The following is a 56,827-nucleotide window of genomic DNA, read 5'->3' on the forward strand; positions in this document are numbered from 1 at the left end:
ACGCCTCCGAAGGTCAGGTATTCCACCCATTCGGACATCTCCTGGACGGTTCCGCTGCCGACATTGCCGTTGATGTACGGCTCGCATTCCAGCTGGCGGCACAGCTCCATGAATTCATGTGTCCCGAAATGATTGTTCTCTACCACTCCGCCCCAGTGGGTGTTGACCATCCGCTTGCGGGTCTCCCGCGGACCGATGCCGTCCTTCCAGTGATATTCATCGGCAAAACAGCCTCCCGGCCAGCGAAGCACCGGAACCCGGATTTGGCGAAGCGCTTTCACAACGTCGCTGCGGATGCCGTTCGTATGAGGAATCTCCGAATCCTCTCCGACCCAGATCCCTTCATAGATACAACGGCCAAGATGTTCGGAGAAATGTCCGTACAGGTTGCGGTTAAGGATTCCTCCGGGAAGATCCGCATTGAGCACGCCACGATAAGCCATGCGTTAATCACTCCTTAATTAATATATGTATTAATTACTTTGCATTCGTATTAACAGTATAGTTCAATTTGCGCGCTATCGTCAATTCATTCACTCTTATTTCTTCTCATACAAGCCAAAAATGCCGCTTCGCGGGAAACGGCTTGCCAAAGGAAGAGGATTTAGATAATATAAACATTAATCAAATGCAAAGAGGCGAACGCTAATGAAGCTGGACCTGACGGAACACTCCCTTCCCGTATATGAAGCGCTGGCAAGCCCCGTTCGGCTGCGGGTACTGCGCCTGCTGGCCGAACGGCCGATGAATATCAAGGAGCTGGCGGGTGCGGTCGGCCTCTCCAGCGCCATTATGACCATGCACGTGCGCAAGCTTGCCGAAGCCGGATTGATCGCTACCCAGATGGCGCCCGGGAAGAGCGGGCTGCAGAAGATCTGCTCCCTTGCCGTCTCCCAGACGGAGATTCGTCTCTCCGGCAGTTCCCCCGGCCACAAGAGTCACCGGGTGGAGATCCCTGTCGGACACTATTCCGACTTCCGGATTGAGCCGACCTGCGGGCTGGCTACGCCCGACAAGATTATCGGCAACTTCGACGATCCCCGCTACTTCTGGGAACCGGAGCGCATCAATGCCGGAGTGCTCTGGCTCGGCAAAGGCTTCATCGAATACAAAGCCCCGAATTACCTATTGTCCAGCCAGCAGCCGCGCGAACTGGTGCTGACCATGGAGATTGCTTCGGAGGCGCCGGCTACGAACAACAACTATCCGTCCGATATCACGTTTACCTTCAATGGGGTTGTAGTGGGCGTCTGGACCAGTCCCGGCGATTACGGCGACCGCAAAGGCAAATATACACCGGAGTGGTGGCCGGCCTATACGAACCAGTACGGTCTGCTGAAGCAGCTGCGGATTACGGACGAAGGCACCTTTATGGACGGCCAGAAGCTGTCGGATATCGTGCTGGGCGATGTGGATATCCGGCGCAAGCAGTGGACTTTCCGTCTGTCCGTTGAGGAAGAGGCGCGCCATCAGGGCGGTCTGACCCTGTTCGGCAAAGGCTTCGGCAATTACAACGAGCACCTCTCGGCCGAGCTGTTCTACGACGAGGCGCACTGACCGACGGTCAGACGCCCGGCTGCTCTTCCTTATCCGAAGAGCAGCCAGAAACGGCAGCAAGGCAGCTCCTTCGGGTCGGACGCCGATCCCCGGGGAGCTGCCTTGCTGCCTGCTTTTATCCAAGAGTGCGTGTTATGTTCCCTATATTCCCCTGACGGACCGCTACTCTTCCTTCATGCGGTGATATCCCCGCTCTCCGTAAGGCTGAAGCTTCTCCAGCCAGGCCTTCTCCATCTGCTTGACTTCCCATTTGATGTCCTGGACCCCTTCCGTATCCTTCTGCTCCAGCACTTCATAGGTAAAGCCCTCCGCCCCGGTCAGCTTCCAGTCCGCCTGGAGGCCGGCATTCGGATGCCGCCCGTCGTTCAGATGCATTTGCAGTGTATGCCAGCGATTCTTCAGATTGGGAAAACCGGTCAGGAATTTTTTGCCATTGGCCTTGTTGGTTAGGCATATGACTCCCATATACGTCTTGATCTCTTTGAATTCATCGACCAGATGCTTGCGGCGCTGCTTATCCATTCTTCTTCCTCCCCGCCGGATTTCGGTCCTTCGTTTAGTAATTTACTAAATTACTGAAAAAGCTACCATGCCTCCGTTCCGAAGTCAAGGACTCTGGATAAATCAGACCGCCGCACATCGCTTACCTAGGCGCTTATTACTTAGACTCTCCCCGCATTCGCTTCATCAGTTCGTCCACGTAGCGTCCGAACCGGACCCCGATCTGGGCCCGCGTCTCTTCTCGCGTAATGTCGAAGCTTCCTGTATAGCCTCTGCATTTATACATATATTTGATGACGATGTCATCCTGCTCCCCGCTTCCCACCCGAATGCTTCGCCTGCTTAGCTCACGCCGCAGTTCATACAGATCTTGGCTGATCCGCTGGGCGACATATTCTCCCGCTGCCGTGTAGAAGTCTCTCAGCACCCCTTTGTAGAATCTGAGATCATCCAGGTTCTTCTGGATGATCGTGAGCATATGCGGCAGGAGCGTATAATCCCGCATGAGAATCAGCTCCTCCACGGCAGGCTGTCCGGCGGCGGGCGGATCATTTCTTCTTCCGTACTCTTCAGCGTGCTCCTTCAGCACAAAACGCGTCGCCCAAGGGTCGCTCTTGGCCTGATGACTCATATCCAGTGCCCCCCAATCTGTCCGGCCCGCTCCCTCGCCACTCCGGCTTCCAGCAGCGAAGAGGCCCGGAGAATGGCGTCGCTGCCGAACCGGTCCTTGATCCCGTCCAGCGTCCGTTCCATGGAGTAGGCCCGGGGCCGGTCCTCAAACAGCGTGAGCTGATACGTCTCATCCGAAGTCAACTGATCGAGCGAGATATGAAGCCGGGCCACCGGCAGCCCGCTCCAATGCTTGCGGAACAGCCGCCCAGCCGCCTCCGCCACCTCATGGGTAAGCGAGGACGGCTGAGACAGCGTGGCCTGGCGGCCGAAGCTTCTGGATTTCTCCCCGTCCGTCTCGGCCGCGCCCACACTGATCACCTGCCCCATAACTCCGTATGAGCGCGCCCGCCGGCATACCTCAATGACCAGCTCCAGCAGCACGACCTCGATATCCTCCAGACTGCGGTACAGACTGGCGCGGAGCGTCTTGCCGTGGCTGATGGATTGCTGCGGCTTCATCCGGATGCCGGGCTTGATCGCGCTGGGGTCAATACCCCGCGCCACCTGCCAGTAGTATTCGGCCTTCAGGTCGCTCTGCTTGCCCATCTCCCGGCGCATCTTCTGTTTGAAGTCGCCCAGCTCCAGCCGGGCCACGTCCCCGATAGTCGGAAGCCCCATCCGCATAAAGTGATCGGTCATTCGGCCTGCGACCATATACATCTTGCTCACCGGCAACGGCCACAGCTCTTGCTCGATATTGCTGTAATTCAGCTTGAAAATGCCGTCGGGCCGCTGCTTCGCAAAGTTGTCGGTGGCCGTCTTCGCCAGAATCTTGCTTGGGCCCACTCCCACCCGGGTCCAGATTCCCGTGGAGAGCTGCACCCGGGTCTGAATATTCCGCGCCAGTTCTTCTACGGAACCGTAATGACGGAGGCTGCCGGTCACATCGAGAAATTGCTCGTCTATGGAGAAAGGCTCCACCTGATCCGTATACGACTCATAAATCTTCGTAATCAGCAGGGATATCCGAATGTACATCCGCATCCGCGGACGAATGACCACGAGATCCGGGCATTTGACCCGCGCTTCGTTGATCCGCTGCGCAGTGGTCACTCCATAGGCTTTGGCCACCGGGCAGGCGGCCAGAATAATGCCCGCAGGGCGCTCCGGATCTCCGATGGCCACCGGCCGGTTCTTGAGCTCCGGACGGGCCGCTTTTTCGACAGAGGCATAGAACGACTGGCAGTCGATTAAAAACAGGGTCCGTTCTTTCATTCTCCCACCTCTAAGCGAACGTATATTCTCATCGTTACTCTATTATATGCACGAACACCTGTTTGTATGCAAGGATCAAAAATTGGATTTCCGGCTAGGGAAATCCTAAAAAGGGCGCTCGCAGTCGTATTTGGCCGTTAATATTGCCGAATATTACTTGCAACATGCAAGTTATTGAGGTATAACTGGTGGCAGGAGGTGAGAGGAATGGAAAATGCGCGCGAACTCTTTCAGATTCTGACCCGGCGCTTCGGCCTGCTGAACCGGAACTGCTGCACGATTGAAGGAAAGAGCATCACGCCGGTACAGAGCCACATTCTGTATGAAGTTGAACGCCGGCATCAGCCTTCCATGCAGCAAATCGCCGAGACGCTGGGAACCGACATTACTACGTTCAGCCGCCAGGTGCAGTCGCTGGTGCGCATGGAGTTGCTCCGCAAGACACCCGATCCCTCGGACCGCCGGATTTCCATTCTTGCGCTTACGGCAAAGGGGCAGGAAGCCGCAGCGGCCATTGACCTGCAAATGAACAGCTACCTGGAGGAAGTCTTCTCTTATATGAGCGAGTCCGATCGGGAAATGGTCATCCGTTCCGTTCAAATGATGAACGAGGCTATGGCCAGGTCGAACCGCTGCTGCCGTCCGGTCCAAATCGATTAATCTATCAGCCTAAAACAGGAGTGAATCTTATGAACGAGACCCATCCGGATCAAATCCGCCGCACGGTTCGCAGCCGATACCAGCCAATTGCAGCGGCAGCTATTCAAGCGTCAGGGCCCGCCAAGAACGTCGGCTCCTGCTGCGGAGCCCCCACGGACTTCAACGAGATATCGGCCCGTCTCGGATACGCGAGCGATGAACTGCAGGCCGTGCCCGAAGGAGCGAATTTGGGACTCGGCTGCGGAAATCCACAGGCCATTGCCGGGCTGCAGCCAGGCGAATGCGTGCTGGATCTGGGAAGAGCAATCGGGCGCTTTTCTCAAAGACTGGGTACCGGCAAGAAACATTGAAGACTATATCGTCTCGGCCGTCATTCAGGCCGTCAAGCCTTAAGCCAGAGGAGCTGGAGAGCATGGAGGAACTTGCAGTCCGGCGGGCAGCAGCCGGGGATATCGAAGATCTGTTGCACATTTATAATCAGGGGATTGAAGACCGGATTGCCACGCTGGAAGAAGAGATCAAAGATCTGGCCTATATGAAGCGGTGGATGGAAGAACATCAGGGCAGACATGCGGTGCTGGTTGCGGAGAGGAACGGCCTCCCGGTCGGCTGGGCATCGCTGAACCCTTACTCCCACCGCTGCGCGTACCGCGGCGTAGCCGATCTGTCGGTCTACATCCGCAGGGAGTACCGCGGACAGGGCGTCGGATCCCTCCTGCTACAGGCGCTGGAAGAAGAGGCAAGGTTGAGCGGGTTCCGCAAAATCATCCTGTTCACTTTCCCCTTCAATAACCAGGGCCAGGGCCTGTACCGGAAAATGAAATACCGCGAGGTCGGCATCTTCGAGAACCAGGGCCTTCTGGACGGAGCGCCGATCGATGTAATGATTATGGAGAAACTGCTGTAGTCTCGGCGAACTGCCGGATACGAACGCCGATCTCATCCCGTACCCGCTGGAACACGGCCCATTTCTCCTCGTCGTTGCCTTCCGCTCTGGCCGGATCGTCAAATCCCCAATGCTCGCGTCTTACGCCCGGAGGAGTCACCGGGCACTTGTCCGCCGCGTCGGCGCAGAGCGTCACGACGAGCGTGGCCCGGTTCAGCAGATCCGGATCAATCAGATCCGAGGTGTGGCCGGAGATATCGATGCCGACTTCGTTCATCGCCTTCACTGCATTCGGATTGAGCCCATGCGTCTCGATGCCTGCGCTGTACACCTCCCATTCTTTCGGGAGCCACTTCTTGGCCCAGCCTTCGGCCATCTGGCTGCGGCAGGAGTTCCCGGTGCAGAGAAAATAAATTATAGGGTTGGACATTGAAATTCCTCCTTGGATACAAAAAACACCACATCCTCAAAATAAAAGATGCGGTGTTCTACAATAATGCCGAAGACCGGACTCGAACCGGTACGGGGTTGCCCCCGACAGATTTTAAGTCTGTTGTGTCTGCCATTCCACCACTCCGGCACAAAGAAAAGCAACAAAAATTATGATAGCACGCTTCCCCGGGAGGCGCAATATTTCTTTTGTAAAATAGAAGAGCCTCCCGCCCCCGCGCAAAGCGGAAGCAAGAGGCCCATCCGTGAGGCAGGCGGCGCCTAGCGGCGCTGCTCTCCGCTGTTGCGGCTGCGCATGCCGGCCAGGCCGAGAAGCCCGATCAGCCCCAGCCAACCCCAGTTGGAGTTGTTGTTGTCGTTGTTGCCTGTGCTTGCCGCGCGGTAACGGCCGCGTTCGTTGTTCGTGTTCAGCGGCGTAATGCTGTCGCGCGTTCCTGTTCCCATGCCCCGGTATGTGCCGGTGCCGGTTCCGGTCCCCATTCCGTTGCCGGTCCGGTCCGAACTCATCGGGGTAATCCGTCCGCCGGAGTTGTTCCCGCTGGTTCCGTGATAATTGCCGTTCAGGTCGGTGACACCCTGACCGCGCATATGCGTGTCCTTGTGCGGCATTTCACTCATCAAAGGCGCGATGCCTCTGTCGGCGGTCACCGTGGCATCGGAAGCGAATGCCGCGCCGGTAAGGCTCATCGACAACGCAACGCTGCCGACCACACTTGCCATCAGCTTGTTCAAAAGCCATTCCTCCTTGGCTGGATTTGAATTTCGCCGATAGCATCCCCGGAGGCGGGCAGGTCTATTCGGCGGCTCGCGCGGCCGGACTAAATCTGATTTTGCCGGAATGAACAGAGCCGTTCTGAAGCAACCTAGGAAGCAGACTAGCTATAAGGAGGACAAATCCCATGGATATTCACAGCGATTCCTACCGGGTAGCCGCTCTGGACCGCGGGGAAGCCGCCGTCCGGCTCATCCGGGAAGCGGAGCAGGAAGTATCCCGGCTTGCCGGCCGTCCCGTCACCTTGATTGCCTACGAGCCGGCACCCGGAGAACCGGCGGTCCCCCAGAGCTGAACCCTGCGCCGCAACCCCGTTCTACTTCATAAGTCCAACGGCCTGGCGGGCCTCATTCAGCTTGGAAATGCCGTACAGCATCGTAATATCGGCGTTCTTGTTCAATTGATCGAACTGTTCGGCCGTGACGTCGCTGGACGCGGCGCTTTTGGAAGCTTCCTCTTTCATGGAATAGGCTTCTTCAAAAGACGTCTTCGATTCTTTCAGCAGATTGGCGACAGCGTCCGGCAGGCCCTTGGGGACCCGGACCTTATGAACGTCTTCCGCAATGTCGGAAGCCTCGTCCTGAAAAGAATCCAGCGCCTTCTCCAGCTCCGGAGCCTCTGCCTTTCCCGCCGAATAATCGGCCAGCTTCTCGTTGAAGGCCGCCAGGGAATCCTTGGATTCCTGGTCGAGCTTGGCCAGTTTCTCATAGAAGTTCTGAACTTCCTGCCGGGTCTCCTGCTCCGACAAGGGCGCGCTCTTTCCGCCGCCGCAGCCGCCAAGCAGCAGCAGCGCCGCCGCCGAGACGGCCAGTATGATCGTTCTCATTCTCTCTCTCCCTCCCGCTAAACAGCATAGGAGAGTTCACTGAAATTGGCAACTGGTAATCTTGCAAAAGCCTGGATCAGCTGATGGAGATTCCCGAGAATGCCACCGGCCCGGTGATGCTGGCCAGGTTGAGGGCCACGTTCGTGCTGTTGTTGGAGACAATCAGGGTATAGGCATGGTAACCGGCCGGGACCGACAGATCCAGGAAAGAGATTGTGATCGGTTGAATGGCAAGCACGGACAGCCCGCTGGCGCCGACATTGAAGACCGGGTTGCCGTCCCGCAGAATCGTAAAGATGACGTTCGGCACGCCGAGCGTCGTCTGAATTCCGATGGTCGCCCCCAGCTGAACGGCTCCGATTCCCGATACTGCCAGACCGAATTCGGCGAGTGTATTGGCGTTCGGAGCGCTGAGAATCGGAAGATTGAGCGTGCCCGTACTCGTAGAAGCCACACTTCTGCTCACATCTGCTATAATTGCCATTTGCGTTATTCCCCCTTAGGTTTTGATTCAGGGTTAGTCTATGTACAACCTTTCCGGCCCGTCTGGATTCCCCGAGAATCCCGCGAATGGCCTGAGAAGACATCCGGCAGCCTGAATACGCGCCGGAGCGGCAAGCGCAAAGAACCGCGGGCTCTGGGCCCGCGGCGTTTACACTGGAGAATCGCTTCGTTAGATCAGGAACGAGCGGGTAATGATAACCAGCAGAATGAACAGCACCAGAATGGCGCCGGTCGACGTCCAACCGCCGTATCCGACAGATTCACCCATGCATAACCCCTCCTTTGTCAAGCGAATAACGGCTCACAGGGACTGAGGTCTGGTCTAGAACAGACAGGCTTTTGTGATAATAACAAGCAGAATGAAGAGCACGAGGATGGCGCCAGTCGAAGTCCAAGGACCCACTACTGTTCCACCGTTACCGTTGTTTCCTACATCGCCGCAACCGCAAGTCATGATCGCATTACCTCCTAGAGAAAATTGACTACACCATACCATATGTGTACGGGGTATAGGAGGCATGGGCTGTTCGGCAAAAAGCTCCTTTCGGCTTCGGGAAACTCTCTGCCCTCAGGGCAGAGGAACGATCCGGCCGGCGATCGGGTTACGGGGCTTCGGCTGCGGAATCTCGGCCGGATAGCCGATTCCGATGAGACCGACGACGTCGTAGCCGTCGGGAACGCCCAGAATTTCGCGGCTGCGCGGCTGCGCGCCGAGCGAGGACCAGAAGGTGCCTGCGCCGGCTTCATGGGCGGCCAGCAGCAGATTTTGCACCCAGCAGGAGACCGCCATCAGATTCTCATCGCGCTCAAACGGCGTAGCGGCCGGCTTGGAGAGGACGGCAAGCACCACCGGAGCACCGCCGAAATCCGTCTTGTGGCCCAGCTTCGCCCGCGTCTCGGGCCCCGCATGCCGCACTTCCCACGGCTCGGTCATGCGGTGGTTCGGCGCGGAGCAGGCAGCCTCCAGCCAGGAGAGCAGCAGCGCCTCGTCAATCGGGTCCGGCTTGAAAGATTTGATCGTTCGCCGGGTACGGATCGTCTTCAGGATGTCAGTCATTCGGTGTCTCCCCTTCCACAGCTTCGCGAAGCTCAAATGTATGAATAAATTCCTGGATAATGGCATCCACTGCCTTCAGTTCGCCGCTGATGACCGGACGAATGGACTCCAGCTCGGGCTGGGCCAGCTGTCTCAGGAGCGTGGAGCGTTTGACGTTCAGTTTCTCCAGAAAAGCAAGCGCCCGCCCCCGCCGGAACGTCTGGGCGCTGTGGAAGCGCTGCTCCGGCAGCTCCTTGTGCCGTCCTCCTTCTCCGCGATGGTCGCGGTGCCGTCTGTGCTCAGTTCCGCCTTCCCGCATACCGGTTCTCCTCCTTATCACGCTGTCAATTTGAATACAAATGTATACAAATCTTCACCGGTTGTCAAGAAGGCTTCCGTGTATCGAAATCGGCGACAATCAGCATATCCATGTGTCGGCCGTTCCGCAGCAGATAATGGACAAGGCTCTCCTTCAGCCATCCGTTCCATCGGCGGCGCTTCGGTTGTCCGATAATGAGCTGTGTGGTATGCAGCTCGTTCATCCGCTCCAGCAGATGACGGTGCGCCCTCGTTCCGCCGGCCGCTTCGCTAACTTCCAGTGTGCCGCCGAGCCGACCGGTCAGCAGCCGGAGCGTCTCCAGCCGTTTCTCTTCCTCCGCTGTCCGGCAGGAGCCGCACTGTACATAATGCACCACCCACTGCGCTTTCAGCCGGTGAGCGAGACGGAATCCCCGGCGGATCAGCCGCTCCGCCTGCGGGCCCAGATCGACACAGACGAAGATCGCCTCCTGCCGGCCCCAGGAGCCGCGCCGGGCGGCGTCCCGGTCCCAAGCCTCCAGCCGCTCATCCACATCGTCGGCAATCTCCCGCAGGGCCAATTCCCGCAGGGCGATCAGATTGCCCAGCTTGAAGAAGGACTCCAGCGCCTGGTTCACTTTGTCGGGCGCATAGATTTTGCCTTCCCGCATTCGTTCCTGCAGCATCTGGGGCGTCACATCGATCAGCTCCACTTCGTTCGCCCGCTTCAATATGGCGTCGGGGACCGTCTCCCGCACCCGCACGCCGGTGAGCTGGGCGACCGCATCGTTCAGGCTCTCCAAATGCTGGACATTGACGGTCGTAATGACCGAGATCCCGTTCTCCAGAAGCCGCATCACATCCTCATAGCGTTTGCGGTTGCTGCTGCCGGGCACATTCGTATGGGCCAGCTCATCGACCAGCACGACCTCGGGATGCCGCTTGATAATGGCGTCGGTATCCATCTCCTCCAGTACGGTGGACTGATAGGAAATTCGGGCCCTGGGGATGATATCCAGAGCGCCGATCTGCTCCCGGGTCTCTCTGCGCCCATGGGTCTCCAGCAGACCGACTACCGCGTCGATGCCTTTATGCAGCAGCAGGTTGCCCTCCTGGAGCATTTTGTATGTCTTGCCGACGCCCGGAGCAGCTCCGATATAGACTTTGAGCGTACCCTGGCGGATGCGTTCGATCTTCCGCTGCAATTCCTGGCTGCTTGGCCGGTGGAACGGCTCTTCCGGCTGCTTCCCGCCCGCCGCCTTGATCGGCAGAATCCGCTCTCCTTCCCGTTCGGCCCGGTCCGCCATCAGGAACAGATCCATGCTCCGCGTCCGGCGCAGGACGCGGATGGCGCTCCCGCCCTGCCACCGTTCCTGGCGGCGGTTCTTCTTGGAGTGTCCCATGACGATGCGGGTCACGTTATGCTGTTCGGCATAGCGGACCAGCGCCGGCGCGAACTGACGCGGGTGCATCAGCTCCAGCTCTTCATAGTGCGCGCCGACGCGCTGGACCAGCTTCGCAATCGACTGTTTGAACGTCTGCTGCTCCCGGGTCAGCGCCTTGCCGCGGACCAGAAAGGTCGCCACCATCAGCTCGCCGTTCAGCCGCTTGGCGATCTGCTGGCCTCTGCGGACATAGAGGGAGCCGTTCCAGTGATACTGCGCTGATACCAGAATCCGCTCCGCCGCGCCCGACGGCCCCGACAGGCCGTTCTCTTCGCGGTGCTTCTCCAGCGAATCATTGACGCCTTCGGCGACCAGCCGCAGCGCCGCTTCGCGCAGCACAGCCAGATTGCCCCGCCGGGACAGCGCCGGATGCGTCTCATCCCCGAGCACGCCTTCCTCGACCCGCTTGAGAATCGTCTCCGGCGAGACGTCGATCAGGCGCACCTCGTCGGCCAGCTCCAGCGTATCCAGCGATACGGTCTCTTCGGCTCGGATGCCGGTCATCTGAAAGATGGGTTCCTGCATCCCTTCCAGCTCATAGACATTGACTGTCGTGATCACGCTGATTCCGTTGTCCATCAGATAGCGGATATCCTCCAGCCGGGTCGCATGGCGGGCTCCCTCGCGGTTGCGGTGCGCCAGACCGTCGACCAGCACGACTTCGGGATTGCGCTCGATCAGCGTCTCCAGCGGCAGATCCTTCTTCTCCCTGCCGCTTCTGTTCATCCAGTGGATGCTCGGAATCCGCTCCAGCTCTTCCATCTGCTGCACGGTCTCCGCCCGCTGCATCGTCGATACCGCACAGCAGACGACATCAATGCCCCGCTTGCGGAGGAGCTTGCCTTCCTCCAGCATGTGATAGGTTTTGCCCGAACCGCTGACGGAGCCGATGATGATCTTCAGCCGTCCCCGGTGCAGCCGGTAGATCGAATAGAGAATTTCTTCAGGCGTCTTGCGCTTATAAGGGGGCATTGCGGCTTCTCTCCTTCCTCGTTAACGCCAAAATCCCCGTCCGCTTTCAGAGCGGACAGGGAGGGTTAGATTTTACTGCTTCACCAGCTTAGACAGCGCCAGGTTCAGTTCCAGCACGTTAACGTGCTTCTCGCCGAACAGCCCCAGCTGGCGGCCGGCCGTATGCTCCTTGACCAGCGTTCGGAGCGCATCCTCTGCTACGCCGGATGCCTGGCTTACCCGGGGAATCTGCGCCTCTGCGGCTTCCGGCGATATGTCCGGGTCAAGACCCGAGCCGGAATTGGTAATCAGATCAACCGGCAGCCGGTCAACCGGGACCTCCGGATTCTCCTTCTTCCACTGCTTCACCGACTCGCTCACCCGTGCCAGATAATCGGGATTGGACGGTGCGTAGTTCGGCGTACCCGAAGAGGCGGCATTGTACTCAATGCTGGACACGCGGCCGTGAAAGTAACCCGGCGAGGCAAAGCCCTGGCCAATCAGCGCAGAGCCGACCGGCTGGCCGTTGTCTCCGTAGACGATGCTTCCGCTCGCCCTGTCCTTGAAAGCGATCTGGGCAATGCCCGTTACCGCCAGTTGATAAATTATGAAAAGAGCCATAAGCGCCAGGCTTGTTCGGATCGTTATCATTAGCGTCTTCATCTGCAACGCATCCTTCCTACACCATAAATTGGACAATCAGGTCAATCAGCTTGATGCCGATGAACGGCACGATTACACCGCCCACTCCGAAGATCAGCAGATTGCGTCCGAGCAGCCGCGAAGAGCTCATCGGCTTGTAGGCTACGCCGCGCATCGCCAGCGGAATCAGCAGCGGAATAATGACGGCATTGAAGATCAGCGCCGAGAGAATGGCGGAGAGCGGCGAATGCAGACGCATGATATTGAGCGCATCCATCTCGGGAATGGCAACCATGAACATGGCGGGAATGATGGCAAAATACTTGGCAATATCGTTCGCAATGCTGAAGGTCGTCAGCGCGCCGCGCGTCATCAGAAGCTGCTTGCCGATCGACACCACCTCGATAATCTTCGACGGGTCCGAATCCAGATCGACCATATTGGCCGCTTCCTTCGCGGCCACGGTTCCGCTGTTCATCGCGATGCCGACATCGGCCTGCGCCAGCGCCGGCGCGTCGTTCGTACCGTCGCCCGTCATCGCCACGAGCTTGCCTTCGGCCTGTTCCCGCCGGATGACCGCAATCTTATCTTCCGGCTTGCTCTCGGCAATGAAGGCGTCCACGCCCGCCTCCGCTGCAATCGTCGCCGCGGTCAGCGGATTGTCGCCGGTGCACATGATGGTCTTGATGCCCATCTTCCGCATCTGGTCAAACCGTTCCCTCATGCCCGGCTTTACGGTATCCTTGAGATAGATCAGGCCATAGATGGTCTGGTCGACCGCGACGGCCAGCGGCGTGCCGCCTGCCGAGGCAATCGCATCGCTCTTCTCCTGCAATCCCTCGGGAATAACGCCTCCCTGGGCGGCCACCCACTCCTTCACGGCATCAACCGCTCCCTTGCGCACCCGGCGTCCGTCCGGAAGATCGACGCCGCTCATCCGGGTCTCGGCCTTGAATTCAATAAATTCGGCCCCTGCGGCAATCTTGTCGGGCACCGACAGACCCAGCTTGCTTAGCAGCTCCAGCACCGACCGGCCTTCCGGCGTCTCATCCTGGATCGAAGCCGCCGCCGACCAGGACGCAACCTCCTGTACGCTGTACGTACCGACCGGAACGAACTCGCTCGCCATCCGGTTGCCGTAAGTAATCGTCCCGGTTTTATCCAGAATGATGGTGTTGATATCCCCGGAAGCTTCCACCGCTTTGCCGGACATGGCCAGCACGTTGAACTGGGTCACCCGGTCCATTCCGGCAATCCCGATGGCTGAGAGCAAGCCGCCGATTGTCGTAGGAATGAGACAGACCAGAAGGGCGATCAGAATCGGAATATCGAGCGTAATGTCAAGATAATTAGCAAATACAGGAAGCGTAATCACGACAATCAGGAAGATCAGCGTCAGGCTGACCAGCACGGTGTTCAGCGCAATTTCGTTCGGCGTCTTCTGGCGCTTGGCGCCTTCGACCAGCGAGATCATGCGGTCCAGGAAGGACTCGCCGGGGTCGCTCGTAATTCGCACCTTGATCCGGTCGCTGATAACCTTGGTCCCGCCGGTTACGGAACTGAAGTCCCCGCCCGCTTCCTTGATGACAGGCGCGGATTCCCCCGTAATAGCCGATTCATCGACCGATGCCAGGCCCTCGATGACTTCGCCGTCCCCCGGGATCATCTCTCCCTGGGAGACCACGACGACGTCGCCCTTGCGTAGCTCCGTAGAAGGAACCGTCTTGATCGTCTGCCCGCTCACTTTGTTCGCGGTAATTTCGCGTTTCGTCCGCTTGAGCGAGTCGGCCTGGGCCTTGCCCCGGCCTTCCGCCAGCGCTTCGGCGAAGTTGGCGAACAGAACCGTGAAGAGCAGGATCAGGGCAACAGACAGATTGAAGCCCCAGGAGACCGCCCCGCCAAAAGCATCCGGCTTAACCACCAGAACCAAGGTTACAATAAATCCAAGCTCCACCACGAACATGACCGGATTGCGGAGCATGATCCGCGGATCGAGCTTAATAAATGACTGTTTGATCGCCTCCAGGGCGATATCGCGCGAAATGGCGCTTTTTCGGTTGCTCATTCTCTATTCCTCCATCCGGTTGGCGGTTAAGGCTTCAGGGTCAGAAATTCGGCGATCGGTCCGAGCGCGACGGCCGGGAAGAAGGTCAGCGCGCCCACAATCAGCGCAGCGCCGATGAAGACTGCGCCGAACAAGGCTGTATCGGTGCGGAAAGTGCCGCTTGTCTCGGGAACGCTCTGCTTGGCAGACAGGGACCCGGCTACGGCCAGCAGCGTAATCATGGAGAAGAAACGCCCCAGATACATGACAATTGCCGTGGACACATTCCAGAACGGCGTTGCGTCGCCCAATCCTTCAAATCCCGAACCGTTGTTGGCCGCCGACGAGGTATACTCGTACAGCGCCTGGGACAGACCGTGGAAGCCGGGATTGGACAGTGTTCCCGGATGGGCGTACAGCGCCAGCGCCGTCGGCAGCAGAATCAGCAGCGGACTGACAATGAGCGTGACCGCAATCAGCTTCATCTCCTTGCCTTCCAGCTTCTTGCCCAGAAACTCCGGCGTCCGTCCGACCATCAGACCGGAGAGGAAGACCGCGATCATCGCGTACATCAGCACGTTCATCAGACCGACGCCCGATCCCCCGAACACGGTATTCAGCATCATGTTCGCCATCGGAACAAGACCGCCGAGCGGCGTCAGCGTATCATGCATCGTGTTGACCGCTCCCGTCTCCGAGGCGGTCGTCACCACGGAATAGAACGAAGACTGAACCGTGCCCAGGCGCACCTCTTTGCCTTCCATTGACCCCTGCGAATGATCAATGCCGAGCGCATTGACCACCGGATTGCCGGCCCGTTCGCTGGTCAAGGATATGGACAGCATAACCAGGAACAGCACCAGCATGGAGACGAACAGCACCCGTCCTTGCTTCTTGTTCCCGACCATTTTGCCATAGGTGAACGGCAGCGACATCGGGACCAGCAGCATCAGCAGAATCTGCAGCGCGTTGCTGATTCCGCCCGGATTCTCGAACGGATGGGCAGAGTTGACCCCGAAGAAGCCGCCGCCGTTGTTGCCGAGCTGCTTGATCGACAGGAAGCTGGCTACCGGTCCGCGCATAATCTCCTGCGCCGCGCCTTCCAGCGTCTGTACCATGGCCGATCCCTGGAGCGTCTGCGGAACCTTCAGGATAACGAAGATCAGCGCGGCGATGAATGACAGCGGCAGCAGAATCCGGGTTACGGCCCGGATCAGATCGACGAAGAAATTGCCGAGCGGCTTGCCTGTAAGCGCCCGGATCAGAGCCATCGCCCCGGCAATCCCGGTAGCGGGAGAGACGAACAGCAGGAAGACGATGCCGAGCATCTGCGACAGGTACGACAGGCCGCTCTCTCCGCTGTAATGCTGCAGGTCCGTATTGGCCATGAAGCTGACCGCCGTATTAAAGGCAAGCGTCGGCTCCATGGACGGCACGCCGGCCGGATTGAGCGGCAGCGAGCCCTGAATGCGGAAGATCAGATAAACCAAGGCAATCATTGCGGTATTGCTTAGAAGCAGAGCCATGGCGTACTGCTTCCAGGTCTGCTGTTCCTTACGGATTCCCCCGATGGCGTAAAGAGGCTTCTCCAGCGGGCCGAACCAGCGGTCCAGCCGGCTTGCCTCGTAATCAAAAGCTCTGGCGATGTACAGCCCCGCGGGGCGCGCCAGCAGCAGAGCAACAATAATCGTTGCCGCTACGGCGATAAGCGAAATCATGGTCACGGGGAATCCCTCCTGAATAATTAAGAAGATCGGTTAAAATTTCTCCGGATTGATGAGCGCATACGTCAAATACAGAAAAAGCGCCGCCACCAGGACGGCCAGCACTACCATCATGTCCGCTCACTTCCTTCATCGACTGTCTTGGAAGCCCACTTCCACAGCCCGGCCATCAGGGCGCCAAGCAGCAGCAGCAGAGCAATCATGTACACATCCAGCATCGCCATTTCCTCCTCCGACTCTCTTAAGCTTCTCTTGTTATGGACACTCTAAAGCGTAGCATTTCCCCCGTTAATTCAGGATTAGAACCTGCCGGGAACAGATTAAGATCGCGTTAAGATCGGCTGCGGTATACCTCTTCGCCAAGCGTCCGGTTGACTGCCCGGATAAAAGCGCCATAGCCGCCGTCCGCGTCTGCCCGGCCGGGCAGCGCCCGCCGGAGCGTCTCTTCGATCCGCAGCCGGTCGAACTGATAGCTCCCGTTCAACAGCGCTGCCATTTCGGCGCGGGAAGCGCCCTCGGCGAACCGGGCGGCCGCCCGGTAGACCTGCATATCCTCATACATCGGTTCCCCTTCTGCGGTTCCCTTCAGTTCCCGGAGCCGAACCGCCCGGCCTGCGGCGGCTGCCGCCGCAAGAAAGGCTGCCCCCATTCCGGCCCATCCCCATGCTTCGTGCATCTTGACCCTCGACCTCTCTTTAGTAGAATCGATTCAAGCGTACCACCGGCGCCGTTAGCGTGAGATTAGAGTCCCGGACCGCGAATAAAGATGGCATTAAAAAAACGCCCCCATCCGCTGTATCGCGGATGGAGGGCGTCAGGAGACACGGTATGGCGGGGGTCAGGATTCTTCCCCGACCTGAAGCATCCGGTAGCCGATGCCGATATGAGTCTGAATCAGCTTGGGCTGGCCGGAGCCTTTCTCAATCTTCTTGCGGAGCGTCGCCATGAACACGCGAAGCGCCGGCACATCATAAGGGTGGTTGCCCCAGATGGCGCGCAGGATATAATTGTGCGTCAGCACCTTGCCGGAATTCTTCGCCAGCAGGCACAGCAGCTTGTATTCGCTCGGCGTCAGGTGGATCTCCTCCTCGTCCACCCACACGCAGCCCGCCGAATAGTCAATCCGCAGCGGTCCGTTGACGAACCGGGACGCATCCCGCTGCAGCTTGTCGCTGTCGTTGCGGATGCGCCGCAGACTGACCCGGAGCCTGGCCAGCAGCTCCTCGACGCTGAAGGGCTTGGTCAGATAATCGTCGGCGCCGGCATCCAGCGCCTCGATCTTGTCGCGGTCCTCGCTGCGGGCGCTGACGACGATAATCGGCAGATTGGACCAGGCCCGCACCTTGCGAATAATGTCCACTCCGTCCATATCCGGCAGCCCGAGGTCCAGGACCATCAGGTCCGGCTGCCGGGACACCGCTTCGATAATGGATGCCTCGCCCGTCTCCGCCGTCTGATAACGGTAGCCCTGGGTCTCCAGCGTCGTCGTGATGAGCTTGCGGATCGGCCGGTCATCCTCCACCACCAAAATAAAAGGTTTATTCATAACGGTTCACCTCCGCTGCCTGCAGGGTTAAATAAAATACCGTTCCTCGGGGCATCCGGTCCCGGACGCCGATAATGCCCCCATGAGCGTTCACAATCGACTTGCACAGGGACAGACCCAGGCCGAGCCCGCGCCGTCCGTCGCCCCGGACATTGTCCGCCGTGTAGAACATTTCGAACAGGCGCAGCTTCGCTTCGTCGGGGACGCCGGGGCCGTCGTCCGCCACCTCGATCTCGACCATCGCACCCTGCCGCCGGGCCGACAGGGTAATGTGCGAGCCTTCCTGCGTATACTTGATCGCATTGTCCAGCAGGTTGATCAGCACCTGGACAATCAGCCGCGAATCCATCCGGGCCAGCAGCAGATCGCCCTCGATCTCCGTGCGGATCACATGCTTATCCCGGTTCCGGCTAAGATGAAGCAGGGCTTCGGCCGCCACTTCCTCCACCAACTCGGCCTGCAGGTTCAGATTGATGCTGCCGTTCTCGATCCGGCTGATGGAGAGCAGGTTCTCCACGAGGCTGATAAGCCACATGGAATCGTCATAAATATCCGTGTAGAGACTCTGCTTCTGTTCTTCGGTCAGCACGCGGGAATTGCCGACCAGAATGCCGGCATTGCCCGAAATACTCGTAAGCGGAGTGCGCAGGTCATGCGAAATTCCGCGCAGCAGGTTCGCGCGAAGCTGCTCCTGGCGAATCTGCATGACAATCTCCCGCTGGCGTTCATTCAGCCGCTCCTTCTCGAGCGCAAGGGCGCTCTCCCCGAGCAGCGCGGTCATCAGGCTGCGCTCGAATACGCCCAGAGGCTCTTCTCCGTCCATCACCACCGCAGCTACGGCCATGACCTGGCCGCCGCCGCGCACGGCATGATACAGCCCGCGCGCTCCGAAGAAGGTGTCGGTCGTCGCTCCGGCACGCTTGTCGTTCTTGTAGACCCAATCGGCGACGGCCCGCTCGTTCTCGTCCGTATAGCCCCCCGGCAGAGGGCCGCCGTCCGGCTTCGTGAAAATCATCGGCTCGGACAGCCCTTTCTCCCCGGCGGCATAGAGAATGACCGTTCGGTCCAGCAGCTTCACAAGCTGGCGGGCCGTCTCCTCCAGAATGCCGGGGATGTCCCCGGCCTGCTGAAGCTTGCGGCTCGTCTCCAGCAGCACTTCCGTCCGGTACGCCTTCTGCGCCGACTGGCGGGCCTGCTGCCGGACCCGCGTCGTCAGCGTGCTGGTCAGGAACGAGGAGACCAGCATGACCGCAAACGTGACCGGATAGCCCGAATCATACGCCCGGAGCGAGAAGTACGGCGCCGTGAAGAAATAATTGAATACCAGGACGCTGAGCACCGACGACGCTACGCTGTAGAGCCGCCCCTTCGTTACCATGGCATTCAGCAGAACGCCGAGAATATAGACTGTTATAATGTTGGCGTCCTTCATCTCCCAATGCTGGAACACGAAGCCGATTCCGGTGCAGACCGCCAGGATGGCAGCGGTCCGGGCCAGATCGGCCGGGGACAGCTTCGGCCCGGTCCGCCGCCGGAGATTCCGGCGCGGCGCAGTGTTCGTATAGGGAATGACGTAGGTCTCGACCGCCGGTACAAGGGCGGTCAGCCGGTCCACGACGCTTCCCTTGGCCCATCTCCGTCTGCCGGGGGAACGGCCAAGCACGATTTTGGAAACCCCGCCCGCCTTGACATATTCGGCAATCTGTCCGGGGATGTCTTCCCCGTATACCGTCGCCACCTGCGCGCCGAGCTGCTCGGCCAGCCGCAGATTGCTGCGGAGAAGCTCCTTGTCCCGGGCCGAAGCCGCCACAGTGGCCGGCGTCTCCACATAGAGCGCGGTGAAGCGTCCGTGAAAAGCCTCCGCCATCCGCGCGGCTGTACGGATGACCTTCTGGTTCGAGGCTGCGGAAGACAGCCCGACCAGAATATGCTCCTTGGTGCCGTAATCGCTCTTGCGGGCCTGGTCGCTGATCTGGATGGCGATCCGGTTCAGCTGCCGGGCCGTACAGCGAAGCGCAATCTCCCGGAGGGCCGTCAGCCGCTCCCGGGTATACAGGCCCGGTCCGTCCGCCGCTTCCGCTCGGGAGGAGCCAAGCTTCCCCTGCCGCAGCCGTTCAATCAGGTCGCCCGGGTCCAGATCGACCAGCTTGATCTGGTCCGCGCTCTCCAGCACATGGTCGGGAACCCGTTCCTGCGCGGCTGCTCCCGAGATGGAAGCGGCGATATCAGTCAGGCTCTCGATCTGCCGGACATCAAGGGTCGTATAGACATCAATCCCTGCTCGAAGCAGCTCCTCCACATCCTGATACCGCTTCTTGTGGCGGACGCCGGGACGGTTCGCGTGGGCCAGGTCGTCCACCAGAATCAGCTCCGGCCTGCGCTGCAGCGCCAGATCCAGATGCAGCTCGCCTGCCCCCTCCTTCGCTTCGCCCAGCCCCAACGCCGGAATACGCTTCAGCCCGGCCAGAAGCGCCTCCGTCTCGGGCCGGCCCCGTCCGTCGGCAACGCCGACGGCCACATCGGCTCCGCCTTTGCCCTCCTCCAGCCCGGCGCTGAGCATCGCATAGGTAGTGCCGACGCCCGGCGCGTAGCCGAGAAAGATCTTGAGTTTCCCGCGGGCGCGCGGCGCCGCGTCCCGTCTGCCGGATTCCATCAATTCAAGCCCGCTTTCTCCTGTCAATTTACAGATACGCTTATATGCTCATTTCATTATTTCATTATCTGATAGTATAGCATGCGACGGATCAGCATCGTATTATGACTTCCGGCCGCGCATTAAGATTGCATTAAGATGAGCTGTTCTGCGCCTACCTTGATCCGCTACTATGACGCCGCTTGCGTTCCGGGAGCGCCACCGCCTCTAGGGGGGGCGCTAGGGAAGGTGAGCTTTCAGCTATTTTTCAACCTTAGTGTGTAGACTGGGCCTTATGCTGAAAGAAAGGAGATCTGCCATGCTGCACCGATCCGTTAACCGGACGCTCTATGGGCTGCTCGCCCTGTTCATGGGACTCTTCGTCGTCTCGTCGCTGTTCCTGCGGGCCAAATACAATTACGGGGTCTACGGCGATACCCCGATTCTGGAACGCCAGAAGCCCTTGATTCTGCTTGCGCTGTCGCTGCTCGTCCTTCTGGGCGCAGCCGGCCTGTACCGCTTATCCCGCTGGTTGGAGAAATATCCTCGGCGCGCCGTAATTCCGGGTGTTCTGCTGCTCTCCTTCGCCGTACAAGCGGCCATTGTTCTGCTGTTCCCGCGCGTGCCGACCGATGACTCCCAGACCGTGCTGTCGCTCGCCCTGGATATGCTCTACGATCATGACTACTCCTCCTTCCAGTCCGGCGGGTATCTGTATATGTTCCCGTTCAATTTCTCGGTCGTGCTGTACCTGCGGACCCTTCTTGCCCTGTTCCCGGACAACTATTTGACCATTAAGCTGTTCAGCATCCTGTTCACGCTGGCGACCGCCTGGCTCATCTATCGGATCGACCGGGAGCTGAACCCCAAGGAAGAGCGCCGGGGGTACGGCGTGCTGTTGGCGGCTGCGTTTTTTCTGCCGGCGCTGTTCATGAACAATCTGATCTACAACGACGTTATCGCCACCGCCCTTCTGACCGGCTCGGTGTACGCCTGCATCCGGTTCGTCCGGCGCGGCGGGCCGCTTGGCTGGATTGCACTGTCGGCTGCGCTGTTGGCGGCCGGGAATTATTTTCGCAGCATCGGCGCCCTCTTTCTGATTGCCTCCATTCTGTATATTCTGCTGTCTCTGCGGTCGGTGGGCGTCAAAAAAGCGCTGCTGGCTCTCGTTCTCCTCGTGGGCCTCTTCAACGTTCCGTCCTGGACGCAGAACGCCGTTCTTCAGGCGTCGGGCATTACGAACGAGCCGGTGACGAAGAACTCCGCCCCCGTCTACATGTGGCTGAACATGGGACTTAACACGGATACCTGGGGGTTCTGGGATGAGCGGGAGAGCTACAGCATTTACCAGAACGAGGCCGGGTACAACCAAGCCGCCAGCTCCGTGCTGTTCAAGCAGGAGATCAGGCGCAAGCTGTCCGAAGCTTCTCCCGGCGAACTCGCCGGCATGTATTACCGCAAATTGATCTGGACCTGGACGGAAGGAACGTACCAGCTTGACCGGTACGGCATCGGCAATCAAAGCGAGGGCGGGAGAGGAATGGGCAGAGGCAGCCTGATGGGCGGCTACAGCTACCAGACCGCCGCGACCCGCACGTTCACCAGCGATTCCGCCTTACGTTCAGGGCTGCTCTGGATTGCCTATACAGCCAACTTCCTGCTCTATGTCTGCACGCTGGCGGGACTGGTTCTGAGCATCCGGCGCCGCCGGTTCGACGAAGCGCTTCCGGTGTTGATTCTTCTCGGCTTCATTGCGTTCTACCTCGTCTGGGAGATCAAATCGCGCTATATTTATCCGACGTACCCGCTGCTGATTCTGCTGGCCTGCATGGGCTTCAGAGCGATTCGGGGCCTCCGTCCGGCCAGGGAGGGGGATTAACATGCGAAGAGCGATACGGCGGATGCTTCTCCTTCTGCTTGCGGCAAGCTGCCTGCTTCTGACCGCCTGCCATGTTATATCCGACCAGAGAATCACCCGGTCCGGCTCGTTCCCCGGAATGGGCGGCGGCATGCGGGGCGAAACCCCGCAGAGGGAATGGCCGCGGCCGGACGGCGGCGGCCGGACGGACCAGAATCAGGCCCCGGACGGCGGCGGGGGCCAAGCCCGGCGGGAGGCTCCGGGCGGCAGCACGGGACAAAATCCGTAGAAGCATCCGGTATCCGGGTCCGATTTCCCGCCCGGCTGTTACAAACGCCCGCCTAGAGGGTAATAGATTCATGTAACCAAGCCTGGCATTTTTGGGATTGCATTCCGGGAATGCGGAAGGTATACTGAAGTTACGCTTAATTTTCAGCCTTGTGCTGAGAAGCGGGGGAACCAGTTAATTGGGGCGAATCATTCCGTGACAGGAATGTAGGGTACCATCTTACCCGAGTCCGTCAGCTAACCTCGTCAGCAGTGGATGGGTCTATTTATTTGCGAATACGCAGAGGCCCTGTTCCGGGGCCTCTTTTTTGTCCCCTTCGCTGGCGCAGGCTGTACAATTTCACGGGTTGCCTCCTTCATCCATTATGAGATCAAAGGAGTGTTGGATGTGAATACAGTCAACAATATGGGACAATTGCCGATGCTCTACGATGCCGGAGCGAAGCTGAAGGGAACAGCGGACCGCTTCAGCGATTATTGCCGCACCCTGATGGATTGGGAAGAACCGCTGGACCTTCTGCAAAAGCTTGTGAATCCCGATGACGGGGATTTGATGGACTGATTCGGCCGCATGGCCCTCTAGCCGGCATGACGGCTTTCTTTGCAACAAGAAATCATGAATTTACATTCTAAACGGCAGCCAAGGAGATCCTTGAGCTGCCGTTTGATTGTATTAAGGGACCCTTCGTCAGACCGGCGCGGAGCTTTCTTCCGAGAAAGGCGGCTTCCCGTTCATTCCCTGCCCGGCCCTCTTTCTGTCTTTATGGAGCAGAACCAGCATTAGCAGCGAATAGAGCAGACTTAAGGCGAGTATCAGAAGCCATAGCCGACCCAGGCTTATTTGTTTCAGAAGCACCCCTGTCAGAGGCGGGCACAGCGTGTAGCCGAGACATCCGACAAACAGCAGGATTCCATTCATTCGTCCTTGATGCGTGTCGGGGACGCGGGACGCCGTGAACAAATTAATATTGGTTTGAATTAAGATTTCTCCCAGGGTCCAAATCACGGTCGAAGCAGCTACCAAGCCGAGATAAGGATGGGCACTTAATAAGGACAATCCCCCAAAACCGGCTCCATACAATACCGCTCCTACCGCTATCGCAACCAGCGGATTCATCCATCGCGTAACATTCAATAGAACCGTCGTCGCCAGAATGACAGTGATTGCATTAACGGTCATTACGTATCCGAAGTAAGTCGCCCCTCTGTCCCCGAAGCTTGTGTTCATCTGCAGCGGAATGCTAAATGAAGCCTGCATGTATATGAAATAATTCAGGAAGGAAATCACGACAAACCAGGCCACCAGCGGTCTTAACCGGAGAACCCAGTACCATCCCGCCGCAGGTTCCGAAGCCTGGACGCCGGCTCCCGGGGCTTGGCGGTGCGCTGTTCCGGCATTCGACTTTGTGGAAATATTCACTTTGTATTGAATGATGGCCGTGGACACCAGAAAGATAACGCCGATTCCGCCAAAAACATAATCCATATGGTGTCGGATAAATAAGCCCGCAAGCAATGGTCCCAGCGCGATGCCCAGATTGACGCCAAGATACATCAGAGAGAAGATCGTCTTTCTCTCTTTCTCTTCGGCAGACAGTTGAATGACAAGCGCGTTATAAGCCGGGCGCGTTATGCTGAGAAAGAACATCACCGCAATAAGAAGATAAGCCACCAGGTAAGAACCCGGCACCAACGCGCATCCTGCAACAATAAGGCCCGCTGCAAGCTGGCCCAGGACAATGACCTTCTTCTTCCCTATCCGGTCGCTGAGATAGCCGCCAAGCAGCACCCCGGGACCGCTGGTCAGAGCTGCCATAGACACGAAGGTTCCTGCCGCCAATGCGCTGAGCCCCAATTGAATGGTTAAGAAGAGCGTAATTAAGGAGAACACGAAATCGCCCATACTGTTGATGGTCCGCGCCAGACAAAGATAATAGACTTCTTTACTCAAGCCGTGGTACGTTTTGAGCCATTTCAATAGTCTTCGCTCCTTGATAGATAGTCATCAGACCGGTTCGGGGGCCATCACTTGGATTTCAAAACGATGGTACATATCTAACAGCGTTTCACGAAGAGTTTCAAAATCACGGCCTTCGACGATGGCATATCCCGAACGGGTCATCGTGTCTCTCACATCGCCCGCCTCCTGGCCGATCCGATAGGAAACATTGAAGTCAAGAAGCCCCTCTACATCGGCATAGTCCTCTTTTTGCGAAATTTTTTGAATGATGCCGGAACGGGACGGAAAGCAAACCATGCCGGTAAATTGATCAGAAGGCGTTCTTCGTTTTGGCTCATAAAGCCCTAGCTCCAGCTCGCTAATTGCATCGAACAGATCAATGCCGTGCGTATTTCGGATGCATGGCGGCATGACCTGGGCTCCGCCGATTCTGGCGCCGATCTCCCCAAAGACAACCTCGCCTTCTTCAGTAAGGAACAGCTCGGCATGGGTTACGGAATTATGGATGCCAAGCGCGGAAATCGCCCGGCGGTTTATTTCCCGGATTTGATCTACGTGCTCCAGACCCGAACCGTCCGGAATCGTAATGCTGGCAGGAGGCTTACCCTTGGTGGCAATATCGAGACAATTAAAAAGATACTGGGAGACCGAAGCGAAGACCACTTCTCCCGAAGCGACGATGGAGTCGCAGTGAAACTCTTTGCCTGAAATGAATTCTTCTAACAGGTCTTTTTGACCGTTGCGGCGGAAATTCCGGATATAGCTCTGAAGCTCTTGCGCATCGGATATTTTGTAAGTATTTATTGTTCCGAATCCGCTTAAGGGTTTTACGATAATTGGAAACCCGTTCCGCTCCGCGAAATCTTCATAATCGCCAAGATTCATCGCCACTGCCGCCCGGGCGGTGCGAATTCCGCACTGCTGCAGCATCTGCTTCATGATCCATTTGTTCCTTACGGCGAGCGCCTGATTCTTCTGAAGCCCGGGAATCCCATAAGCGGAACGGATCTCCCCGCCAATCTCAATCGCATTCTCTCCGGGCGTCAGAAGCGCCGCAATGCTGTGCGTCTGCCGGATTTCCTCAACATGATGGGCGATCTGATCCCTCGCTTCCAGTCGGTCTATAAACCGGATTTCATCGAAATAAGGCTCCAGAACCTCTTCCTGCTGCAAATTTTCGCGTTCAATGACAAGGATCTTCCGGTACTGCGGAAATCGTTTCAGTGGCCGGATGAAATTCAAAACAAACGGCAATCTGAAATCCGATATGTAGACCAATGCCTCCATCGCCGTTCTCTCCCCCTTTAAAAGAATTGTATAAATGGATAAAAATTGAATTTGAATAAAATATATATCAGTTTTTAAAGTAAATCAATTCCGGATTGCGGTTTATTAAAACATTAAAGCATAAATACGTCAATTCTTTGATGTATTAAATTGTTAATTGACAAAATTGATTAACCCCCCTTAGAATCATCCTTGATTTTAAATTTAAGGGAGGAAATGGAAGTGATTACTTCAACCAGTTCTTATTCCGTTCTTGGAACACTGGGCGATTCGGAAGGATTTCTTACTTGCAGCATGCATGTCGCTAAAGAATGGGATCACGCCGATCAAATCAGGGCTTATCCTTTATTCGAGACGGCCGCCGAGGATTTGCGTTCCGAGAAAATCGACTGTCTGTTGGTGCCCGCTGCCTATCCCCACTTGGGCCGCTTTATAATGGACCGGGATCTGAAAGCGGCCGAAAGCTTTATCCGCCAAATTCCGGCGCTTGTTCTCGGGGGAATGGAATCCGTGCCGTCCTCCAGCACTGAACAGGTCTACCATCATCCGGCAACAACTCACCTGCTGTCCGAAATTGATACGGAGTATCAGGAAACCGTCGGCGTTGCTTCCAACTCGGAAGCCTGCAGAAGGGTTCTGGAGAACCCTCAAAGCTCTGTATGTATTACCAACCAGCTCTGTGCGGATTACTACGGACTATCAACCTATAAGATTCTACGTGAAGGGATCCGAATGCCATGGATTTGTTTTACCAAAATGACGGACAGCCGATTACGCCCATGAACCGTATTGCCATTCTTGTGGACAAGAACCTGGAATCCGGCGCTGCCGCGAACGCAGCGGCTCTGTTGATGGGGCAAGCCGTCCGGATGACACCGGACCTCTATGCCGAAGCACCAGTCCTTGACCGGAACGGAGTATGCCATGCCGGTATCCGTCACAGCACGATTATTCTGAAAGCCGGTATCAATCAGCTTCTGAATTTGATCCAAAGCTTAAATACCAGCGACACCTCCCTGCAATTCGCCGTCTTCTCGAGAACCGGACAAGCGATGAACAATGCCTTTGAACAGTATGCCCTCCGGATCGCTTCAATGCCCACGGAAGAGACCGGTCTCTCCGGCATGGTCCTGTGGGGAAGCGACGAGAAGGTCCGGGCGGCTACCAAGAAATTCAGCGTGTTCGGCTAGACAGCCAAAAACCCTTGCAGCAGCGCAAGGGTTTCGGGTAGTGGGCCCTACAGCGGCAGGCAAGATTCCCTTGCCTGCCGCTTTTACGTGAATGACCTGTCCGGATCTTCAATCATCTGAACTCGTGCTACTCCCTGCGCCGCTTCCTCCGCCCCTCCATAACCGGGTGCACCTTCCCTGTCAGCGGTTCCGCGAACTTCACGCCTTCAAAAGCCCGCCGCTCATCCTGCTGCCGCTTGAGCCGCTCCGAGGAAGGCAGGCTCTTCAGCTTCTGCAGCGTCGAACCCGTTCCATCCGCAAGCTCTGCCGTCAGTTCACACTCTGTCCGTGTAATCGACAGCTTGGAACCCGCCGTTACGCCTACGCGCAGCACCTCAAAAGGCGCGATATCAATAACCGCCGTGATGCCGACTCCGTTAAAGGAGTAGGTATAAATCTGTGCTTCTTCCCCAGGCTCGTATACGAGGCCAATGCTTCCATCGCTTACTTTAACCCGTGTCTGCAAACCTTCGATCTCACGGGGAAGCCGGGGCGCCAGCGACAGCACGCGGTTAATCATGTCCGGCCGGATTCCGAGGAAATACTGCACCCATACCCGCAGCTGCTCGGCATTGGACCAAGCCTGGAGGTACGCGCCCGTCAGCTTGGCCCAGCTCTGGCCCTCACGCGGGTAAGCGTCCATATTCTCGCACAGTCCGCCGACCACGCCCAGGTTCAGCGCCTGATGGTTCATATTCTTGAACAGCTCGAATGCGGTTTCTTCCTGCCCGGCTTCGATCATCCGCTGCATCGCAATGCCGTTCAGCCAGAGCCAGACCGCGCCGTTGTGGTAGGCTTCATCCTTGTGATAGTCCTCGGTCAGATGGTACGGATGGAAATTCGGATGATGCCGGTCCAGGGAAGCCGTCCCCCACGGGTATACCAGCTCCTCCCAGGCCGTCCGGACGGAACGATCCACAAAATCGCGGTCCCCGATCATATCGAGCGCGAACAGCTGATTCGGACGAATCGAGAATTCCGGCTGATCGTTCCTGTCGAGGCGGTCGGCCAGATAATCATGCTCCGCATCCCGATAATCGTGTTCAAAATACCGCTTGAGCCTGTCGGCTATGCCGCTCCAACGGGCTGCGGACCCTGAATCGTTCATGTACTCCGCAAAGTAGACGCCTGCCAGCAATTGATGATACCATAGCGCCTGAATATCATTGGCCCGGGTATCGCGAGGCGAAAGGGACCTCAGTTCGGCGTCGCGGGCGTCCATCCAGGTCTCGTTGTCGTCATGAAGCAGATACCCCTTATCGTCCGTCCAGTTCCGGATTGCCCCCTCAATGCTGTTCATCACCGCGGGGTACAGCTCTGGAATGACGGCCGTGTCCCCTGAATATTTAACATACTCCTGAAGCTGGATAATAAAGCGCGGCGTCCCGTCGGTCGTATGGTAATCAATATTTTCCGGCGCGAGAATGTTGGGAACCCGGCCGAAGTAACGGGAGGTCTCGTCGGTGTTCTGGTATTTGGCAAAAGACAGCAAAATATTGCGGGCCGTCTCGAACTGCCCCGTTACAAGCACCGCTCCCGGAAGGGAGATGAACTGGTCCCGGCCCCAATACTCATTGAACCAGGGAAGCCCTGCATAGATTCCGTCCCCCTGCTGCCGGGTCACCAACTGATCCATGGTAATATGCAGCCAGTTCAAAGCCAGGGCAAAGGAATCCCCGCCGCCTTCCAAATAGGCATTTTCGCTCAAAAAAGTTTCCATGCGCTGCATCCGTTCTTTTCTCCTGGCATCGCCGGTTCTCCGAATATCCTGAATCCGTCCTGCCGCTTCCTCTGCGGTCTTGGCTGCCGCGATATAGAATCCGCCCGCCGCGCCGCCGGAGCTCACGATTCCCTGCTGAACCTTCACCGGCAGACCGCTTGCCGAACCGACAGCAAGGGTCCATTCCTCTGCCGCCGCCGTGAACACAGCAAATCCGTCCGCTTCCTTCGTCAAACGGACCTGTTCGCCCTTCAGCCGGATTCCGATGCTCTCCTGTGCGCCTGCAAGGCGAATCTCCAGAACGTTGGCATAATCGAACATCCATAATTCCTCTGTCAGCGCTCCATGCTTGCGCTCCAGCTTGTAGGGATATACCCACACCTCGGCCTGCCGATTGTCCAGCTTCTGCCCGTCCGCCCACAGCTCATAGCCGCCGAAGATTTGGCGCTTGTACAGATGGAGGCCCTCGAACTCCGCATGCTCCGCATGATCGTTCACATGAGATTGCGTGTAATAATAGGCCGCTTCCTTGTTGGTGAACGAAACGCCGCGATTGGCCTCCGCCGGTATAAACCGCTTCATTTCGTCCAGAATGTGCCGGTTCGCTGATTTAGGTTCCGTACTCATCATTTCCCTCCGTCTGTATTCGGATTTTTGGCTAAGTCATCCTTCAGACCAGGCAGACCCAATTAGGGCAAACGCTTGCACAAAGCCATCTCCCATTGTAGCAAAAGAATCAAAAACTTGCAGGTACAAGAAACGGTTCCTTCTCTATAGGACCCACAGACAACAAAAACCCCTTGCTGCGCAAGGGGTCTGAAAAGTGGGCCCTACAGGACTCGAACCTGTGACCAATCGGTTATGAGCCGACCGCTCTAACCAACTGAGCTAAGGGCCCTAATGAATGACGTGAGTGCCAGTGTGCCTGAAGTCCGGAATTCATTAATTGCGGGGGCAGGATTTGAACCTGCGGCCTTCGGGTTATGAGCCCGACGAGCTACCGAGCTGCTCCACCCCGCGTCATTTGTAAGTCGGACAGCGACAATAACTAATATACATGATTGGCCTGCCGATAGTCAAGGCCGCCTCCTAAGTTTCTCCGGCGGCCTCTTATGTCAGATCCCCTTCTCGATCCATTCTTTATGCTTGGCGGCGAACTGCTCGGGCGTCATCGCCATCCCGAACAGCGCCTGAATCATATCCAGATGGGCCTGAGCCGCCCCCGGCTTCATCTGCACGTCGGCGAACAGCGTCAGGCTGCTCGCCCGGTTCAGCTCATTCAGCAGATCGACGTACAATTCAGGCAGGCCGGCGCTTCCGGTGTCCACTTTGGTGGCGGGAATGACGCCCGCCGTGGCGACGGCCTCTTCTCCCCACTTGGAGATGAAATATTGGACAAATGCCTTGGCCTCTTCCTTCACCGCCGACTCCTCGGCCACGAACAGTCCGACGCCGGGGCCTCCGACCCAGCTGTCAATGCTTCCTTTGCCGCCGCTGTAGGTCGGGAATTTGAAGAATCCGACTTTGTCCCGGAAGGACTGCGGAATCTCCGGGTTGGTTGTAAAGTTCGGAAGTTCCCATGTTCCGGTCAGGTACATGGCCGCTTTTTCGCTGACGAATACGGATTTGCCTTCTTCGTTGGACAGCCCGTTGAATTCTTTGTAGAAGGCGTTCATCTTAACCAGGTTCTGCACTTCCTTCGCCGCCTTGACGAACGCAGGGTCCTGAAAAGAAGCCTTGCCGCTGATGGCCTGCTTCAGCGCCTCGCTTCCGGCAATCCGGTCCGCCAAATACATGTACCAGAGCGACCCGGTCCAGCGGTCCTTGTTGCCGAGGGCGATCGGCGCGACCCCGTTGTCCGTCAGCGTCCGGACGATGCTCTTGAGTTCATCGTAGGTGGTCGGAACCTTCAGTCCATACCTGGCGAACAACTCCTTGTTGTAGTAGACCGGGGAGATATTGAGCTCCAGCGGCAGCGCGTACGTACTGCCGTCAACCGCGAACGCCTCCGTAGTACCCGGCACGAACTGGTCGCCGAGCTCCGGTCCGATCAGCAGATCATCCAGCGGCGCGAACAAATTCGCCTTGACAAAAGGCTCCATTGAACCGGCCGCCCAGGTGATTCCGACATCCGGCAGCTCGTTGGAGGCCGACAGAATCTTCAGCTTGTTCTTGTACTGCTCGTTCTCCAGCACTTCCTGCTCAATCCGGATACCGGGATGCTCAGTCTCATACTCCCCAATAATCTGCGAGACCAGCTTATACTGCTGCGCCGAGCTCTCCGCCGGCCATAAATGCATCATGTGAATGGTCACTTTCGGCGAGGCCGTAGCGGCTGCCGGCTCCTTGGAACCGGAATCCGCGCCCGCGCCTCCCAGGCTGCAGCCTGCCATCGCTGCCGTACTTATCATCACGGCGGACAGAGCGCCGATGATTCTCGTTGTTCGGGACATGCTTTCAACCCCCACGGTCCGTGCCGTCTCTTTAAGTAAACGCTAACCTTGTACACTGGATTTCCGTCCGGATCGCTTCGTCCCACCCGAACGGTACGCTGAAATCCCCCTGCCGCAGCAGCGTCAGGCGATCTCGTCCGGCTGCCCGCTCATCTTCTTCCGGTAACGGCTGGGGCTGACTCCCTCCATGTCCTTGAACACTTTGATAAAATATTTGTCGGTCTTGTACCCGACCCGCTCGCCGATCTCGCAGATCGGAAGCTGGGTTCCGACGAGCATCTCCTTGGCCCGCTGAATCCGCAGGCGGGAGACATATTCGCTGAACGGCAGCCCGGTCCGCTCCTTGAACAGAACGCTGAAGTAGCTGACATTCAGATGCAGCCGGGCTGCAATCTCGGCCATCGTCAGCGGATCGGCAAGCTGCTCTTCCACCAGCCGCATCGCCTCGCGCACCGGTTCGCCGACAGCGCTCCTGTCCGCCTCCAGCAGCTTCGGATCGACCAGATGGGTCAGCCGCTCCAACCGCTCCTCCTCCGTCTCCCGTTCCAGCGCGGTCTGGACCACATCCAGCAGCTCGGCTTTATCCAGCGGCTTCAGCAGATAGTTCATCGCGCCAAGACGAAGCGCCTGCTGGGCGTATTCAAAATCGGCATAGCCGGAGACGACGACAATCATCGGACGCCGCTGAAGCTTCGAAGCAGCGGCCATGACATCCAGCCCGCTGACTTCCGGCATCCGCACATCGGTGATAAGCAGATGGACGGGCTCCTGCCGGAGACATTCCAGGGCTTCCACTCCGTTGTTGGCGGTCATGATCCGGTGCTGGCCGGCCGACCAGGCTTCCAGCGACAGCTTGATCCCCTGCCGCGTTCTAGGCTCGTCATCCACGATCAGTATGGTCTTGATCGGCTTGATGGTCTTGACGGTACTTTTTATCATAGGTAGGCTCCTCCGTCATTGGGAATTTCAAACCAAACCTTCGTGCCCTTTCCGGGCGCGCTCTCCACCTGCAGTCCCGATTCCATTCCTTCCCGGGAAGAGCGTCCATAATACAGCTTCAAGCGCTGCTGGACGTTGACCAGCCCCACTCCCGTTCCTTTGGCGGCGTGCGCCGGACCGCCGTTCAGGCTGTCCTGCAGAGCCCGCAGAGCCGGCTCATCCATACCGGAGCCGTTATCGGTCACCGTAATTCGCGTCCAGCCGCTGCATTCCGCCGCCTTGACCTCGATGGCAATTCTTCCACGGCCGATGCGTCCCTCCACCCCGTGCAGGATCGCATTCTCCACAATGGGCTGAATCATCAGCTTCGGCACCGGGATCGAGCCCGTGTCCGTCTCCATGGCGATCTCCCACTCCAGGCGGTCGCCAAGCCGCATCTCCATAATCTGCATATACCGCTCGACATGCTCGCATTCCTCGCGCAGGGTCACCCACTCTTCCAGCCCGGCAGCCCCCGGCCGGCCGATGTTATACCGGAACAGCCGCGACATGGTAACCACGAATCCGGCAAGTTCTGTCTCCCCCCTGTCCTCCAGCGCCCAATTGAATGCCTCCAGCGTGTTGAACAGAAAATGGGGATTGATCTGCGCCTGAAGCGCCTTCAGTTCCGTACGGCTCTGAAGCAGTTCCTTCTCATAGACAACCCGGATCAGTTCGTCGATATGGGCCACCATGCTGTTGTAGGAATGGTTCAGCTCCCTCAGCTCCATCATCGACGTCTTGTCGGGATTGGGCGTCAGCTGTCCGAGCCGGGATTTGCGCATCGCGCGGATCAGCTTCATAATCGGGCGGGTAATCAGCGTGGATAAGAGAAAAGACATAATCAGGAACAGCAGCGTTCCAATCGCCCCAGAGACGAACATCGCCGTTCTCAGCGCGGTAATTCCCTCCGTCGCATAGCGGACCGGTGTCAGAACAATCAGGGTCCAGCGGGTCTTCTCCGAATACTGTCTGACAATGACCTGTTCCTCTCCCTCGTACTGGACCGTCTGCCCCGCGGCCAGAAGCTCCGAAAGATCGGCGCCCTGGCCCTTGCCGCCAAGCTGGACACCCTCGTCATTGGCCAGCAGAATCGTCTCTCTTCCCGCGGGCTGCGCCGGGTCGCTCAGCTGGAAGTAGCTGCGCTGCATCCGGGCCACGAGGTAGCCGCCGTTCGAGAACCAGCGGTCCAGCAGACTGATCCGCTTGACGGCAAGCAGGCTCTGATTGTCCTGGGGATCGACTCCGATCCAGACAACCCGGCCTTTGGCAAGGTTGGCTTGCCGGATGGCGCTCTGACTCATCCGCATCGTCAGGCTGCCGTCCCGGATCGGGAACATCAGCTGATAATCGGCGGTATAGAGCTCGAAGGAGCCGACGCCCGGAAGATAGGACTGGTAGGTCGAGAGAACCTGAAGCAGCGACTGGCGCTGATTAAAGGTTACCGGCTTGCCGTTCGCTTCATCCAGAAGGAGGTTCTGCACCGTGGACTGGTTGGAGGCCTGGGACATCAGGCTCTCAATTTGGCCGATCAGCGCATCCATTCGCCCGCTTGCCTGAACGGCGGTCTGCTGAATATGCCGCTCGGCGCTGTTCTTGAGCAGGGCGGACGCTTTCTCGTAGACCATGCTGCCCGCGACCGCGACCATAATAATCATGACGAAGACAAAGCCGATAAATATCTGGTTGCGCAGGGTATTATAGGGGCGAAGTCTTTGCAGCATAAGGGGTTTCCTTCTCTGTTCATGTATTCGTTTACACCTCTAATTTCGCCAATAATCGGGGGTATTGTCAAGGTTGAAAATCTTCCTGGACCGGACCGGAAAATATTCACCCCTTCCAAAATACGCCAAAAAGCCCTTTCCGAAAGCGCTCGGAAAGGGCCTGGCTCGCTTCTGCAGAGTCCGTTGACGTTGGCCGGACCGGCCTCCTTCAGGGAAGAAACCGGACTCCGTACCGTCCGCGGCGGGAACGATAAATTTCGACAAGCCGCGGGTCCTGATAGCCATAGATCCAGCCGTCCTGCTCCAACCGTTTTGCCAGGCAGCCGGCTTGGAATTTGGTTCGGAACAGCTTGGCAAAATAAATCCAGTTCATCGGGAACGCTCCTTTATGCCATGAGTACAAGGCTTATGCACTTATAGGGTTCCCGGCCCGGATTCCAAACTATGCGGCGGTCCGGCTGGAAGATCCCGCATATTCGGCTGGAACCGTCCATTAGGCGCCGAAGCTCGAAGGGTCCTGTCTCCAGGAGCGGAGCAGCTCCACATCGCTCTGGGCAATCTTGCCCTGCGACAAGGCAACCCCGATCAAGGTGCCATAATCCGACAGACTGTGCAAGGGCAGATTCGCTTCGGCAAAAGCAGAGACGGCCCGGTCCAGCTGATAGCTGAAGATCGCAAGCACCGCAAGCGGCTCCGCTCCGGCATCCCGGACCGCTTCTGCGGCCTTGATCGAGCTCCCGCCGGTAGAGATCAGGTCCTCGATGACCACGACCTTCTGCCCCGGAGCCACGCGCCCTTCAATCTGATTCTGCTTGCCGTGTCCCTTCGCCTTGTCGCGGATATAGGCCATCGGCAGGTTCAGCTTGTCCGCCACCCAGGCGGCATGGGGAATGCCGGCCGTCGCCGTCCCGGCGATCACTTCCGCTTCCGGATACTCGGAACGGACGTGTTCGGCGAATGCCTCTGCGATATAAGACCGAATCTCCGGATAGGAGAGTGTGAGGCGGTTGTCGCAGTAAATGGGCGATTTGATCCCGGACGTCCAGGTAAAAGGCTCCTGCGGCCGCAGCGCGACCGCTCCGATCTCCAGCAGGTAAGACGCGATCCGCTCGCGGCTTGTCAGCGATGTATTCATGCTTGCACCATCTCCTCTATGATATTCAGCGCGGCCTGCCGGGGATCGGCGGCGGCGGTTATCGGTCTTCCCACGACGATGTAGTGGCTTCCGGAGGCAATCGCCTGCCCGGGCGTCATCGTCCGGGACTGATCGCCAAGCTCGGCGCCCGCAGGCCGGATTCCGGGCGTGACGCTCACGAAGCCGGGGCCGCAGGCCGCCGCGATCGCCTTCGATTCCTGCGGCGAGGCGACGACGCCGGAGAGCCCCGCTTCCTGCGCCAGCCTGGCGTAGCGCAGCACGGTATCCGCCACGCTGCCGTCGATTCCGATCTCGCCGTTCATAACGGCCTGATCGGTGCTGGTAAGCTGCGTGACGGCGATGATCAGCGGCTGGCGCAGGCTGCCGCTTGAGGCCAGGGCCGCCTCGGCGCCCTCGCGGGCGGCCTTCATCATCGCCGTTCCGCCGGCGGCGTGCACGTTGAACATATCGGCGCCGAGCGCCGTCAGGCTCGCCGCGCCGCCGCGGACCGTATTCGGTATGTCATGCATCTTCAGATCGACGAATACGGAGTAGCCGCGCGCCTTCAGCTCCCGGACAAACTCCGGCCCGGCGGCGTAGAACAGCTGCATGCCCACCTTCATATAGCAGGGGATGCCGTCCAGCTTGTCCAGCAGCGCCCGCGCCGATTCCGCATCCGGATAGTCAAGCGCAACCATCAGCCGGTTCGCCATTGCCGCCTGCCGCGTATTCAAGGACGACCTTGTTTGCTCCGCTTCACGGTTCATTTGTGTCATCACGATTCTCCTAATCTTAAGGATGGATTCCGGTATCATCTCCGGCCGAACCCCGGGACGGCCAGTCCTCGCGGTTCCCGGTCGCAGCGGAACGGTCTGCGGACCTGCCGCAAACCGTTCCTTTCATGCGCCCCTGCAAGCGGGCGGTATTCAATTGGCTGCGCTCCGGGCCGGCTCAGGCCTGGCCGGCGAAGGCCGGCATCGACTGGGACGAGAAGTTGATCGTCTCCAGCATGCGCAGCAGCGCGGCGACGGTGTCGAGCGAAGTCATGCAGACCACGCCGTTCTCGACCGCTTCGCGGCGGATGCGGAAGCCGTCGCGCTCCGGCGTCTTGCCCTTCGTCAGCGTATTGAAGACGAAGTTCGCCTGGCCGCCGCGGATCAGGTCCAGAATGTTCGGCTCGCCTTCGCCGAGCTTGTTGACGTTCATAACGTTCAGGCCCGCTTCCTCCAGCGCCGCCAGAGTGCCGCCGGTGGCGATGATTTTGTAGCCGAGCTTGTGGAAGCCCTTCATGAGGTCAACCGCTTCGGCCTTGTCTTTGTCGGCTACGGTGACAATGATGGCCCCGGTCGCCGGAATCTTCATCCCCGCGCCGATCAGTCCCTTGTACAGCGCCTTCGCGTACAGACGGTCGCGTCCCATCACCTCGCCGGTGGACTTCATCTCCGGCCCCAGCGTCGGCTCGACGCGGCGCAGCTTGGCGAAGGAGAACACCGGAACCTTGACGGAGACGTACTCGCTCTCCGGCCACATGCCTTCCTCATAGCCTTCGTCCTTCAGCTTCCCGCCCAGGATCACCTTGGTCGCCAGATGCGCCATCGGAATTCCCGTGACTTTGCTAAGGAACGGAACCGTACGCGAAGAGCGCGGATTGACCTCGATGACGTACACTTCATCCTTGTAGATGACGAACTGGATGTTCACGAGTCCGATCGTTTTCAGTTCCTTCGAGATTTTGATCGTAATGTCGCAGATTTTGCGCTTCAATCCCTCGTCAAGATGCTGCGGCGGATATACGGCGATGGAGTCGCCCGAATGGACGCCCGCACGCTCGACGTGTTCCATAATTCCCGGAATGACTACCGTGTCGCCGTCGCAGATGGCGTCCACTTCCACTTCCTTGCCGAGCATGTAGCGGTCGATCAGAACGGGATGCTCCGGATTGATCTTCACCGCTTCCTTCATGTAGGCCAGCAGCTCCGTATCGTTGTAGACGATCTCCATCGCCCGGCCGCCGAGCACGTACGACGGACGCACGAGCACCGGATAGCCGAGCGACTGGGCCGTGCCGACCGCTTCGTCCACGTTCGTCACCGTGCTGCCTTTCGGCTGCGCAATGTCGAGTCGGGAGAGCAGAGCTTCGAATTTCTTGCGGTTCTCGGCTTCGTCGATGCTGGCAAGGCTCGTTCCGAGAATGTTCACCCCGGCTGCGCTGAGCGGCGCCGCAAGGTTGATGGCTGTCTGGCCGCCGAACTGGACGATAACGCCGATCGGCTGCTCCTGTTCGATTACGTTCATGACATCCTCGAAGAAGAGCGGTTCAAAGTACAGGCGGTCCGAGGTGTTGAAGTCGGTCGAGACCGTCTCCGGGTTGTTGTTGATAATTACCGCTTCGTAACCGGCCTTCTGGATCGCCCAGACGGCATGGACCGTCGAGTAGTCGAACTCGATGCCCTGGCCGATCCGGATCGGGCCGGAACCGAGGACAACCACCTTCTTCTTGTCGGACGGCGTCACTTCATTCTCGGTCTCGTAGGTCGAGTAGTAATACGGTGTGGTCGCTTCAAATTCGGCGGCGCAGGTATCGACCATCTTGTAGACCGGCTTCAGTCCCTGGCGGAGACGCAGCTCCCGGATGTCGTTCTCCATGGTCATGCCGCTCTGGCCGCCTTCGGCGCGCAGCTCGGCGATCGCCCGGTCGGTGAAGCCGAGCCGCTTCGCCTGGTAGAGCGTCTCCGGCGTCAGCTCCGCTTCCTCGCGGATGCGGCTCTCGAAGCCGATGAGGCCTTCGATCTTGTCGAGGAACCACCAGTCGATGCTTGTAATGTCCTGCACCTCTTGCAGACCGTAACCCCGGCGGAAGGCTTCGGCAACCAGGAACAGCCGCTCGTCGTCCGCTTTGGCGAGACGCTCCTTCAGCACTTCGTCGCTCAAGCCGACGGCGTCTTTCAGATACAGGCGGTGCACGCCGATCTCAAGCGACCGGACCGCCTTGTGAATCGACTCTTCGAACGTGCGGCCGATGGCCATCACTTCGCCGGTCGCCTTCATCTGCGTGCCGAGCCTGCGGTTGGCCTGGGTGAACTTGTCGAACGGCCAGCGCGGGATTTTGCTGACGATATAGTCGAGCGTCGGCTCGAAGCAGGCATACGTCTGCCCCGTAACCGGGTTCACAATCTCGTCGAGCGTATAGCCGAGCGCGATCTTGGCGGCCATCTTGGCGATCGGATAACCCGTTGCCTTGGAGGCCAGCGCCGACGAGCGGCTGACGCGCGGGTTCACTTCGATGACGTAGTATTGATAGCTCTGCGGATCAAGCGCGAACTGCACGTTGCAGCCGCCCTCGATGTTGAGCGCGCGGATAATCTTCAGGGAGGCGGAGCGCAGCATCTGATACTCGCGGTCCGACAGTGTCTGGCTTGGCGCTACGACGATGCTGTCGCCGGTATGTACGCCGACCGGATCGAAGTTCTCCATGTTGCAGACCACGATGCAGTTATCGTTCGCATCGCGCATCACTTCGTACTCGACTTCCTTCATGCCGGCGATGCTCTTCTCGACGAGACACTGGCCGATGGGACTGTAGCGGATGCCCGCCTTCACCGTCTCCAGCAGTTCTTCTTCGGAGTGGCAGATGCCGCCGCCGGTGCCGCCGAGCGTGTAGGCCGGGCGAACAATGACCGGATAGCCGATCTCTCCTGCAAAAGAGAGCGCCTCATCCACCGTCGTGATGATCGTGCTGTCCGGCACCGGCTGCTCCAGCTCGCGCATGAGCTCGCGGAACAGGTCGCGGTCTTCGGCCTTCTCGATGGAATGCAGCTGGGTGCCGAGCAGCTTCACGTTCTCCTGCTCCAGCACGCCCGCGCGCGCCAGCTCGACGGCCATGTTGAGACCGGTCTGGCCGCCCAGGGTCGGGAGCAGTCCGTCCGGACGCTCCTGGCGGATAATCCCGGTCACGAAGTCGAGCGTGATCGGTTCAATATAGACTTTGTCGGCCATGTTCGTGTCGGTCATGATGGTCGCCGGGTTGCTGTTGATCAGCACGACCTCGACGCCTTCTTCCTTCAGCGCCTGGCAGGCCTGGGTTCCGGCATAGTCGAATTCGGCGGCCTGGCCGATGACGATCGGACCGGAGCCGATGACAAGGATTTTCTTGAGCTTCTCGTTCTTAGGCATTCTCTAGTATGCTCCTTTCACGGCTTCGAGCTGCTGCTTCGGTGCAGGCGCCGCAATGCGCGCATTGGCGGCAAGCTGGGCCTGGCGGGAGACCGCCGGGGTATTGCGCTTGTGTTCGGCAATCATATCCAGGAACCGGTCGAACAGATAACTGCTGTCATGCGGACCCGGAGCCGCTTCCGGATGGTACTGCACCGAGAAGGCGGGGTAGCGGCTATGCTTAAGACCTTCGATGGTCTTATCGTTGTTGTTGATATGGGTGACTTCCAGCTCAGTTCCCCGGACGGATTCCTCTGTCACGGTGTAGCCGTGGTTCTGGGAAGTGATGTAGCAGCGTCCGCTCTCCAGTTCCTTCACCGGATGGTTGCCGCCGCGGTGGCCGAATTTCAGCTTCTCCGTGTTGGCGCCGCACGCCAGCGCGAACAGCTGGTGGCCGAGGCAGATGCCGAAGATCGGATATTCGCCCAGCAGATCGGCGATGGTCTGCACCGCATACGGCACGTCCTTCGGGTCCCCGGGGCCGTTCGAGAGCTGAATGCCGTCCGGATTGATCCGGCGGATCTCTTCGGCGGTTACATTGTGGGGAACGACGATGACGTCGCAGCCGCGCTTGTTCAGCTCGCGCAGAATGCCCGTCTTGGCGCCGTAGTCGATCAGGACGATCTTCTCCTTCGTGCCAGGACTGCTGTATGCGCTCTGGGTTGACGTCCGGGCCACCTGGTTGCGCAGCTCTTCGATCGTAGTATCTTCCATCATCTCCATCAGCTCTTCCACACGCTTGTTGGAGGTGGTGAGGATGGCCTTCATCGTGCCGTAGTGGCGGATGATTCGGGTCAGCATCCGGGTGTCGATGTCGCTGATGCCCGGAATTCCGTATTCCTTCAGCAGATCGTCGACGCTGTACTCGGCCCGCCAGTTGCTGGGCACCGTCTCATGCCGGCGGACGACGAAGCCGTGCACGAACGGCCGCACGGATTCAAAATCATCGCGGGTAATGCCGTAGTTGCCGATCAGCGGATACGTCATCGTAACGATCTGTCCGCAGTACGAAGGGTCCGACAATACCTCCTGGTAGCCTGTAATTCCTGTATTGAATACGACTTCCCCCGTCTTCTCGCCCTCCGCGCCGAACGCGGTGCCGGTGAACAGCGTTCCATCCTGCAGCAGCAATCTCGCCTGCATTCTCCCCACTCCTTCTAAGTTAACGTTAGTCTGCTTATTGATTCATGCCCTCCGGAGTGCGCTCGGATCTGCGGCCGCTTTTAGTCGGCGGACAGCCCGGCTTCGTCCTTCTTGCTCTCCATATCGCCTGCGCTCCATACCTGTCTGCCGTCCACCCAGGTTGCAACCGGCCAGCCCTTGAGCTTCCAGCCGGCGAACGGAGTGTTTCTGCCCTTGGTGGCAAAATCGTCCGGATTCACTTCGCGCTCCGTATCCAGGTCGATCAGGGTCAGGTCGGCGGGCGCCCCCGCCTTCAGCACCCCGGCGTTCAGTCCGAACACCCGGGCCGGGTCCTCCGTCATCCGCTTGACGAGCAGCGGCAGCTCCCATTGGCCTGTGGCCACGAAGGCCGTATAGAGCAGCGGGAACGCCGTCTCGAAGCCGACGATGCCGAACGGCGAGAGCAGCATGCCCTTCGCCTTCTCTTCGGCGCTGTGCGGCGCGTGATCGGTGACGATCATGTCGATTGTCCCGTCGAGCAAAGCCTCGATGCAGGCTTCGACGTCGCGGCGGGAGCGGAGCGGCGGGTTCATTTTCCAGTTCGTATCGGGTCCCGGAATGTCCTCTTCGCTCAGCAGCAGATGGTGCGGGCAGACCTCGGCGGTCACCTTGACGCCAATCTGCTTGCCCAGCCGAATCAGCCGGATCGACTGCTCGGTGCTGACATGGCATACGTGATAGTGAACCCCGGTCGCCTCCGCGAGCAGAATGTCGCGGCCGACGTGGATCGCTTCCGATTCGTTCGGGATGCCCTTGAGGCCGTACTTCTCGGCAAAAGCTCCCTCGGCCACCGGCGCGCCTTCAACCAGCGTGTTGTCTTCGCAGTGCGCGATGACCGGCATATTCAGCGCCGCAGCCCGCTTCATCGCGTCTTTCATCATCTGCGCGCTCTGTACGCCGACGCCGTCGTCCGTGAATCCGATCGCTCCTGCTTCCTTGAGGGCGGCAAAATCGGTCAATTCCTCTCCGAGCTCGTTCTTCGTGATGGCGGCGTACGGCAGCACCTTCACCAGGCCGGCTTCCCGCGCCTTGCCAAGCACCAGGGAGACCACTTCGGGGCTGTCGGTAACCGGCTTCGTATTCGGCATGCAGGCGATGGTCGTAAATCCGCCCTTGGCCGCCGAGCGGCTTCCCGTCTCGATCGTCTCCTTGTGCTCAAAGCCCGGCTCCCGCAGATGCACATGCATGTCGATCAGTCCGGGGATCAGCAGCTTGCCTTCCGCCTCGATCACTTCCTGTCCGGCGGCCTTCAGGCTGCCGGCCTCTGCGATTCCGGCGATGATCCCGTTCTTGATCTCCACATCCATCCGTTCGGGTTGCCCTTCGCTGTTCAGTACGCTCGCGTTAGTAATGATCACGGCCAGCTCTCCTTTGGTATTATATAATAAAAATTCACCTTTGTGTATAAATATTAATCAATTATGTGTGATGCGGTCGTAAGCTGCGATGCGCGCATACGCTCCGAAGAAAGCCTGGGCTTGCGGTCGCTGTTATTTCTGAATTTCCTTGAATAAAATCTTTAGCGGTAAAATTTCAAAAACAAAGGCGAACGCTGACGCTCCTTCAGCTCCAGGCTTTTTCTGCGCTAAGTTGCTGCGAGCATTCCGCCGCATAAACCGAGCCCCTGGGAGCGGCGGCCCTGCAGCGTCCACTCTACAGCAGCGCCCGCTCCAGCACCGCCATCCGTACCGGCACCCCGTTCTCCATCTGGGGGAAAATCAGCGATTTCGCGCTCTCGACCACCGCGTCGTCGATCTCGACGTTCCGGTTCACCGGCGCCGGATGCATAATCACGGTCCGGCTGCCGAGCCGGGCTGCCCGCTCTTCCGTCAGCCCGAACTGCCGCCGGTATTCCTCGGCGGATTTCAGCATGCCGCTGGCATGCCGCTCCAGCTGAACGCGGAGCATCATGACGACGTCCGCCTTTAGCGCTTCGTCGATGTCAACATACCGGGCTTCGCCGTCCAACTCGGGCGCCCGCATGTTGTCCGGCGCGCAGAAGCGGACGGATGCGCCCATCTTGGTCAGCCCCCACAGATTCGAGCGGGCCACCCGGCTGTGCATAATGTCGCCGATGATGGATACCTGCAGTCCCTTGATCTCGCCGAAGGTCTTCTGCATGGTGTACATGTCGAGCAGCGCCTGGGTCGGATGCTCATTGTTGCCGTCGCCCGCATTGATGAGCGGCACCCGCACCTTCTCGGCCAGCTGCTGCAGCACGCCCGCAGGCTTCAGACGGACCACGCCGGCGTCGATGCCCATCGATTCCAGCGTCCGGACGGTGTCGTAGATCGACTCGCCTTTCTCTACGCTGGAGGCCGCCGCCGCAAAGTTCAGCACCTGGGCGCCGAGCCGCTTCTCCGCCATCTCGAAGGAGAAGCGGGTGCGCGTGCTGTTCTCGAAGAACATGTTCGAGACAAAGCGGGATTGCAGCACCGGAATGAGCTTGTACTCCTGCTTGTCCCAGTAAGACGCCCGCTGCAGAATACCCTCGATCTCGGTCCGGCTCAGCTCCTTCAGACCGAGCAGGCTGCGTTCCTGTACCCGAATGGCCGTTGCCATGTTATTTCGCCTCCCAATTGGAAAGGATATACACTTCGTCTTTATCGTCCACTTCGCTCATGCCGACGGCGATCTGCTCATGCCGCGAAGTCGGCACGTTCTTGCCGACATAATCCGCCCGGATCGGCAGCTCGCGGTGTCCCCGGTCGGCCAGTACGGCGAGCTGGATCATCCTTGGCCGTCCGCAGTCCATCAGGGCGTCCATCGCGGCCCGGATCGTCCGCCCGGTATACAGCACATCGTCGCAGAGGATAACTGTCTTGTCTCCGATGCCGCCGTCCGGAAGCGCCGCTCCCGGCGTGCCTTCCGTCTGCTCGCCGCCGCTCAGCGCGTTCCCCGTCTTGGCCCGGTCGTCCCGGTACGGCGTCACATCCAGTTCGCCGCAGGCGACGCTGACACCCTCAATCTCGCGGATGCGCTCCGCAATCCGCCGGGCCAGATAGACGCCGCGGGTGCGAATGCCGACCAGCACACAGTTCTCGATGCCTCGGTTCTTCTCCAGAATTTCGTGGGCGATGCGCGAGAGCGCCCGGCGGATCGCCGTCTCGTCCATAATGATATTCTTCTCTGTAATCAATTGCTTGTCGCCTCCAGCCGGTTATATACGCCCTGTATCCAGTTGCCCGAACATCAAAAAACTCCTTGCCGTAATCGGCAAGGAGTGATGTTTATCACAGGATGGAGAGTGCGCGTGCGTAAAGAGACCCCGCATGGTCATGCGGATTCCTCCTCCTACATCGCGAACCTCGATTCACGTTACCTTGCCAGCCTCACGGGACTGAATTAAAGGTGCTATTCATTTATCACTAGAATTATGACAGAACGGGCGGGCCTTGTCAACTTAAAGCCGGGTTACGGATTACTCTTCGCTTTCTCCGCCCTGTAGACCCAACAGATAAAGAGAAAGACAAAAACCTGCACAGCACCCCCTATTCCCATGACAAGCTCTCGATAAACTAAATAATTCACTCCCGTCATGAAGACAGATATCGCAGTCATCCACATAGCAAATTTAAGTGTCTTGAGCGTTCTTTCCATGCTCCCGGTTACCTCCGTTACCTTGGGAATAGAATACCGCCGCCTCGCTGAAGGCAAACGCCATAAAGACTATACTCTGCCGGTTCAGCCGGTAGTACTGCAAGTGCGATACGGCGAACAGGAAGGCAGTAAGCAGAATCGCGCCGTTCAGTTCGCCGATGCCGGGGATGCGGACGGTCTTCGCCAGAAACGCCGCTTCCGCAAGCAGCGGAAGTATCAGGCCGCGAAAGGCGATCTCCTCGAAGACCGGATAGACAACCGCAAAATTGAACCTATTGAGCGCACCGGCCGGGCGATAGCCCGAATAGCGGGCGATCAGCAGGTTAACGGCCAGCACCGCCGAGAACAAACCGATGACGGAGCCGGTACCCTCCGGCAGCCGGAATACATAATTGCCCCGAACGGCAAATGTCAGCAGCAGCAGACCGGCCGCCCAGACATAGATGGTTGCAGGGCTCCGTTTTCCCAGAAACGGCGCCAGTCCCCGGTCCAGGAGAACGTACAGAAATGCGATTGCCACGGCCACGATCAGCTTCAGCGCCATTTCTTCAACCTCCTCCTGTCCCCGTCCTTCCTTTGACCCGGCTATGATCTATGTATCGTATTCTCTCAGCAGACTCGGGCCTTCCTCTATGAGAGCGGTCACAACCGCTTGCCGGATTGCAAAATAAAAAACGGGCCCAGTCGCTGAGCCCGCTTCTTCTTACCCGTTCTGTTCAATTATGACCTTAGAATTCAAATTCCACGTCGCTCAGGCGGCGCTTGATTTCGCCGATGACCCGCTTCTCTTCTTCGATGCCTTTGGCGGCAAACGTAACAGAGAAACGCACATAGGCGCCCGCGTCATCCCACGGCACGGAAGAGATCAGCTTCTCGCGGATCAGATACTGCGAGAAATCTTCGCCGGACTCGAATCGGCGTCCTCCCTTGACGCCCTTCGGCGCAGCCACATAGAGGAAGAACGAGCCTTTCGGCTTCTCGGCGGAGAAACCGAGGCCGTTCAGCATCTCAACCAGCATATCATGCCGGCGGGAGTATTTGGCCGCAATCGCTTCGGTAATCTCCGGATGGGCAAGGCCGTAGGCGGCCGCCTTCTGGATGGCGATGAACTGGCCCGAATCGTTGTTGTCCTTGACATCCCCGAATGCCTTCACGATCAGCGGATTGCCGGCGACGAAGCCGATTCTCCAGCCGGTCATATTGTAGGACTTCGACAGGGAATGCAGTTCTACCCCGACATCCTTCGCGCCCGGCACGGAGAGGAAGCTCAGCGGCTTCACGCCGTCATAGGTCAAGGCCGCATACGGGGCATCGTGAACGACGACGACGTTGTACTTCTTCGCCCATTCCACCACTTCGGCGAAGAACTCCGGCGTGGCGCTTGCTCCCGTCGGGTTGTTCGGATAGTTCAGATAGAGCAGCTTCGCCTTGCGGGCGATCTCTTCCGGGATGGACTTCAGATCCGGCAGGAAGGCGTTCTCCTTCTTCAGCTCAACCGGATACACCTCGCCGCCCAGGTATTTCGTATGCGTGCCCAGTACGGGATAGCCCGGAATGGTCATAATCGTAATGTCGCCCGGGTTGATAAAAGCGGACGGCAGCATCGCCAGTGCCGGCTTGGAGCCGATGGAATGCAGCACTTCCGTGTCCGGATCGATACCGTCCACGCCAAATACGTCCTTCAGATACTGTGCGGCAGCCGCCTTGAACTCGGATATGCCGTTGTCGGCATATCCGCGGTTCTCCTCCTTGGCCGCTTCTTCGGCCAGCTTCGCGACGATACCGGCATCGGCCATCTCGTCCGGCTCGCCGACGCCGAGGTCGATCAGCTCGATGTCCGGGAAGTCCTTCTTCGCGGACGCCTTGGCGCGTTTGATTTTCTCGAACTTGTAGATGTTCGTGTCTTTGCCATAGTTGGACCCGCCGATCCGGTCGGCGAAATTATTCTGGATATACGTGTTCTGATAGTGTTCGATGCTCACTGCTCGGTCACTCCTGACATATGGAATTCTGTTCTAACTATGCCTGAAGCGGCTTCTGTCTTCCATGGACAAATCCGCTCTTCATTTGCACTTGTGCGTCTTCCCCCGCGTCTTCCCCCGCGTCTTCCCCTTAACGGGTCCGCAGCCGGTGCAGCAGGTCTTCCATATCTTCCGGGAGCGGCGCGGTGAATTCCAGATACTCTCCGCTCGAAGGGTGGATGAAGCCCAGTACGGCCGCATGCAGCGCCTGCCCGCCTTCCATGGATACGCCCTTGCTCCGGCCATAGACCGGGTCTCCGACCAGCGGGTGGCCGATGAACTTCATATGGACCCGAATCTGGTGAGTCCGGCCTGTCTCCAGCTTCAGCTCCAGCAGCGTCGAATCTCCGAAGCGCTCCACAACTTGGAAGTGGGTGACGGCTGTCTTGCTGTTCCGTTCAGTGACCGTATACAGCTTGCGGTCATGGGGATCGCGGCCGATCGGCGCGTCTACGGTGCCCTCGTCGTGAGCCATGTTGCCGTGAACGACGGCGAAATAGCGCCGCGTCACGCTGTGTTCCTTGAGCTGCCCGGCCAGGGAAGCATGGCTGGCGTCGTTCTTCGCCGCCATCAGAAGTCCAGAGGTGTCCTTGTCGATCCGGTGGACAATTCCCGGGCGGATCTCGCCGTTGATGCCCGAGAGGTCCTTGCAGTGATACATCAAGGCGTTCACAAGCGTTCCCGAAGGGTGCCCCGCAGCCGGATGCACGACCATGCCTCTCGGTTTGTTGACGACGATCACGTCGGCATCCTCATAGACCACATCCAGGGGAATATCCTCCGGCGTCAATTCGGCGGCTTCCGGTTCCGGCACCCGGACGGCGATCTCGTCGCCTGCGGACAGCTTGTAATTGGCCTTGATCTGTCTGCCGTTCACCGTGATATGGCCGCCTTCGATCCAGAGCTGCACCTGGGAGCGCGAAATGTCCGCTTCCCAGGCTTCCGTGATGTATTTATCGATCCGTACCTTGGCATCTTCGGCCTGAACCGTCCAAGTGATCGCTGCTTTATCCGGTGAATCCAAGTTATTCATTCTCCTCCTTGAGTTCCTTGATCTCCTTCACTTCGTCTCCGCCTCCAAGGTCAAGCAGGGCATCGAGAATAATCAGCGCCACCCCGACTACAATGCAGGAATCGGCAAAATTAAAGATCGGGAACGTATAGCTGCCGAAATTGAATTGCAAAAAATCGACGACTTCGCCGGTCATCGCCCGGTCGAGAAAGTTGCCGATCGCTCCGCCCAGCACGAGCGCCAGCGCGGTCGGAAGCAGCTTCCGCGTCTTCCGGGTCTTGTTGAGGTACCAGACGATGCCGATTGCCACTACAACGGTCACGGCGATGAGGAACCAGCGCTGGTTCTGCAGGATGCTGAAGGCCGCTCCCGTGTTCCGGTGCGATGTGATCAGGAAGAAATTCCCGAGAACCGGAATCTGTTCATTGAGCTCCAGCCGGTGCGCAATCAAATATTTGCTCCCTTGATCCAGCAAAAAGACGATTAGGGCAATCACATAATAGACCACTACAATTGTCACTCCGTTCTGATGTCGGCTCTGCCGTTCTTTCGCGCATTCCCGTCTATTGTAGCATAGGGCTAAAGAGCCCGTCCATGAGAAGCGAAGCTTGGCGGCAGATGGCGGCGGCTGGCAGCCATCCGATATTTTGGCTGAATTCCGCCTGTCTAGCGCTTCCGTCCCCCGGGCAACCTAACGCTTAGGAAATGCCAAGCCGCGATTGTCTCGAAAGGAGCAACTAGCCATGAATCATCTTACGGCCGCCCAGCTTGCCGGCCTTCGGCAGCAGCTGGAGCAGCGGCAGTCCGATATCCGCCGGCGCCTTCAGGAGAACGATCATTACGGCCTCGCAGAGTCGATGCGCGACAATACCGGAGAACTGTCCGAAATCGACAATCATCCGGCCGATGCGGCGACCGATCTGTTCCAGCGGGAGATGGACATCTCGCTGCTTGAACGGGAAGAGCTTGAGCTGGCGGATGTCGATGCCGCACTTGAAGCGATGAACGACGGCACCTACGGCATCTGCCAGGCAACCGGCGAACCGATCGCGTACGAGCGTCTCCGCGCCATCCCCTGGACCCGCTACAGCAAGGATAGCAGCCCTAAGCAGGAGAAGCCGCATACCCGCCCCGTCGAGGAAGATTTCCTGATGCCGCCCTTTGGCCGCAGCAGTCTGGATGAGCATGAGTATTCGGGCTTTGACGGCGAAGACGCCTGGCAGATTGTCGAGAGCTACGGCTCCTCAACCACGCCGGCCATGGCGGAGGGCAACAATATCGACTCCTATAATGAAGTCGAAATCGAAGCCGACGAGAATGAAGGCTGGGTGGAGGCCTGGGAGAGTTTTGTCGCCACCGATATTACGGGCACCGAGGTGTTCGTTGTGGAAGGCGATCCTTACCGCCGTTATCTGGACAGCGGAGAAGGGGATTATTTGCTGGACCCGAACGGTCCGCGTCCTTAGGCGCACATCCAAAGCCGGGGCTGTCCTGCGGAATATGCAGACAGCCCCGGCCGGCGTTAATACGTTTTGAGTTCAAGCTGATGCTGGACAATCCGGACAATGTCGGCAATGTAATCGCCGATGATCGGCAGATTGAGCGCTCCCAGCAGCTGAAGCAGATAGATAATCGTCGCCGCAAAGAACGTAAATCCAAGCGCGATTCCGACGCCTCGGGATACTCCGGCGAGCAGATTCCGCCAGATGAGCGACCAGGGCGACTGCAGCAGATCGGTGTACTCGGAGAGACGGGACTTCTCCATCCGCCGGCCCCAATCCGCCGCCATCCGGTAGACGGTGTTCAGCTTCTCCTCATTAGATAATTCCGGGGATAATTCCGGGGGTTCCCGCGTGCTGTCTTTCGGCACCTGTCTTCCTCCTCCGATCGCCGGGCTGCAACGCGAGAGAAGGCGAACCCGCACAGTCTGGCTGGCGCGGGTTCGCCTTCTCTTTCGTCTTCCGCCGCTGTACTCCCTCGCTAGTATATGCGCGGGGCGGACGGGCCATGCAGGAAGCGGCGTTTTTGCCGCCGCTTCCACGTAGTGCTCCTACTAGCCGATCTTGATGCCGACACTCTTGCCGCCGAGATCGACGGTCTCGAAGCCTTCGCCAGAGCCGAAGTCCACACGGGTCACCAGCACGTTATCGCGGAGCACATGCTCGAATGCGGTGACGGCGGCTTTCAGCTCTTCATCCAGATCCAGGGTCAGCTCCACCCGTTTGTCGATCGGCAGGTCCAGCCGTTTGCGGTAATCCTGAACGGCGCGGACCACTTCGCGCACCCAGCCTTCCTGGACCAGTTCCGGCGTGATCTCGGTGTTCAGCGCCACGGTCAGGCCATAGCCCGAAGCCGATGCGAAGCCCGGCTTCGCCTGCTTCTCGATCAGCAGCTCGTCGGCGGTGATCTGAAGCTCCTCGCCCTCCGGAGACGTGACGTGGACGGCTCCGTTCTGCACGGCGGCGCGGGTCGCGCCGCTGTCCATTCCCTTCAGGAAGCCCTGAATGAAGCCGACGTTTTTGCCGTACTTTTTGCCGGCGACCTTCAGATTCAGCTTCAGGGTAAAGTCCACAAATCCGCTGTCGCTGTCTTCCAGAACGATCGACTTGACGTTGATCTCGTCCTTGATGATCTCCTCGTAGTCCGAGACGTTGAACTCCCGGTTCATGGAGACAATCAGCTCCGGCAGCGGCTGCCGGGTCTTGATGCCGGTCTCGTTGCGGACGTTGCGCGCCAGCTCGACGATATTCCGCGCGCTCTCCATATCGCGCTCCAGTTCCAGATCGATCAGCCCTTCGTCGGCCTTCGGGTAATCGGCCAGATGCACGCTCTCGCCTCCGCCCAGATTTACGAAGATATCCTCCGCCAGCATCGGCATGAACGGGGCTACAATCTTGGATGTGGTCAGCAGCACATGCGTCAGCGTCCGGTAGGCGTCCAGCTTCTCTTCGCCCAGTCCGCTGCCCCAGAAGCGGTCGCGCGAGCGGCGGATGTACCAGTTGCTCAGCTCGTCGATGAACCCTTCGATCGCCTTCGAGGTGTTGACAAAGTCATTCACCGCAAGCCCTTTATCCACCACGAGGATGAGGCTGTTCAGCCGCGACAGAATCCAGCGGTCCAGCTTGTGGGCCGACAGACGGAACGAATGCTCAGCCGGATCGTAGCCGTCGATGCCGGCGTACAGCGTCAGGAAGGCGTGCGTGTTGACCAGCGTATCCACGACCTTCGACTTGCTCTCTCCGACCAGGCCGCGGGAGAAGCGCTTGTTGTTCCACGGCGCGCTGTCGGACAGAATTGCCCAGCGGAACGCGTCTGTTCCGTATTCATTCATGATATCCCAGGGGTTGATGACATTGCCCTTCGATTTCGACATCTTCTGCCCGTTCTCGTCCAGAATATGGCCGGTAGCGATGACCGCCTTGTACGGCGCTCTCCCCTTGAACAGGGTCGATACCGCCAGCAGACTGTAGAACCAGCCCCGCGTCTGGTCGATCCCTTCACAGATCATATCCGCCGGGAACTGGTCATCCAGCTTATCGGCGTTCTCGAACGGATAGTGGCTCTGGGCAAAAGGCATCGAACCGCTGTCGAACCAGACGTCGATGACCTCGGACGTGCGAACCATTTCCGCTCCTTCCCGGAACGGGCTCTTCAGCCGGATCGCATCCACATATGGTTTGTGCAGCTCGATGTCCTCCGGGACCTCCGTCGTCGCCATGGCCCGCAGCTCGGCGATGCTGTGGGGAGCGAATTCCTTCCCGGTCGCTTCGCAGACCCAGACGTTCAGCGGCGTTCCCCAGTAGCGGTTGCGGCTGATGTTCCAGTCTACCAGCTCGTCGAGGAATTTGCCGAAGCGTCCTTCCCGGACATGCGGCGGGTACCAATCCACCGTATTGTTGTTGGCGATCAGCTGATCCTTGATGGCCGTGGTATTGATGAACCAGCTGTCTGTGGCGTAATAGAGCAGCGGAGTATCGCAGCGCCAGCAGAACGGATAGCTGTGCTCGTACTTCTCTTTGCCGTACAGCAGGCCTTTCTCGGACAGTGCCTTGACAATGTCGAGGTCGCACTCCTTGACGAACCGGCCGGCAAAATCGCTTACGGTCTCGGTATACTTGCCCGAGGCGTCAACCACATTCACGAAGCTGATGCCGTTCTCGCGGCAGGCCTTGTAGTCGTCTTCGCCGTGGGCCGGAGCCATATGAACGATACCGGTACCGCTGGCGTCGGTGACGAAGGATGCGCCGACAATGACGTTGCTGCGCTCCGCCTGAATGAAGCTGAACGGCGGCTGATAGGTTCTGCCGACAAGCTCGGCTCCCTTCAGCTCGCCCAGAAGCTCATAGTCGCCCTTGACAACCTCGTCCACCAGGTTCTTGGCGAGGATATAGACGCCGTCCTCCTGCTTCACGCGCACGTAGTCCATCTCGGGATTGACGGCGAGCGCCATATGGGCCGGGAGCGTCCACGGCGTCGTGGTCCAGGCCAGCACATATTCGCCGCTGCCGTCCAGTCTGAACTTGGCCGTGGCGCTGAGATCCTTCACCGTCTTGTAACCCTGGGCGACTTCATGGGAGCTCAGCGTGGTCTGACAGCTCGGGCAGTACGGGCTGACGCGGTGGCCGCGGTAGAGCAGCCCTTTCTCATGAACGGTCGCCAGGATGTTCCATACACTCTCGATATAGCTGTTGTTCAGCGTGACATACGGATTGTCGAGATCGGTCCAATAGCCGATCGCCTCGGTGAATTCGCGCCACTGCTTTTCGTAGCCGAACACGCTGTCCTTGCACTTCTTGATGAACGCCTCGACGCCGTAATTCTCAATCTCCTGCTTGCCGGAGATGCCGAGCTGCTTCTCGACGCCCAGCTCGACCGGCAGTCCGTGGGTATCCCAGCCCGCCTTGCGGACGACGCGGTAGCCCTTCATGGTCTGGTAGCGGCCGATAAAATCCTTGATGACCCGGCCCAGCACATGGCCGATATGCGGCGCGCCGTTGGCGGTCGGCGGACCTTCGTAGAAGACGTAGTTCGGCTTGCCTTCCCGGTTCTCAATTGATTGGCGGAACGTGTTCTCCTCGTTCCATTTCTTCAGGATGCGAACATCCCGGTCGCGCGCTTTCTCGCGGACGTCAACTTTGTGCATGATTCGAAATGCCTCCTTCTGCTCTGTTGGAACAACAAAAAACGCCCGCCCCTGTTAAGGGGCGAGCGCAGCTCGCGATACCACCCTAATTCTCCGCCATGCTTCCGCGCTCTTCTAGGAAGAGCCGGCTAACAGGCGAAATCTCAAGTCCGGTCCGGATCGGAACACGGGGCCGGGGTAACGACCGGCAAGGACGGCCTCTCCTACTCACGTTCCGTTGAGGAATACGCTTCGGTTCGGCTTCTCGGGGAAGATCTTCCGTCATGATCCGCACATCGGCTTGCAGCGAACGCCGACTCTCTGGGGAACGTCAACCATGCCGTACTGGTCCCGTCATCGAATGTCTTGTTAAATCATGCATTCTTTAATTATAGCCGCTTGCGCAGCAAATATCAACCGGGCATGCCTTCTCTCTAGACGACTTCCTCGCGGGCTTCGCGCGACTCCAGCGCATCCCAGTCATCCTGGGACAGCAGTTCCAGTTGGGCTTCCACCAGGGTGCGGAACCGGGTCCGGTAGATCGAAGCCTGCTTGCGGAGCTCTTCCGTCTCGATCGCGATCTTGCGCGATTTGGACAGCGCCTCGTTAATGATCCGGTCGGCGTTCTTCTCCGACTCCTTGATAATCAGCTGCGCTTCCTTCTTGGCGTTGTTCTTGACTTCATCCGCCGCTTCCTGCGCAACGATTATCGTCTTGGACAGCGTATCTTCGATATTGGTGAAGTGGTCCAGTCGTTCCTGAACGGTCAGGAGCTGGCCCTGCAGTTCCTTATTCTCGCGGATAACGGCTTCGTAATCCTTGATTACCTGATCCAGAAATTCATTGACCTCGTCCTCGTCATAACCCCGGAGCCTTCTCGCGAACTCCTTGTTATGTATATCGAGCGGCGTTAATGGCATGCTGCGCACCTCCTGGAAAATTTCGGACAACCGGCTTCAACCCGCCGGGTCCGCATCTCACTAACATGTATCGGCTGTTGGCCTTCGACATGTTACGGCCCTATAGGAATATTCCATTTCGACAATCGTCCGCCGATTCCTGCCGGGCCCTTCACACAAATTTGCCGATACCGACCCGGTAGCGGCCTTTTTTGGTCAGATCGCCGACCTCCAGCACCCGAAAACGCCCGAATCCCTGCACCGATACGGTATCTCCTGCTTTCAGGAGGGCAGCGGGGTTCTCCTCCGCCTTCCAGTTGACCCGGACTCTTCCGGCTTTGATCGGAGCCAGAATCTTGCTGCGGCTTACCCGGCAGACATCGGAAGCGATTCCATCCAGCCGGAGGGAAGCGACCGAAATCTCGAACGTCTCCATCCGGGCTTGGGCCTGACGAAGCATGCCGATAGGCAGCACAGAGGTTGTGGCAGCGGAGCGGCCGACGCCGGTCAGATGAATCGACAGAAAATCCGCCATCTCCCGCGTTACCACCGCATGACAGCGGTCCTCCAGCACATGAATATCGCCGATGGTTCCCCGCTTGACGCCCAGTCCGAGCAGCGCGCCCATATAGTCTCCATGATCCAGCCCGCCCGGATCCACCGGAACGGCTTCCAGTACGCGAAGCTCCATCTCCTCGCTGTCCAGGTCCCGGTAGTCCGGTCCGATCAGCGCCCGCCGTCGTTCCGCATCCGGGTAACCGCCGTCCAGACGAAGCGCCACATCCGGATTCCGGTTGGCCAGCGATTCTACAATAAAAGCCTGGCGGGGGTCCAAGAATTCCGTCCGCTTCAGTTCATGGTACACGGCGGCGTTCTCTACCCATTCCCAGGCCTTATCCACAAAAGGGCGCTCATCGGGATGAAAATGTCCGTAAATCTCATTCTTCATCTTCCCGGCCTCAACCAAACAGGTAGATGATGATGGCCTGAAGGCCCATCACGGCATAGCGAAGCACGAAGAAAGCGATGATCGGCGAGAAATCCATAGTGCCGAACAGCGGGGGGATCACACGGCGGAAAGGCGCCAGATACGGCTCCACCAGCTTAGCCAGCAGTTCGCCGACAAAGGAGTTGCTGATCGCCGGGAACCAGGACATCAGCACATAGAAAATAATCATCCACATGTATATCCCGTAAAGGATATTAATAATATCTAGAACTTGGGACAAAGCCCCTTCACCTCATTCTGTTGTAATCTTGTTCGTCGTTCAGGATTTCGGTAATGGATCCCTGGATTTCGACAGTATCCGGCGTACAGAGGAAGATATTGCCGCCGATCTTGGAAATCTCTCCTCCAAGCGCATAGACGGTTCCGCCGAGAAAGTCGACGATCCGCTTCGCCTGATCATGCCGCACCCGCTGCAGATTCACCACAACGGTCCGGTGCGAGCGCAGATGATCCGCGATCTGCTGGGCCTCCTCGTAGGAGCGGGGCTCATACAGCACAACCTTCACGTTCTTCTGGGAGTGAATGCTGACGACATTGCCTGCGCGCTGGGGCCGGCGGGGCTCCGCCGGAACCGGCTCGAATTCTTCCTCCGTCCGGTCCTCCAGACGCTCGCGTTCCACGACTTCTTCCTGTTCCTGCAATCCCAAAAAGCTCATAAACCGGTTCATCACACCCATTGATCTCCCTCCTCATGGCCTACTAACACCGTACCCAGGCGGACCCAGGTGGCTCCTTCCTGTATCGCCACTTCGTAATCATTGGACATGCCCATCGACAGCTCGGTCATTGGCTTCGGGGTCAGGGACATGGCATTGAGCTTGTCCAGCAGCTCGCGCAGGCCCCGGAACACCGGGCGCGTCTCCTCCGGATCGCCCTCATAGGGGGCCATGGTCATGAGCCCGACAACCTCGATCCGGTCCATCCCGGCAATCTCCCGCAGAAATCCGGGAACCGCCTCCGGGCTGAGGCCATATTTGGATTCTTCGCCCGAAATGTTCACCTGAACGAACGCTTTCACCTGAAGATCGGCCGCTTCCGCCTTGCGCTGAAGCTCCCGGGCCAGCGACAGCCGGTCCAGGGAATGAATATATGCGAATTTGCCGATTACGTCCTTCACCTTATTGGTCTGCAGATGCCCGATGAAATGCCAGGTGCCCCTGCTTCCGAGGGATTCCCATTTCTCCTGTGCGCTCTGCCACCGGCTCTCCCCGATATCGGTCAGACCGGCGTCCAGTACGGCGGCGGTCTTCTCCGGCGAGATATACTTGGTTACGGCAATCACCTTGACGTCACGGGGGTCGCGTCCGGCCGCCGCGCAGGCTTCGCTTACGGCGTTCCGAACCTTGTCTATTCTGCCTTGCAAAGTCAAGGGTCAACTCTCCTTTAGGCCGATAAAGCTCGTCATTCTGCCGGTTGTTCCGTTCTCCTTCCGGTAGGAGAAGAACAGATCGGGCCGGCAGCTTGTACACCAACTGGTACATTCGATACGAGTCGGCAAAATTCCTGCTTTTATCATAATCCGCCGGTTGCATTCTTTCAAGTTCAGCATCGTTCGGCCCGGCCGGTCTTCCGACGGAATGAACATCGGGTCAGCCGTTTCCGTCTGCGCCTCAAGCTCTGCCAGCACCGGCCGCGCACGGTCCATCACCGCTTCGTCCACCTCATAGCAGCAGGCCCCGATGCTGGGGCCGATCGCCGCCCGCAGATCGCCGGGACGGCTGCCGTATTCCTCCTGCATCCGCTTCACCATAACGGCGGCAATGCCGGCGACCGTTCCCTTCCAGCCGGCGTGCGCCAAGCCGACCGCCCGGCGCTCCGGGTCCCAGAAGAAGAGCGGGACGCAATCGGCGTAGAAAGAGGTCAGCAGAACGCCCGGCACATCCGTCAGCAGACCGTCGGTATCCTGGAACGCCGAAGTCCGGTCCCGGCTTCCTCTCCCCCGGTCCGGCGCGGAGACTACAGCTACGGCTGCGCCATGAACCTGTTCTCCGCAGGTCCAGTCCGCCGGCTCAAAGCCCAGGCTCCGGGCCAGAATCTCACGGTTGCGCAGCACCGTCTGCGGATCATCGCCTACATGCAGTGCGGCATTCAGACTGTCATACGGCGCCCCGCCCGCCCCGCCGCTGCGTCCGGTAAATCCCGCGGCAAGGCCCGCCTCGGCGTCCATCCACTTCTTCAGAAGCAGCAGCGACGGGCTGCCGCCGGTATGTACAAATGGTTCCATCTCCCTCTTCACCTCCCTGCTAGTGTAACATAGCGGATTGTCCTTTCCCAAACCGGAGGACGCAGGCCCTCTCAATAACTCCGCCGCTCGCTGCGTTCCGGGCGCTCCACCCGGTCGCCCCGCTCCAGGTAGACGGGTTCCCGTTCCTCCGCCTCCTGCGGGCGGGGTTCATCCATCTTGACGAGCACCACATCCGAGCCGATCTTGACGATATTCCGCCAGGGAATGACGAGGTCGGCTCCTCCGCCGAACAGTCCGAGAAACCGGCTGTAGCCGGGAATGATAATGGCGTCGATTACTCCCCGGCGCAGGTCCAGTTCCAGATCGCCGATCTGGCCCAGTCTTTTGCCGTCAATAATATTAATGACATCCTTCGTCTGAAAATCGGAGATCTTCATCCGCTTGCCGGCTGCGGCTGTGTCCGGATTCATGATGGCCGCCCTCCTTCGGTTGAACCTCTGCTCTCTTCGTCCAGTATATGAGCCGCAGGCCTGGCCTCATGACTCCCGATTCACCGGTCTGCGCTTCCCGCTTTCTAAAGACATGCCAAAAAC

General features: G+C 58.6%; 57 protein-coding genes, 3 tRNA genes and 1 riboswitch (1 of these 61 cut by a window edge). Of the genes, 11 read left to right on the forward strand and 49 right to left on the reverse strand.

Annotated elements, in window-relative coordinates; genetic code table 11:
* Nucleotides 1-443, reverse strand: the start of a protein-coding gene (locus F4V43_RS03380; RefSeq protein ID WP_150456836.1) for an alpha-N-arabinofuranosidase. 1,054 nt of this gene lie to the left of the window's left edge; 443 of the gene's 1,497 nt are visible here — the first part of the coding sequence; its start codon is at nt 441-443; its stop codon lies beyond the left edge, outside the window.
* A gap of 205 nt (nt 444-648) precedes the next feature.
* Here F4V43_RS03380 and F4V43_RS03385 point away from each other — a divergent pair, with 205 nt between their 5' ends.
* Nucleotides 649-1,557, forward strand: coding sequence for an ArsR/SmtB family transcription factor (locus F4V43_RS03385; RefSeq protein ID WP_150456837.1), 909 nt, complete (start codon nt 649-651; stop codon nt 1,555-1,557).
* Nucleotides 1,558-1,719: 162 nt separating this feature from the next.
* Here F4V43_RS03385 and F4V43_RS03390 read toward each other — a convergent pair whose 3' ends face one another.
* From F4V43_RS03390 to F4V43_RS03400, 3 genes are all read right to left on the reverse strand, one after another.
* Nucleotides 1,720-2,079, reverse strand: coding sequence for a GIY-YIG nuclease family protein (locus F4V43_RS03390; RefSeq protein ID WP_150456838.1), 360 nt, complete (start codon nt 2,077-2,079; stop codon nt 1,720-1,722).
* A gap of 136 nt (nt 2,080-2,215) precedes the next feature.
* The gene (locus F4V43_RS03395) at nt 2,216-2,689 is read right to left on the reverse strand and encodes a hypothetical protein (protein ID WP_150456839.1); all 474 of its coding nucleotides are present in this window, start codon (nt 2,687-2,689) and stop codon (nt 2,216-2,218) included.
* The gene (locus tag F4V43_RS03400) at nt 2,686-3,945 is read right to left on the reverse strand and encodes a DNA polymerase IV (protein WP_150456840.1); all 1,260 of its coding nucleotides are present in this window, start codon (nt 3,943-3,945) and stop codon (nt 2,686-2,688) included. Before F4V43_RS03400 ends, F4V43_RS03395 begins: the two co-directional genes overlap by 4 nt.
* A gap of 207 nt (nt 3,946-4,152) precedes the next feature.
* Between F4V43_RS03400 and F4V43_RS03405 the strand changes: the two genes are divergently transcribed.
* From F4V43_RS03405 to F4V43_RS03415, 3 genes are all read left to right on the forward strand, one after another.
* Nucleotides 4,153-4,605 (forward strand): MarR family winged helix-turn-helix transcriptional regulator, encoded by a 453-nt coding sequence (locus F4V43_RS03405; protein ID WP_150456841.1) that lies wholly within the window; start codon nt 4,153-4,155, stop codon nt 4,603-4,605.
* Nucleotides 4,606-4,634: 29 nt separating this feature from the next.
* Nucleotides 4,635-4,955 (forward strand): hypothetical protein, encoded by a 321-nt coding sequence (locus tag F4V43_RS03410; protein ID WP_150456842.1) that lies wholly within the window; start codon nt 4,635-4,637, stop codon nt 4,953-4,955.
* Nucleotides 4,956-5,017: 62 nt separating this feature from the next.
* Nucleotides 5,018-5,512, forward strand: a complete 495-nt coding sequence (locus F4V43_RS03415) for an arsinothricin resistance N-acetyltransferase ArsN1 family A (RefSeq protein ID WP_150456843.1) — start codon at nt 5,018-5,020, stop codon at nt 5,510-5,512.
* On the opposite strand, the gene arsC is transcribed toward F4V43_RS03415, so the two are convergent.
* From arsC to F4V43_RS19790, 3 genes are all read right to left on the reverse strand, one after another.
* A complete protein-coding gene (gene arsC / locus F4V43_RS03420; protein WP_150456844.1) occupies nt 5,493-5,921 on the reverse strand; it encodes an arsenate reductase (thioredoxin) in 429 nt (142 codons plus the stop codon). The genes F4V43_RS03415 and arsC overlap by 20 nt on opposite strands.
* Before the next feature lie 67 nt (nt 5,922-5,988).
* Nucleotides 5,989-6,071 (reverse strand) — tRNA-Leu (locus F4V43_RS03425).
* A 131-nt stretch (nt 6,072-6,202) separates the two neighbouring features.
* Nucleotides 6,203-6,673: an acid shock protein gene (locus F4V43_RS19790; protein ID WP_150456845.1), complete on the reverse strand. Its 471-nt coding sequence runs from the start codon at nt 6,671-6,673 to the stop codon at nt 6,203-6,205.
* Nucleotides 6,674-6,840: 167 nt separating this feature from the next.
* On the opposite strand from F4V43_RS19790, the gene F4V43_RS19620 reads away from it, so the two are divergent.
* A complete protein-coding gene (locus tag F4V43_RS19620; protein ID WP_191089459.1) occupies nt 6,841-7,008 on the forward strand; it encodes a hypothetical protein in 168 nt (55 codons plus the stop codon).
* 21 nt (nt 7,009-7,029) lie between these two features.
* Here F4V43_RS19620 and F4V43_RS03435 read toward each other — a convergent pair whose 3' ends face one another.
* From F4V43_RS03435 to F4V43_RS03490, 13 genes are all read right to left on the reverse strand, one after another.
* The gene (locus tag F4V43_RS03435) at nt 7,030-7,539 is read right to left on the reverse strand and encodes a hypothetical protein (RefSeq protein ID WP_150456846.1); all 510 of its coding nucleotides are present in this window, start codon (nt 7,537-7,539) and stop codon (nt 7,030-7,032) included.
* Between the two features lie 76 nt (nt 7,540-7,615).
* Nucleotides 7,616-8,023 carry a hypothetical protein gene (locus tag F4V43_RS03440; RefSeq protein ID WP_150456847.1) on the reverse strand — a complete coding sequence of 136 codons (408 nt, stop codon included), beginning with the start codon at nt 8,021-8,023 and terminating at the stop codon, nt 7,616-7,618.
* A gap of 189 nt (nt 8,024-8,212) precedes the next feature.
* The gene (locus F4V43_RS19795; protein WP_223879758.1) at nt 8,213-8,311 is read right to left on the reverse strand and encodes a YjcZ family sporulation protein; all 99 of its coding nucleotides are present in this window, start codon (nt 8,309-8,311) and stop codon (nt 8,213-8,215) included.
* Nucleotides 8,312-8,611: 300 nt separating this feature from the next.
* Complete coding sequence (locus F4V43_RS03445; RefSeq protein WP_150456848.1) at nt 8,612-9,100, reverse strand: nitroreductase family protein; 489 nt, start codon at nt 9,098-9,100, stop codon at nt 8,612-8,614.
* The gene (locus tag F4V43_RS03450) at nt 9,093-9,398 is read right to left on the reverse strand and encodes a hypothetical protein (protein WP_150456849.1); all 306 of its coding nucleotides are present in this window, start codon (nt 9,396-9,398) and stop codon (nt 9,093-9,095) included. The genes F4V43_RS03445 and F4V43_RS03450 overlap by 8 nt, the downstream gene beginning before the upstream one ends.
* A gap of 64 nt (nt 9,399-9,462) precedes the next feature.
* On the reverse strand, nt 9,463-11,793 hold the full coding sequence (locus tag F4V43_RS03455; protein WP_150456850.1) for a histidine kinase: 2,331 nt from the start codon (nt 11,791-11,793) through the stop codon (nt 9,463-9,465).
* Between the two features lie 72 nt (nt 11,794-11,865).
* Nucleotides 11,866-12,435, reverse strand: coding sequence for a potassium-transporting ATPase subunit KdpC (gene kdpC / locus F4V43_RS03460; protein ID WP_150456851.1), 570 nt, complete (start codon nt 12,433-12,435; stop codon nt 11,866-11,868).
* Between the two features lie 16 nt (nt 12,436-12,451).
* The gene (gene kdpB, locus F4V43_RS03465; protein WP_150456852.1) at nt 12,452-14,479 is read right to left on the reverse strand and encodes a potassium-transporting ATPase subunit KdpB; all 2,028 of its coding nucleotides are present in this window, start codon (nt 14,477-14,479) and stop codon (nt 12,452-12,454) included.
* A gap of 26 nt (nt 14,480-14,505) precedes the next feature.
* Nucleotides 14,506-16,173 (reverse strand): potassium-transporting ATPase subunit KdpA, encoded by a 1,668-nt coding sequence (gene kdpA / locus F4V43_RS03470; protein WP_150457040.1) that lies wholly within the window; start codon nt 16,171-16,173, stop codon nt 14,506-14,508.
* Nucleotides 16,174-16,215: 42 nt separating this feature from the next.
* Entirely contained in the window at nt 16,216-16,296 is an 81-nt protein-coding gene (kdpF, locus tag F4V43_RS20075) for a K(+)-transporting ATPase subunit F (RefSeq protein WP_150457041.1), read from the reverse strand.
* A 217-nt stretch (nt 16,297-16,513) separates the two neighbouring features.
* Entirely contained in the window at nt 16,514-16,858 is a 345-nt protein-coding gene (locus F4V43_RS03480; RefSeq protein WP_150456853.1) for a hypothetical protein, read from the reverse strand.
* 162 nt (nt 16,859-17,020) lie between these two features.
* Nucleotides 17,021-17,728, reverse strand: a complete 708-nt coding sequence (locus tag F4V43_RS03485) for a response regulator (RefSeq protein WP_150456854.1) — start codon at nt 17,726-17,728, stop codon at nt 17,021-17,023.
* Nucleotides 17,721-20,381 (reverse strand): sensor histidine kinase, encoded by a 2,661-nt coding sequence (locus F4V43_RS03490; protein ID WP_150457042.1) that lies wholly within the window; start codon nt 20,379-20,381, stop codon nt 17,721-17,723. Before F4V43_RS03490 ends, F4V43_RS03485 begins: the two co-directional genes overlap by 8 nt.
* Nucleotides 20,382-20,679: 298 nt before the next feature.
* Between F4V43_RS03490 and F4V43_RS03495 the strand changes: the two genes are divergently transcribed.
* The 3 genes from F4V43_RS03495 to F4V43_RS19625 all read left to right on the forward strand — a co-directional run bounded on the left by F4V43_RS03495 (nt 20,680) and on the right by F4V43_RS19625 (nt 23,068).
* Entirely contained in the window at nt 20,680-22,239 is a 1,560-nt protein-coding gene (locus F4V43_RS03495) for a glycosyltransferase family 39 protein (RefSeq protein ID WP_150456855.1), read from the forward strand.
* Between the two features lies 1 nt (nt 22,240).
* Entirely contained in the window at nt 22,241-22,507 is a 267-nt protein-coding gene (locus F4V43_RS03500; RefSeq protein ID WP_150456856.1) for a hypothetical protein, read from the forward strand.
* 123 nt (nt 22,508-22,630) lie between these two features.
* Nucleotides 22,631-22,774, forward strand: a riboswitch (cyclic di-AMP (ydaO/yuaA leader).
* Between the two features lie 120 nt (nt 22,775-22,894).
* Nucleotides 22,895-23,068, forward strand: coding sequence for a hypothetical protein (locus F4V43_RS19625; protein ID WP_191089460.1), 174 nt, complete (start codon nt 22,895-22,897; stop codon nt 23,066-23,068).
* A gap of 126 nt (nt 23,069-23,194) precedes the next feature.
* Here the strand turns inward: F4V43_RS19625 and F4V43_RS03505 are convergent, their stop codons facing one another.
* Entirely contained in the window at nt 23,195-24,484 is a 1,290-nt protein-coding gene (locus F4V43_RS03505; protein WP_150456857.1) for an MFS transporter, read from the reverse strand.
* A gap of 27 nt (nt 24,485-24,511) precedes the next feature.
* Complete coding sequence (locus F4V43_RS03510) at nt 24,512-25,753, reverse strand: acetyl-CoA carboxylase biotin carboxylase subunit family protein (protein WP_150456858.1); 1,242 nt, start codon at nt 25,751-25,753, stop codon at nt 24,512-24,514.
* Nucleotides 25,754-25,975: 222 nt separating this feature from the next.
* Between F4V43_RS03510 and F4V43_RS03515 the strand changes: the two genes are divergently transcribed.
* Nucleotides 25,976-26,536 (forward strand): hypothetical protein, encoded by a 561-nt coding sequence (locus F4V43_RS03515; RefSeq protein WP_150456859.1) that lies wholly within the window; start codon nt 25,976-25,978, stop codon nt 26,534-26,536.
* Complete coding sequence (locus F4V43_RS03520) at nt 26,533-26,943, forward strand: DUF2000 family protein (RefSeq protein WP_150456860.1); 411 nt, start codon at nt 26,533-26,535, stop codon at nt 26,941-26,943. The genes F4V43_RS03515 and F4V43_RS03520 overlap by 4 nt, the downstream gene beginning before the upstream one ends.
* Nucleotides 26,944-27,070: 127 nt before the next feature.
* Here the strand turns inward: F4V43_RS03520 and F4V43_RS03525 are convergent, their stop codons facing one another.
* The 18 genes from F4V43_RS03525 to lspA form a co-directional block, all read right to left on the reverse strand.
* The gene (locus F4V43_RS03525; RefSeq protein WP_191089461.1) at nt 27,071-29,329 is read right to left on the reverse strand and encodes an amylo-alpha-1,6-glucosidase; all 2,259 of its coding nucleotides are present in this window, start codon (nt 29,327-29,329) and stop codon (nt 27,071-27,073) included.
* Nucleotides 29,330-29,526: 197 nt separating this feature from the next.
* Nucleotides 29,527-29,600, reverse strand: a tRNA-Ile gene (locus F4V43_RS03530).
* Nucleotides 29,601-29,648: 48 nt separating this feature from the next.
* A tRNA-Met gene (locus F4V43_RS03535) sits at nt 29,649-29,722 on the reverse strand.
* A 95-nt stretch (nt 29,723-29,817) separates the two neighbouring features.
* Nucleotides 29,818-31,155, reverse strand: coding sequence for an extracellular solute-binding protein (locus tag F4V43_RS03540; RefSeq protein WP_150456862.1), 1,338 nt, complete (start codon nt 31,153-31,155; stop codon nt 29,818-29,820).
* Between the two features lie 123 nt (nt 31,156-31,278).
* Nucleotides 31,279-32,094, reverse strand: a complete 816-nt coding sequence (locus F4V43_RS03545) for a response regulator (RefSeq protein ID WP_150456863.1) — start codon at nt 32,092-32,094, stop codon at nt 31,279-31,281.
* On the reverse strand, nt 32,091-33,857 hold the full coding sequence (locus tag F4V43_RS03550; RefSeq protein WP_150456864.1) for a sensor histidine kinase: 1,767 nt from the start codon (nt 33,855-33,857) through the stop codon (nt 32,091-32,093). The genes F4V43_RS03545 and F4V43_RS03550 overlap by 4 nt, the downstream gene beginning before the upstream one ends.
* 208 nt (nt 33,858-34,065) lie before the next feature.
* Entirely contained in the window at nt 34,066-34,230 is a 165-nt protein-coding gene (locus tag F4V43_RS19630; protein WP_191089462.1) for a hypothetical protein, read from the reverse strand.
* Nucleotides 34,231-34,350: 120 nt separating this feature from the next.
* Nucleotides 34,351-34,992, reverse strand: coding sequence for an orotate phosphoribosyltransferase (gene pyrE / locus F4V43_RS03555; protein WP_150456865.1), 642 nt, complete (start codon nt 34,990-34,992; stop codon nt 34,351-34,353).
* Nucleotides 34,989-35,759: an orotidine-5'-phosphate decarboxylase gene (gene pyrF / locus F4V43_RS03560; RefSeq protein WP_223879777.1), complete on the reverse strand. Its 771-nt coding sequence runs from the start codon at nt 35,757-35,759 to the stop codon at nt 34,989-34,991. Before pyrF ends, pyrE begins: the two co-directional genes overlap by 4 nt.
* A 184-nt stretch (nt 35,760-35,943) precedes the next feature.
* Nucleotides 35,944-39,165 carry a carbamoyl-phosphate synthase large subunit gene (gene carB, locus F4V43_RS03565; protein WP_150456866.1) on the reverse strand — a complete coding sequence of 1,074 codons (3,222 nt, stop codon included), beginning with the start codon at nt 39,163-39,165 and terminating at the stop codon, nt 35,944-35,946.
* 3 nt (nt 39,166-39,168) lie between these two features.
* Nucleotides 39,169-40,347, reverse strand: coding sequence for a glutamine-hydrolyzing carbamoyl-phosphate synthase small subunit (carA, locus tag F4V43_RS03570; RefSeq protein ID WP_150456867.1), 1,179 nt, complete (start codon nt 40,345-40,347; stop codon nt 39,169-39,171).
* Nucleotides 40,348-40,427: 80 nt separating this feature from the next.
* Nucleotides 40,428-41,750, reverse strand: coding sequence for a dihydroorotase (locus F4V43_RS03575; RefSeq protein ID WP_150456868.1), 1,323 nt, complete (start codon nt 41,748-41,750; stop codon nt 40,428-40,430).
* Nucleotides 41,751-42,039: 289 nt separating this feature from the next.
* Nucleotides 42,040-42,948 carry an aspartate carbamoyltransferase catalytic subunit gene (locus tag F4V43_RS03580; protein ID WP_150456869.1) on the reverse strand — a complete coding sequence of 303 codons (909 nt, stop codon included), beginning with the start codon at nt 42,946-42,948 and terminating at the stop codon, nt 42,040-42,042.
* Nucleotide 42,949: 1 nt separating this feature from the next.
* Nucleotides 42,950-43,501, reverse strand: coding sequence for a bifunctional pyr operon transcriptional regulator/uracil phosphoribosyltransferase PyrR (gene pyrR, locus F4V43_RS03585; RefSeq protein ID WP_411898445.1), 552 nt, complete (start codon nt 43,499-43,501; stop codon nt 42,950-42,952).
* 459 nt (nt 43,502-43,960) lie between these two features.
* Nucleotides 43,961-44,530 (reverse strand): type II CAAX prenyl endopeptidase Rce1 family protein, encoded by a 570-nt coding sequence (locus F4V43_RS03590; protein ID WP_150456871.1) that lies wholly within the window; start codon nt 44,528-44,530, stop codon nt 43,961-43,963.
* A 184-nt stretch (nt 44,531-44,714) separates the two neighbouring features.
* Nucleotides 44,715-45,968 carry an LL-diaminopimelate aminotransferase gene (locus F4V43_RS03595; protein ID WP_150456872.1) on the reverse strand — a complete coding sequence of 418 codons (1,254 nt, stop codon included), beginning with the start codon at nt 45,966-45,968 and terminating at the stop codon, nt 44,715-44,717.
* Nucleotides 45,969-46,098: 130 nt separating this feature from the next.
* Nucleotides 46,099-47,031: an RluA family pseudouridine synthase gene (locus F4V43_RS03600; RefSeq protein ID WP_223879759.1), complete on the reverse strand. Its 933-nt coding sequence runs from the start codon at nt 47,029-47,031 to the stop codon at nt 46,099-46,101.
* Between the two features lies 1 nt (nt 47,032).
* Nucleotides 47,033-47,527 (reverse strand): signal peptidase II, encoded by a 495-nt coding sequence (gene lspA / locus F4V43_RS03605; RefSeq protein WP_150456874.1) that lies wholly within the window; start codon nt 47,525-47,527, stop codon nt 47,033-47,035.
* A gap of 235 nt (nt 47,528-47,762) precedes the next feature.
* Here lspA and F4V43_RS03610 point away from each other — a divergent pair, with 235 nt between their 5' ends.
* The gene (locus tag F4V43_RS03610) at nt 47,763-48,485 is read left to right on the forward strand and encodes a TraR/DksA C4-type zinc finger protein (protein ID WP_150456875.1); all 723 of its coding nucleotides are present in this window, start codon (nt 47,763-47,765) and stop codon (nt 48,483-48,485) included.
* Between the two features lie 56 nt (nt 48,486-48,541).
* Here F4V43_RS03610 and F4V43_RS03615 read toward each other — a convergent pair whose 3' ends face one another.
* The 9 genes from F4V43_RS03615 to F4V43_RS03650 form a co-directional block, all read right to left on the reverse strand.
* Nucleotides 48,542-48,889, reverse strand: a complete 348-nt coding sequence (locus F4V43_RS03615; RefSeq protein WP_150456876.1) for a DUF5665 domain-containing protein — start codon at nt 48,887-48,889, stop codon at nt 48,542-48,544.
* A 183-nt stretch (nt 48,890-49,072) separates the two neighbouring features.
* Nucleotides 49,073-52,162, reverse strand: coding sequence for an isoleucine--tRNA ligase (gene ileS, locus F4V43_RS03620; protein ID WP_150456877.1), 3,090 nt, complete (start codon nt 52,160-52,162; stop codon nt 49,073-49,075).
* Nucleotides 52,163-52,575: 413 nt separating this feature from the next.
* The gene (locus tag F4V43_RS03625) at nt 52,576-53,061 is read right to left on the reverse strand and encodes a DivIVA domain-containing protein (RefSeq protein WP_150456878.1); all 486 of its coding nucleotides are present in this window, start codon (nt 53,059-53,061) and stop codon (nt 52,576-52,578) included.
* Nucleotides 53,062-53,212: 151 nt separating this feature from the next.
* On the reverse strand, nt 53,213-53,989 hold the full coding sequence (locus F4V43_RS03630; protein WP_150456879.1) for an RNA-binding protein: 777 nt from the start codon (nt 53,987-53,989) through the stop codon (nt 53,213-53,215).
* A gap of 10 nt (nt 53,990-53,999) precedes the next feature.
* Nucleotides 54,000-54,269 carry a YggT family protein gene (locus tag F4V43_RS03635; protein WP_150456880.1) on the reverse strand — a complete coding sequence of 90 codons (270 nt, stop codon included), beginning with the start codon at nt 54,267-54,269 and terminating at the stop codon, nt 54,000-54,002.
* Between the two features lie 7 nt (nt 54,270-54,276).
* A complete protein-coding gene (locus F4V43_RS03640) occupies nt 54,277-54,726 on the reverse strand; it encodes a cell division protein SepF (RefSeq protein ID WP_150456881.1) in 450 nt (149 codons plus the stop codon).
* Nucleotides 54,717-55,418: a YggS family pyridoxal phosphate-dependent enzyme gene (locus tag F4V43_RS19635; RefSeq protein WP_191089463.1), complete on the reverse strand. Its 702-nt coding sequence runs from the start codon at nt 55,416-55,418 to the stop codon at nt 54,717-54,719. The genes F4V43_RS03640 and F4V43_RS19635 overlap by 10 nt, the downstream gene beginning before the upstream one ends.
* A 3-nt stretch (nt 55,419-55,421) precedes the next feature.
* Nucleotides 55,422-56,273 (reverse strand): peptidoglycan editing factor PgeF, encoded by an 852-nt coding sequence (gene pgeF / locus F4V43_RS19640; protein WP_191089464.1) that lies wholly within the window; start codon nt 56,271-56,273, stop codon nt 55,422-55,424.
* A gap of 71 nt (nt 56,274-56,344) precedes the next feature.
* Complete coding sequence (locus F4V43_RS03650) at nt 56,345-56,704, reverse strand: YlmC/YmxH family sporulation protein (RefSeq protein WP_223879760.1); 360 nt, start codon at nt 56,702-56,704, stop codon at nt 56,345-56,347.
* Nucleotides 56,705-56,827: the final 123 nt, after the last annotated feature.

The sequence above is a fragment of the Paenibacillus spiritus genome (assembly GCF_008710135.1).
GTDB classification, from domain to species: domain Bacteria; phylum Bacillota; class Bacilli; order Paenibacillales; family Paenibacillaceae; genus Paenibacillus_AQ; species Paenibacillus_AQ glufosinatiresistens.

Coding starts and splice junctions, on each gene's coding strand:
- F4V43_RS03385 (WP_150456837.1), top strand. CDS start 649: ATGAAGCTGGACCTGACGGAACACTCCCTTCCCGTATATGAAGCGCTG.
- F4V43_RS03390 (WP_150456838.1), bottom strand. CDS start 2,079: ATGGATAAGCAGCGCCGCAAGCATCTGGTCGATGAATTCAAAGAGATC.
- F4V43_RS03395 (WP_150456839.1), bottom strand. CDS start 2,689: ATGAGTCATCAGGCCAAGAGCGACCCTTGGGCGACGCGTTTTGTGCTG.
- F4V43_RS03400 (WP_150456840.1), bottom strand. CDS start 3,945: ATGAAAGAACGGACCCTGTTTTTAATCGACTGCCAGTCGTTCTATGCC.
- F4V43_RS03405 (WP_150456841.1), top strand. CDS start 4,153: ATGGAAAATGCGCGCGAACTCTTTCAGATTCTGACCCGGCGCTTCGGC.
- F4V43_RS03410 (WP_150456842.1), top strand. CDS start 4,635: ATGAACGAGACCCATCCGGATCAAATCCGCCGCACGGTTCGCAGCCGA.
- F4V43_RS03415 (WP_150456843.1), top strand. CDS start 5,018: ATGGAGGAACTTGCAGTCCGGCGGGCAGCAGCCGGGGATATCGAAGAT.
- arsC (WP_150456844.1), bottom strand. CDS start 5,921: ATGTCCAACCCTATAATTTATTTTCTCTGCACCGGGAACTCCTGCCGC.
- F4V43_RS19620 (WP_191089459.1), top strand. CDS start 6,841: ATGGATATTCACAGCGATTCCTACCGGGTAGCCGCTCTGGACCGCGGG.
- F4V43_RS03435 (WP_150456846.1), bottom strand. CDS start 7,539: ATGAGAACGATCATACTGGCCGTCTCGGCGGCGGCGCTGCTGCTGCTT.
- F4V43_RS03440 (WP_150456847.1), bottom strand. CDS start 8,023: ATGGCAATTATAGCAGATGTGAGCAGAAGTGTGGCTTCTACGAGTACG.
- F4V43_RS19795 (WP_223879758.1), bottom strand. CDS start 8,311: ATGGGTGAATCTGTCGGATACGGCGGTTGGACGTCGACCGGCGCCATT.
- F4V43_RS03445 (WP_150456848.1), bottom strand. CDS start 9,100: ATGACTGACATCCTGAAGACGATCCGTACCCGGCGAACGATCAAATCT.
- F4V43_RS03450 (WP_150456849.1), bottom strand. CDS start 9,398: ATGCGGGAAGGCGGAACTGAGCACAGACGGCACCGCGACCATCGCGGA.
- F4V43_RS03455 (WP_150456850.1), bottom strand. CDS start 11,793: ATGCCCCCTTATAAGCGCAAGACGCCTGAAGAAATTCTCTATTCGATC.
- kdpC (WP_150456851.1), bottom strand. CDS start 12,435: ATGAAGACGCTAATGATAACGATCCGAACAAGCCTGGCGCTTATGGCT.
- kdpB (WP_150456852.1), bottom strand. CDS start 14,479: ATGAGCAACCGAAAAAGCGCCATTTCGCGCGATATCGCCCTGGAGGCG.
- kdpF (WP_150457041.1), bottom strand. CDS start 16,296: ATGATGGTAGTGCTGGCCGTCCTGGTGGCGGCGCTTTTTCTGTATTTG.
- F4V43_RS03480 (WP_150456853.1), bottom strand. CDS start 16,858: ATGCACGAAGCATGGGGATGGGCCGGAATGGGGGCAGCCTTTCTTGCG.
- F4V43_RS03485 (WP_150456854.1), bottom strand. CDS start 17,728: ATGAATAAACCTTTTATTTTGGTGGTGGAGGATGACCGGCCGATCCGC.
- F4V43_RS03490 (WP_150457042.1), bottom strand. CDS start 20,381: ATGGAATCCGGCAGACGGGACGCGGCGCCGCGCGCCCGCGGGAAACTC.
- F4V43_RS03495 (WP_150456855.1), top strand. CDS start 20,680: ATGCTGCACCGATCCGTTAACCGGACGCTCTATGGGCTGCTCGCCCTG.
- F4V43_RS03500 (WP_150456856.1), top strand. CDS start 22,241: ATGCGAAGAGCGATACGGCGGATGCTTCTCCTTCTGCTTGCGGCAAGC.
- F4V43_RS03510 (WP_150456858.1), bottom strand. CDS start 25,753: ATGGAGGCATTGGTCTACATATCGGATTTCAGATTGCCGTTTGTTTTG.
- F4V43_RS03520 (WP_150456860.1), top strand. CDS start 26,533: ATGAACCGTATTGCCATTCTTGTGGACAAGAACCTGGAATCCGGCGCT.
- F4V43_RS03525 (WP_191089461.1), bottom strand. CDS start 29,329: ATGAGTACGGAACCTAAATCAGCGAACCGGCACATTCTGGACGAAATG.
- F4V43_RS03540 (WP_150456862.1), bottom strand. CDS start 31,155: ATGTCCCGAACAACGAGAATCATCGGCGCTCTGTCCGCCGTGATGATA.
- F4V43_RS03545 (WP_150456863.1), bottom strand. CDS start 32,094: ATGATAAAAAGTACCGTCAAGACCATCAAGCCGATCAAGACCATACTG.
- F4V43_RS03550 (WP_150456864.1), bottom strand. CDS start 33,857: ATGCTGCAAAGACTTCGCCCCTATAATACCCTGCGCAACCAGATATTT.
- F4V43_RS19630 (WP_191089462.1), bottom strand. CDS start 34,230: ATGAACTGGATTTATTTTGCCAAGCTGTTCCGAACCAAATTCCAAGCC.
- pyrE (WP_150456865.1), bottom strand. CDS start 34,992: ATGAATACATCGCTGACAAGCCGCGAGCGGATCGCGTCTTACCTGCTG.
- pyrF (WP_223879777.1), bottom strand. CDS start 35,759: ATGAACCGTGAAGCGGAGCAAACAAGGTCGTCCTTGAATACGCGGCAG.
- carB (WP_150456866.1), bottom strand. CDS start 39,165: ATGCCTAAGAACGAGAAGCTCAAGAAAATCCTTGTCATCGGCTCCGGT.
- carA (WP_150456867.1), bottom strand. CDS start 40,347: ATGCAGGCGAGATTGCTGCTGCAGGATGGAACGCTGTTCACCGGCACC.
- F4V43_RS03580 (WP_150456869.1), bottom strand. CDS start 42,948: ATGGCAACGGCCATTCGGGTACAGGAACGCAGCCTGCTCGGTCTGAAG.
- pyrR (WP_411898445.1), bottom strand. CDS start 43,501: ATGGACGAGACGGCGATCCGCCGGGCGCTCTCGCGCATCGCCCACGAA.
- F4V43_RS03590 (WP_150456871.1), bottom strand. CDS start 44,530: ATGGCGCTGAAGCTGATCGTGGCCGTGGCAATCGCATTTCTGTACGTT.
- F4V43_RS03610 (WP_150456875.1), top strand. CDS start 47,763: ATGAATCATCTTACGGCCGCCCAGCTTGCCGGCCTTCGGCAGCAGCTG.
- ileS (WP_150456877.1), bottom strand. CDS start 52,162: ATGCACAAAGTTGACGTCCGCGAGAAAGCGCGCGACCGGGATGTTCGC.
- F4V43_RS03625 (WP_150456878.1), bottom strand. CDS start 53,061: ATGCCATTAACGCCGCTCGATATACATAACAAGGAGTTCGCGAGAAGG.
- F4V43_RS03630 (WP_150456879.1), bottom strand. CDS start 53,989: ATGAAGAATGAGATTTACGGACATTTTCATCCCGATGAGCGCCCTTTT.
- F4V43_RS03640 (WP_150456881.1), bottom strand. CDS start 54,726: ATGGGTGTGATGAACCGGTTTATGAGCTTTTTGGGATTGCAGGAACAG.
- pgeF (WP_191089464.1), bottom strand. CDS start 56,273: ATGGAACCATTTGTACATACCGGCGGCAGCCCGTCGCTGCTGCTTCTG.
- F4V43_RS03650 (WP_223879760.1), bottom strand. CDS start 56,704: ATGAATCCGGACACAGCCGCAGCCGGCAAGCGGATGAAGATCTCCGAT.